We start from the raw sequence: 54,872 nt of genomic DNA, 5'->3' as shown, positions 1-54,872 counted from the left end.
CAAGCGCACTTGCAGATAATGCGCCGCGCCAAAGAAGATCGACCCACCCACCCGCAACACATCCGCCTCCCCTTCCCGGCTTTGCTGCACCCGTGGCCGTGAGGTGCGCTTGAGGTAAAAGAACAATGAGGCCAGCACCCCGGCATAGATCGCCGTCTGCAACTCCAGCAGCAGCGTCGCCGCCGCCGTCAGCGCCATCACCAGGAACTCCGAGCGGCTGACCCGGAACAGCGCGCGAATGCCGCGATGGTCCACCAGCCCCCAGCAGATCAGCAGGATGCTCCCCGCCATCGCCGGGATCGGCAGGTGGGCGATCAGCCCGGCACCGGTCACGGCGAACAGGGCCACCCACAAGGCCGAAAATACCCCGGCCAGGGGCGAGCGGGCGCCGGCGTCGTAGCTCAGGCCCGAGCGAGTGAAAGAACCTGCAGACAGGTAACCGGAGAAAAACGCGCCGCCGATGTTCGATAGGCCCTGTGCGCGGATTTCCTGGTCAGGGTCGATCAGTTGCTCCGAACGTGCCGACAACGAGCGGGCAATCGACAGGCTGGTGACCAGCCCCAGCATGCCCACCGCCACGGCGCTGGGTAGCAGGCGCAGCATCAGTTCCACGTCCAGCAGCGGCAGGGGGCTGAAGGGCGGGAGCTGCCCGGTGAACGCAGCCACCCTGGGCACGTGGCCGAACACGCCGGGTAACAGCCAAGCCATCAGACTGACCAGCAGCAGGCTTATCAACAGGCTTGGCCAGCGCGGGCGCCACAGTTTCAGGGCAATCCCGATGACCAGCGTGGCCAGGCCCAGGACCAGCGATGGCAGGTCCACTTCGCCCATGTGCCCAGCCAGGTCCTGTACGGTCTTCAACGCCGTGGCCTGGCTCGGTAGGTCCATCCCCAGCAGGTTCGGCAGCTGTCCAAGGGCGATGACGATGGCGGCGCCGAGGGTGAAGCCCAGCACCACCGAGTGGGAAACGAAATTGACCAGCGCACCGAAGCGCAACAGCCCCAGCAGCAACTGGAAGACACCGCCAAGGAAAGTCAGCAGCAGTACCAGGGTTACATAGTCGGCGCTGCCAGCCACGGCCAGCGGGCTGATGCTGGCGTAGAGGACGATGGAAATGGCCGCGGTGGGGCCGCAGATCAGGTGCCAGGACGAGCCCCACAGGCAGGCGATCAGCACGGGTACGATGGCAGCGTACAGGCCGTACTCGGCGGGCAGGCCGGCGATCAGGGCGTAGGCGATCGATTGCGGCAGGGCGAGGATGGCGCCGCTCAGGCCCACCAGCAGGTCCTGGCGCAGGCTGCGGCCCGATTGGCGGGGGAGCCAGGTGAGGAAGGGCAGCAGGTAAGCAAGGCGAGGCATCTATCGGTCCTGGTATCCGAGCAACATTCGACATTGCAGGCGAGGGCTTCGCCCTCGTTTCGCGACACAAGGCCGCTCCTACAAGGGGCACGCGCTCTCCTGTAGGAGCGGCCTTGTGTCGCGAAAGGGCCACAAAGCGGCCCCAGCAGCCTAACAGACGAACATCAAAGCTTGGCTTTCACCGCTTTGGAGGCCCCACCGCCGGTTTTAGTGGTCACCCCAGCCAACCATCCTTCCAACAGCTCTGGATGGGCCTTCACCCAACCCCTGGCAGCCTCATCGAAGCTCACCTTCTTATCCACAACCTCGGCCATGATGCTGTTCTCCATCTCCAGCGAGAACTTCAAATTCCCCAGCAGCTTCGCCGCATTCGGGCAGGCCTGTGGATACCCCTTGCGGGTCAGGGTGTAAACATCGCCCTTGCTGCCAAACCATTTCTCCCCACCCGTGAGGTAATGCATCTTCAACTTCACGTTCATCGGATGCGGAGTCCAGCCAAGGAAGGTGATGAACTGCTGCTTCTTCACTGCCCGGTCCACTTGAGCGAGCATCGCCTGCTCGCTGGACTCGACCAGTTTCCACTGGCCCAGGTCGAACTCGTTCTTGTCGATGATCTCTTTCAGCGACAGGTTGGCCGGCGCGCCCGAACCAATGCCGTAGAGCTTCTTGTCGAACTGCTCGGCATGCTTGTGTAGGTCGGCGAAGTCCTTCACGCCCGCGTTCCATACATAGTCGGGCACCGCCAGGGTGAACTCGGTGCCTTCGAGGTTTTTCGCCAGTTGCTGCACATCACCGCTGGCGATGAACTTGTCATGGAAGCCCTGGTGCGCCGGCATCCAGTTGCCGAGGAAGGCATCCACCCGGCCATCCTTCAGGCCACCGTAGATGATCGGCACGGCCAGGCTGTCGATCTTCACCTGATAACCCAGGCTTTCCAACAGCAGCCGGGCCAGGGCGTTGGTGCTGGCGATATCGCTCCAGCCGGGGTCGGCCAGTTTCACGGTGCTGCATTGCGCGTCGCTGTCGGCGGCGTGGGCCGTGCCCAGGCTCAGGGCCAGGGCGAGCACGGCGGTGGAGAACTTGTGCATGGCGGCCTCTCTTCTCAATCCAGGGGTGCGGGCTGTGGATAACGTGCCTTGCGCTCGAGGTCGTCGAGATCGATGTGGTTGCGCATGTACTGTTGGCTGGCGTCCACCAGTGGTTGGTGGTCCCAGCTCTTCAGCTTGCCGATGGCCAGCGCCTCGGCCACCAGGCGGCGGCGTCGTTGGCTGGCCAGCACCTGCTGGCGCAGGACCGGGATGTCCCAGCGCTGTTTGGCTTCATCGGCAAATGCCTGCAGCAGCGCCTGGTGGTCCGGGCTGCCGGTGAGGTTCTCCCGCTCGTGCGGGTCGCGGCTCAGGTCGTAGAGTAGCCATGGGTCTTCTTCGCTGTACACGAACTTGTAGGCGCCACGGCGGATCATCATCAGCGGGCCGACCGTGCCTTCGGCCATGTATTCGCCGATTACCTCGTCATGCCCACCCTGCCCTTGCAGGTGGCCGAGCAGCGAGCGGCCGTCCAGGTGCAACTGGTTATCCACAGCGCCGCCGGCCAATTCGACCAGGGTCGGCAGCAGGTCGCAGGTGGATACGCTGGCGCTGACGCGGGTCGGCCCGAAGCGCTTGGGCGCATGGATCAGCAGCGGCACCCGCGCCGACATCTCGAACCAGTGCATCTTGTACCAGAGCCCGCGCTCGCCAAGCATGTCGCCGTGATCGCCCGAGAACACGATCAGGGTGTCGTCGGCCAGGCCGCACTCCTCGAGGGTCTGCAGCAGCTTGCCGATGTTGTCGTCGATGTAGCTGCAGGCGCCGAAGTAGGCGCGGCGAGCGTCGCGGATCTTGTCCACGGGCAGCGGCTTGTTCCACAGGTCGTAGACCTTGAGCAGGCGTTGCGAGTGCGGGTCCTGCTCGCCCTGAGCGATCTTGTCCCGCGGCAGTGGGATATCCACATCCTCGTACATGTCCCAGTAGTACTTGGGAATGGTGTACGGGTCGTGGGGGTGGGTCATGGAGACGGTCAGGCAGAACGGCCGGCCGTCATCCTCGCGCACATGGTCGTAGAGGTACTGGCGCGCCTTGAACACCACCTCTTCGTCGAAATCCAGCTGGTTGGTGCGCACGCAGGGCCCGGCTTGCAGCACTGACGACATGTTGTGGTACCAGCTCGGGCGCACGTCCGGTTCATCCCAGTTCACCGCCCAGCCGTAGTCAGCCGGGTAGATATCGCAGGTCAAGCGCTCTTCGTAGCCGTGCAACTGGTCCGGGCCGCAGAAGTGCATCTTGCCCGACAGTGCCGTGCGGTAGCCGAGGCGGCGCAGGTAGTGGGCGTAGGTGGGCACGTCGGCGGGGAAGTCGGCGGCGTTGTCGTAGGCGCCGATGCGGCTGGGCAACTGGCCGCTGACCAGGGTGAAGCGCGACGGCGCGCACAGCGGGCTGTTGCAGTAGGCGCTGTCGAATACCACGGCCTGCTCGGCGAGGCGGGCCAGGTGGGGCATCTTGATCGGCGATGGGGTGTAGATCGGCAGCAAAGGCGCGGCCATCTGATCGGCCATGATGAACAGGATGTTGGGTCGCTTCATGGGGGCCTTCCATCGTCGAGGGTTATGGGGAGCACTTGCAATCCAGCATGCGGCTGTGGATAACAGGGGTAAAGCCCATGCCGGGCAATGACTGGGATTAGCCAAGCTTATGTTTGAGCACCTTGCAGCCCTGCCCCTGGACACCCTGCGCGTGTTCGAGGCCGCCGCCCGCCTGCGTAGCTTCACCGCTGCCGCCGTGGAACTGGGCACCACCCAGCCGGCGGTCAGCCAGCAGATGAAGCGCCTGGAGGCGCAGTTGGGCACGCGGTTGTTCGACCGGATCTACCGGGGCATCGAGCTGACCGAGGTGGGGGGGCTGTTGTTCGAGCAGGTGCACCAAGGCTTGCAAGCCATGGACGATGGCGTTGCCCAAGCCAGTGGGCGCGGCCAGCGCGAGGTGCTGCAGGTGGCGACCGACTTCGCCTTTGCGGCGTTCTGGCTGATGCCGCGCCTGCAGCGTTTCCACGAGGCTTATCCACAGGTGGACGTGAGCCTGGTGACCGGTGAGCGCAGCCAGGCGATGTTGCGCCCGGACATCGATGTGGCGGTGTTGTTCGGTGATGGCCGCTTCCATCAGGGCGAGAGCCGCTGGCTGTTCGATGAGGAGGTTTTCCCGGTGTGCAGCCCTCGGCTGACTCATGGCAAACCCTTGTCAGCCGTGGCTTTGCAACGATTGCCGCTGCTCCATTTGCGGGGTGAGCAGGCCAGCCGTTGGTTCGACTGGGCGGGGGTGTTTCGTGGGTTTGGCGTGGACAGCCCGCCGCCGGCCGGGCAGTTGCGGTTCGACAATTACACCCTGTTGATCCAGGCGGCGATTGCTGGGCAAGGGGTAGCGATCGGCTGGGGGCACCTGGTGGACGGGCTGGTGGAGCAAGGCGTGCTGTGTCGTCCGTTGGAGGGGAGTTTACGCTCGAAGCGCGGGTATTACGTGGTGCTGCCGCCGCGCAAGCGGCGTGGGGCATTGATCGAGCGGTTCGTGGATTGGCTGGAGCAGGAGCGTGGTGATTGAGGCGCCTTTCGCCGGCAAGCCGGCTCCTACGAATGCCGCGCTGGCCTCGATCTGTAGGAGCCGGCTTGCCGGCGAAGCGGACAGCGCGGATGCTAGGCGAAAGTCGCAAAGCAACCAGGAGCCATCGTGCAAAGGATCAAGGGTTACCACGCCCACGTGTACTACGACGCATCGACCATGCAGCAGGCCCGCGAGCTGTGCGAAGAGGCGACGCGGCTGTTCCCCGTGACCATGGGGCGCATGCACCAGAAGCCGGTCGGGCCGCACCCGGACTGGAGCTGCCAGCTGGCGTTCGCGCCGGAGGTGGTGGGGGTGGTGCTGCCGTGGCTGGCACTGTACCGCAAGGGATTGGTGGTGTTCCTGCACCCGGAGACCGGGGACGAGCTGGCGGATCACCGCGACCATGCAATCTGGATGGGCGCGATCAGGCCGTTGGATCTGTCTATCTTCGGGGCTTGATGCGACGTGGGAGCGGACTTGCCCCGCGATGGCTTCACTGCCTCCATCGCGGGGCAAGCCCGCTCCCACAACATCAATGGCGGGCGGCGCGTACGCCTTCGGCCAACGCCGAGCACAGGCTCAGCACATCCTTCACCGCCTGCTCGGCATCCTTGGCCTGGGCGATCTTGTCGACCAGCGCCGAACCCACCACCACGCCATCGGCCAGGCGGGCAATGGCTGCCGCCTGCTCTGGCGTGCGGATACCAAAGCCGACGCTGATCGGCAGATCGGTATGCCGACGCAGGCGGGTGATCGCTTCGGTCACGTGTTCGGTGGTCGCCGAACCGGCACCGGTCACACCCGCCACCGACACGTAGTAGACGAACCCGGAGCTGCGCTCCAGCACCCGCGGCAAGCGTACGTCGTCAGTGGTCGGGGTGGTGAGGCGGATGAAGTCGATGCCGGCGGCCTGGGCCGGGGTGGCCAGCTCGGCATCGTGCTCCGGCGGCAGGTCGACGATGATCAGGCCATCCACGCCGGCCTCTTTTGCCTCGGCGACGAAGCGCTCCACGCCGAAACGGTGGATCGGGTTGTAGTAACCCATCAGCACGATCGGCGTGGTCTGGTTATCCACACGGAATTCGCGAACCATCTGCAGGGTCTTGGCCAGGGTCTGGCCGGCTTCCAGGGCGCGCAGGGTGGCGAGCTGGATGGCTACGCCGTCGGCCATCGGATCGGTGAACGGCATGCCCAGCTCGATCACGTCGGCACCAGCGGCTGGCAGGCCCTTGAGGATCTTCAGCGAGGCGTCGTAGCCTGGGTCGCCGGCGGTAACGAAGGTGACCAGGGCCGAGCGGCCTTCGGCCTTGAGTTCGGCGAAGCGTTGTTCGAGACGGCTCATGCCTGTTTCTCCTGGGCGGCCATGTGGTTCATCACGGTTTGCATGTCCTTGTCGCCGCGACCGGACAGGCAGATCACCATCAGGTGGTCCTTGGGCAGGGTCGGGGCGCGCTTGATCGCCTCGGCCAGGGCGTGGGAGCTCTCCAGTGCCGGGATGATGCCCTCCAGGCGGCAGGTGGCGTGGAAGGCATCCAGCGCCTCGTCGTCGGTGATGCTGACGTACTCCACGCGCTTCACTTCGTGCAGGTAGGCGTGCTCCGGGCCGATGCCGGGGTAGTCCAGGCCGGCGGAGATCGAGTGGGCGTCGGTGATCTGGCCGTCGTCATCCTGCAACAGGTAGGTGCGGTTGCCGTGCAGCACGCCCGGCACGCCGCCGTTCAGGCTGGCCGCGTGCTTGTCGGTGTGCACGCCGTGGCCGCCGGCTTCGACGCCGATGATCTGCACGCTGGCATCATCGAGGAAGTCGTGGAACAGGCCCATGGCGTTGGAACCGCCGCCGACGCAGGCGATCAGGCTGTCGGGCAGGCGCCCTTCCTTCTCCTGCAACTGGGCGCGGGTCTCTTTGCCGATGATCGACTGGAAGTCGCGGACCATCGCCGGATACGGGTGTGGGCCGGCCACGGTGCCGATCAGGTAGAAGGTGTCTTCGACGTTGGTGACCCAGTCGCGCAGGGCCTCGTTCATGGCGTCCTTGAGGGTGCCGGTGCCGGCGGTGACCGGGACGATTTCGGCACCCAGCAGCTTCATGCGGAACACGTTGGCCTGCTGGCGCTCGATGTCGGTGGCGCCCATGTAGATCACGCAGGGCAGGCCGAAGCGCGCGGCCACGGTGGCGGTGGCCACGCCGTGCATGCCGGCGCCGGTCTCGGCGATCAGGCGTTTCTTGCCCATGCGCTTGGCCAGCAGCACCTGGCCGATGCAGTTGTTCACCTTGTGCGCGCCGGTGTGGTTGAGTTCTTCGCGTTTGAAGAAGATCTTCGCGCCGCCACAGTGCTCGGTCAGGCGCTCGGCGAAGTACAGCGGGTTGGGGCGGCCGATGTAGTCGCGCTGGAAGTAGGCCAGGTCCTCGAGAAACTTGGGGTCGGCCTTGGCGGCTTCGTATTCGCGGGCCAGGTCGAGCACCAGCGGCATCAGGGTTTCGGCCACGTAGCGGCCGCCGAACGAGCCGAACAGGCCGTTGGCGTCAGGGCCGGCACGGTATTGGGTCTGGGTCATGGGGCGCTCCGTAGACAGGTTCGATAAAGGGGCAGACGCTGATCAATGGGGTCTACTCTAACCAGCACACGCGCGTCTGAAAACCGATAAGATTGCGCAAACATGTCAGGAAAACTCACAAGTAACATGGCCCAGGATCTCCCCCCCCTCAATGCCTTGCGGGCTTTCGAAGCCACCGCCCGCCTCAACAGTGTCAGCCAGGCGGCCGAGGCGCTGCATGTAACCCATGGCGCGGTCAGCCGGCAGATCAAGGTGCTTGAGGAGCATCTGGGGGTAGCCTTGTTCGTCAAGGACGGGCGTGGCGTCAAACTCACAGATTCCGGTGTGCGCCTGCGCGATGCCAGCTTCGAGGCCTTCGATCGGTTGCGCGGGGTCTGCGCCGAGCTTTCCCGCGATGCCGACGAAGCGCCGTTCGTGCTCGGTTGCTCCGGCAGCTTGCTGGCGCGTTGGTTCATCCCCCGCCTGGGGCGCCTGAAAGCCGACCTGCCGGAGCTGCGCCTGCACCTGTCAGCGGGCGAAGGTGACCTTGATCCGCGACGCCCGGGGCTGGACGCACTGCTGGTCTACGCAGAGCCACCGTGGCCGGCGGACATGCAGGTACACGTGCTCGCCGAGGAGCGCATCGGCCCGGTGATGAGTCCGCGCTTTGACGCCTTCGATCGTTTGAAAGCCTTGCCAGCCATGGCTTTGCAGCATGTTGCCGTACTCCATACGACATCGCGGCCGCAGGCTTGGCCTACCTGGGCGCGACAGCATGGGCTGGCGCCCGAGGCGCTGAGCTACGGGCAAGCCTTCGAGCATCTCTACTACTTGCTGGAAGCAGCGGTGGCTGGGCTGGGTGTGGCCATCGCCCCGCAACCGCTGGTGGCGGACGACTTGAAGGCCGGACGGTTGGCCGCGCCATGGGGCTTCTCCCCCACCAATGCGGCACTGGCCTTGTGGGTACCCCGGCGCGCCGCGGACGGGCGCGCCGAGCAACTGGCGCAATGGCTGCGCCAGGAGCTGCAGCGACAGACGGGTTAGTTGCGGCGGCACATCAAGTAGGCGGCCAGCAGGCCCAGGGCGCCCACCGCGACACCTGCGGTGGTCCAGGGGTGTTGCTGGGCATAGTCGCGGGTGGCTACGCCAGTTTCGCGGGTGCGGGTCTTCACTTCCTCGTAGGCATCGCTGAGCAGGCTGCGTGAGTGCTTGAGGGCGCTTTCGGCGTTGCCGCGCAGCGTCTTCATGGTCTTCTGCGTTTCTTCCGACGCATCGTGCTTGAGGCCTTCCAGAGTCTTGAGGAGGCTTTCGATCTCGGCTTCCATGCTTTCCAGTGAGGTTTTGCGCAATGCATTGCGTGCCATGTCGACTCTCCTTGCTGAGTGGGATGTACAGGTTGCGACTGCGCAGCTGGATGAAAGTGCGATCGAACTTTCCCCTGCGGCGATCGCTCGCAGGTAAACCGGGCCTGTGCTGCTAGGCTCAAGCCACTACCCACTCAAGGAGAGCGCTCATGTCGGATCATCACACCTACAAGAAGATCGAGCTGGTCGGGTCTTCGCCCACCAGCATCGAAGAAGCGATCAACAATGCCCTGGCCGAGGCGGGCAAGAGCATCAAGCACCTGGAATGGTTCGAAGTGGTCGACACCCGCGGGCATATCCGTGACAACAAGGCCGCGCATTTCCAGGTGACGCTGAAGGTTGGGTTCCGCATTGCCAACAGCTGAAACCAAGCTGGGCTAGGCTTGCCCGGCGTGTTGGGGTATCAAGGTTGCAGGGCGCGTGCTTCGCGCCCTTTTTGTCTTTGATCTGCACAAGGAAAGCGATCGATGAAGAAATTGATTCTGGCCGTGGGGCTGATGGTGTTGGCTGGCGGTGCGATGGCGGCGGGCAAGCCGTGCGAGGAACTCAAGGCTGAGATTGCGGCGAAGCTCGATGCCAAAGGGGTGAAGGGGTACTCGCTGGAGATCGTCAACAAGGGCGAGCCGGCCGGCAAGGTAATCGGCAGTTGCGAGGGTGGGACCAAGGAAATCGTCTACCGTCGCGGCTGATCGAATCCTTTTCGCGGGGCAAGGCGCAGCCGCTTGCCCCGCGATTGATTTCACTCGGCCTTGAGCGCCTGCGCCATCAGCTCATAGGACTTGATCCGGTCGGCGTGCTCATACAGGTCACTGGTAAAGATCAGCTCGTCTGCCCCTGTCTGTTCCAGCAATACCTCGACCTTCGCCCGCACCTTCTGCGGGCTGCCGATCATCGCCAGACCCAGGAAGCTGCTCACTGCATCACGTTCATGGGGCAGCCAAAGGCCGTTCATGCTCTCGACCGGCGGGCGCTGCATCAGGCTCTGGCCACGGATCAGCGCGAGAATGCGCTGGTACACCGAAGTGGCCAGGTACTCGGCCTTCTCGTCGGTCTCGGCCACCACCATCGGGATACCCAGCATCACATAGGGTTTGTCCAGCGTCGTCGACGGCTTGAAGTGGTCGCGGTAAATGCGGATCGCCTCGTGCATGTAGCGCGGCGCGAAGTGCGAGGCGAAGGCATAGGGCATGCCGCGCATGCCGGCCAGTTGGGCGCTGAACAGGCTGGAGCCGAGCAGCCACATGGGTACCTCGGTGTCGTGGCCGGGCACGGCGATGACCTTTTGGTCGTCGGTGCGCGGGCCCAGGTAGCGTGACAGCTCCTCGACATCGTCGGGGAAATCGTCGGCGCTGCCGGAACGCTCGCGGCGCAGGGCGCGGGCGGTCATCTGGTCGGAGCCCGGGGCGCGGCCCAGGCCCAGGTCGATGCGGCCTGGATATAGGCTGGCCAGGGTGCCGAACTGTTCGGCCACTACCAATGGTGCGTGGTTGGGTAGCATCACCCCGCCGGAGCCTACGCGAATGCGCGAGGTGCCGCCCGCCAGATAGCCGATCAGCACGGCGGTGGCCGAGCTGGCGATGCCATCCATGTTGTGGTGCTCGGCCACCCAGAAGCGGTTGTAGCCGAAGCGCTCGACCTGTTGCGCCAGGTCCAGCGAGTTGCGCAGCGCTTGCGCCGGGCCGCCGTCGGCGCGCACGGGCACCAGGTCGAGGGTGGAAATCTTCAGGTCTCGCAGGTGGGTCATCGGAGCCTCCGCTACAGGTGGTTGGCCATGGGCCTTCTGGACTCTGTATGGGCACATTCGGCGGATTCAATGCCTGGCGATGGATTGATCTGAACTTGACGTGGGCCCTGTCCTCAGAACTTTACATACCCAACCTGTGACCAGGAGGCAGCATGAAAAAGTCGGCATCGGCGGTTTGGCAAGGTGGCCTGAAGGACGGCAAGGGCCAGATATCCACTGAAAGCGGTGCGCTCAAACAGGCGCCCTATGGCTTCAACACCCGTTTCGAGGGCAGCCCCGGGACCAATCCGGAAGAGCTGATCGGCGCCGCCCATGCCGGGTGTTTCTCGATGGCGCTGTCGATGATGCTCGGTGAGGCGGGCTTCACCGCGGAGCGTATTGATACCCATGCTGAGGTAAGCCTGGACAAGCAGGCTGATGGCTTTGCCATCACGGCGGTGCACCTGACCCTCAAGGCCAGCGTGCCGGGCGCCAGCGAGGCGCAGTTCCAGGAAATCGCCCACAAGGCCAAGGCGGGTTGCCCAGTATCCAAGGTGCTCAACGCGACCATCAGCCTGGAGGCGACGTTATTGGCCTAGGCGGCGCAACGGCGGCGGTTTGCTGTAGTCTAACCTGCGTCGGCAGCCCGCCTGCCTTATCAGGAGCCGTTCCTCATGATCCGCGTAACCCTCGCTGTGCTGGCCTCCTTGCTGGCAACGGCGGCACTGGCCGCGCCCAAGCCGTGCGAAGAACTGAAGGCCGAGATCGAGGCGAAGATCCAGGCGCGCGGGGTCAGCTCCTATACGCTGGAAATCGTGCCTAACGCCGAGGTCAGCGATCCCAACATGATCGTGGGCAGCTGCGATGGCGGCACGAAGAAGATCGTCTACCAAAAGAACGATCGATAGCCCCGACACGCAGGAGCCAGTCGACGGGTTCTCTGGGGGGGACGGGCTGTTTTCAAGGAATGCAGAACACGTTGCTCGGTTCGTTCACCACCACCTTGCGCTTGCCGTCGTACAGCAGCACCTGTGGCTGCATCGCCGGTGCCCGGGCTTCCAGGCGATAACGCTCGCCAGCCTGGAAGTCATTGAAGCGCACGGTGAGGTAGCAGGTGCGCTCTGTGGGGTCGGTGCTGAAGCCGCCGGCATAGATTTCGTAATCGAAACGCACCACCAACTCATGCCTGCCAGGCGTCACCTGGAAGTAGCGGCCATCGTCCAGGCGCTGGCCGTCCAGGCGGTCGGCCATGAGCGTACGGCCGGGGGTGATGGTGTACATGTCGATCCAGGCCTTGCCGGGATCGGCGGGGGGCAAGGGGCTGGCGCAAGCCCCCAGGGCACTGAGGGCCATCAGCATCATGGGCTGGCGCATGGCGAAACTCCCGCTCGCGGTTCACAGGCTACAAGCATAGCGCCGTTCGCGCTGTTCAGGTGCGCTGGCAGCCTGCCGGTTCGCCCTGGCTGATCAGCTTCTGCTGCTGGTCGTACAGCTTGATCCACGGGCGAAAGCCGATGCTGCCGGCTTGCATCTGATAGCGCTGCCCGGCGCTGAAGCCTTTGTAGCTGAGGTTGAGCTGGCAGTCGCGCCACAAGGGTTGCGCGACCGGGCCGATATTGCTCGGGGCCACCGGGAACTGGTAGCGCACGGTCAGCTCGTGGTTGCCGGGCTGCACTTGGAAATAGCGGGTATCGGCCCAGGCGCGCTCATCGACCTCGAGGGCGTGCAGCGAGTCGTTGTCGCCGGGGGCGAGGTCAACCCAGGCCTGGGTTGGGTCGGGGTCGGGCAAGGTGGCACAACCGGACAGCAGCACGAGTGTGCCGACGGCAAACAGAGTACGCATGGCGAAGCTCCCCCTGGGCGAGATAATCTTGGTCGCATTCGGCCGACAAGCGAGATAGACAGCCTCGATGTTTGGACTTTTTCTTTTCATGCGCTGCAGCCGTCGGGCTCTGGACCGCGTTTTCACCAGGTTGGTTCCCGTCGCCCTGGGCGTCCTGCTGAGCGGTTGCTCCAGCCTGGGTTACTACAGCCAATTGGCCCAGGGGCAGTGGCAACTGCTGCGGGCCCGGCAGCCGGTGGACAAGGTGATCGCCGACCCGGCCACCCGCCCGTTGCTGCGCCAGCACCTGCAAGTGGCGCAACAGGCCCGGGTATTCGCCAGCGAGCAGCTCAAGCTGCCGGACAACCGCAGCTATCGGGTGTATGCCGACCTCGGCCGGCCCTACGTGGTGTGGAACCTGTTCGCTACTCCGGAACTGTCGCTGCAACCGGTGACCCACTGTTTCCCGATTGCCGGTTGCGTGGCCTACCGCGGCTATTACCAGCAGGGCGCGGCCCGCGGCGCGGCGGCATTGATGCGCGCGGACGGGCTGGATGTCTACATCGGCGGTGTCGAAGCCTATTCCACCTTGGGCTGGTTCGATGACCCGATCCTGTCGAGCATGGTCGGCTGGGGCGACGAGCGCCTGGCCACGGTGATATTCCACGAGCTGGCGCACCAGCGCTTCTATGTACAGGACGATACCGAGTTCAATGAGTCTTTCGCTTCCTTCGTCGAGCAGGAGGGTACGCGGCAATGGCGGGTGACGCGCGGCCTGTCAGCGACGGAGGATGGCAGTGGGCGGCAGCGCGAGCAGTTCATCCGCCTGGTGCTGGCCAGCCGCGAGCGCTTGCAGGCGATCTACGCCGGGCCGTTGGATGAGGCGGGCAAGCGGGCGGCCAAGCAGGCCGAATTCGAACAGTTGCGGCGGGAATATCGCCATGTGCGGGATCGGGACTGGGCCGGGGATCGAAGGTTCGATGCCTGGATCTATGCACCGTTGAACAATGCCAAGTTGCTGCCGTTCGGGCTGTATGATCAATGGGTGCCGGCATTTTCGCAGCTGTTCAAGGATGTTGGCCAAGATTGGCTGGGGTTTTACCAGCGAGTCGAAGAATTGGGGCGAATGCCCATTGATAGGCGCAAGGCGCAGTTGGAGCGTCTGATGCCATCGCGGGGCAAGTCCGCTCCCACGCCGTGATCAGATGCCTGCGTGGGAGCGGGCTTGCCTCGCGAAGAGGTCAGCGCATGAAAGCTTGGTGCAACTCAGCTAGCGTCTCGAAATGGAACGCTGGCGTCTCGGCCTGCAGTTCCGCCCGGCTACCCAACCCATACCCCACCGCCACCGCCTGCAAGCCATTGCTGCGGGCGCCGATCAGGTCATGCTTGCGGTCACCGACCATCAAGGTCTGCGCCGGGTCCAGCCCTTCCTCGTCCAGCAGGTGGCGGATTAGCTCGATCTTGTCGGTGCGGGTACCGTCCAGCTCGCTGCCGTAGATCACCTTGAAGTGATGGTCGAAGGCGAAGTGCCGGGCGATCTCGCGGGCGTATTCCCAAGGTTTGGAGGTGGCGATGTACAGCGTGCGACCTTGGTCGTTGAGGGCCTGCAGCAGCTCTGGCACGCCGTCGAACAGCAGGTTTTCGTACAGCCCGGTGACCTTGAAACGCTCGCGATAGAAGTTCAGCGCCTCCCACGCCTTGGCCTGGTCGAAGCCGTAGAACTGCATGAAGGCCTGTAGCAAGGGTGGGCCGATGAAGTGCTCGAGGCGGGTGAGGTCCGGCTCGTCGATGCCCAGCTTGGCCAGGGCGTACTGGATCGAGCGGGTGATACCCTCGCGGGGGTCGGTCAGGGTGCCGTCGAGGTCGAAGAGGATGTTTTGCTGGTGCATGGTTTTCTCTGTATCGGTTGGCCTTGGTGCAAGCAATTGCTTTGCCCTGCTTTCTGTAGGAGCGGCCTACGTGGGCCTTACTGGTCGTAGCCTTCGGCCAGGTGCTGGTCCTTGAGCTTGACGTAGTTGCCGGCGCTGTAGGCGAAGAACGCGTGCTCCTGCTCGCTCAGCAGGCGCACCTGCTTCACCGGGCTGCCCATGTACAGGTAGCCACTGACCAGGCGCTTGCCCGGCGGCACCAGGCTGCCGGCACCGATGATCACCTCGTCTTCGACGATGGCGCCGTCCATGACCGTGCTGCCCATGCCTACCAGGATGCGGTTGCCCAGGGTACAGCCATGCAGCATGACTTTGTGACCGATGGTCACCTCGTCGCCGATGATCAGCGGGAAGCCGTCGGGATTGAACGGCCCGGCATGGGTGATGTGCAGCACGCTGCCGTCCTGCACGCTGGTGCGCGCGCCGATGCGGATGCGGTGCATGTCGCCGCGCACCACCGTCAGCGGCCACACCGAACTGTCCTCGCCGAGCTCGACATCGCCGATGACCACCGCCGAACGGTCGACGAAGGCGCGCGGTCCAACTTTGGGCGTGTGTGCCTGGAACGTGCGGATGGCCATGATAGTGTTCCTCTGCAATGCCGATAGGCGGACTGCCTGCTGCGGTCGGCGTCGATTGTAATTTAAGATGGTCCCGTGTTTCTCCTGCCAAGGTACCCGAACCGTGAGTACGAACAACCCGCTGCTGCAGTCCCATGATCTGCCGCCCTTCTCGGCCATTCGCCCCGAGCATGTGCTGCCGGCGATCGAGCAGATCCTCGCCGACAACCGCAAGGCTATCGCCGAGATCCTCGAACAGCAGGGCAAGAACCCGACCTGGGCCGGCCTGGTGCTGGCCATGGACGAACTGAACGACCGCCTGGGCGCAGCCTGGAGCCCGGTCAGCCACCTCAACGCGGTGTGCAACAGCCAGGCGCTGCGCGAGGCCTATGAAGCGTGCCTGCCGGCCCTGAGCGCCTATTCCACCGAGCTGGGCCAGAACCGTGCCCTGTTCGAAGCCTACCAGGCCCTGGCCGCCAGTCCCGAAGCCGCAGGCTTCGACGTGGCGCAGAAGACCATCCTCGACCACGCCCTGCGCGACTTCCGCCTGTCGGGCATCGACCTGCCGGCCGACCAGCAACAGCGCTACGCCGAAGTGCAGAGCAAGCTCAGCGAACTGGGCAGCCGCTTCTCCAACCAGCTGCTCGACGCCACCCAGGCCTGGACCAAGCACGTCACCGACGAAGCCGCGCTGGCCGGCCTGACCGACTCGGCCAAGGCGCAGATGGCCGCCGCCGCCCAGGCCAAGGGCCTAGACGGCTGGCTGATCACCCTGGAGTTCCCCAGCTACTACGCGGTGATGACCTACGCCCGCGACCGCGCCCTGCGCGAAGAGCTGTACGCCGCCTACTGCACCCGCGCCTCCGACCAGGGCCCGAACGCCGGCCAGTTCGACAATGGCCCGGTGATGGAAGAGATCCTCGACCTGCGCCAGGAGTTGGCCAAGCTGCTGGGCTACCAGAACTTCGCCGAGCTGAGCCTGGCCACCAAGATGGCCGAATCCAGCGACCAGGTGTTGAGCTTCCTGCGCGACCTGGCCAAGCGTTCCAAGCCGTTCGCCGCCCAGGACCTGGAGCAGCTCAAAGCCTATGCCGCCGAACAGGGCACCGCCGAGCTGGCCAGCTGGGACGCCGGCTACTTCGGCGAAAAGCTGCGCGAGCAGCGCTATAGCGTGTCGCAGGAAGCCCTGCGCGCCTACTTCCCGATCGACAAGGTGCTGAGTGGCCTGTTCAGCATCGTGCAGCGCCTGTACGGCATCGAGATCGCCGAACTCAAGGGCTTCGACAGCTGGCATCCGGACGTGCGCCTGTTCGAGATCAAGGAGCACGGTCAACACGTCGGCCGCTTCTTCTTCGACCTCTACGCCCGCGCCAACAAACGTGGTGGCGCCTGGATGGACGGTGCCCGCGACCGCCGCCGCACCGCCGCGGGCGAGTTGCAGAGCCCGGTGGCCAACCTGGTGTGCAACTTCACCCCGGCCGCGCCTGGCAAGCCGGCGCTGCTGACCCACGACGAAGTCACCACCCTGTTCCATGAGTTTGGCCATGGCCTGCACCACCTGCTGACCCGCATCGAGCATGCCGGTGTGTCGGGCATCAACGGCGTGGCCTGGGACGCGGTGGAGCTGCCGAGCCAGTTCATGGAGAACTGGTGCTGGGAGCCTGAAGGCCTGGCGCTGATCTCCGGCCACTTCGAAACCGGCGCGCCACTGCCCCAGGACCTGCTGGACAAGATGCTGGCGGCGAAGAACTTCCAGTCCGGCATGATGATGGTGCGCCAGTTGGAGTTCTCGCTGTTCGACTTCGAGCTGCACGCCACCCACGGCGATGGCCGCGGCGTGCTGCAGGTGCTCGAGGGCGTTCGCGACGAGGTCTCGGTCATGCGTCCGCCGGCCTACAACCGCTTCCCCAACAGCTTCGCGCACATCTTCGCTGGCGGTTACGCGGCGGGCTACTACAGCTACAAGTGGGCTGAAGTGCTGTCGGCCGATGCGTTCTCGCGCTTCGAAGAGGAAGGCGTGCTCAACGCCGAGACCGGTCGCGCCTTCCGTGAAGCCATCCTGGCCCGTGGCGGCTCCCGCGAGCCGATGGTGCTGTTCGTCGACTTCCGTGGCCGCGAGCCTTCCATCGATGCATTGTTGCGCCACAGCGGCCTCACCGAGGACGCGGCGGCATGAGCGAGGTGGCTGTGAACAAGAGCAAGCGCCGCTTCATCGCCGGGGCGGTATGCCCGGCGTGCAGCGAGATGGACAAGCTGACCATGTGGAACGAGGACGGCGTGCCACACCGCGAGTGCGTGGCCTGCGGGTTCACCGACACCCTCAATGAGCAGGGGCTGTCGGTGCCTTCGGAGTTGGGCACGCGGGTCAACCACCTGGCGCCCAAGGCGGCGCCGGCCAAGGTGCAGACCGTGCAGTTCTTCCCCAATCCGAAGCTGAAGAAACCGGCCGAATAAGGCCGGCGTGCGGCTCGGCTGTCGATGCCGGGCCGCATGTTCCCAGCGTACCGGGTGGTAGGTGTTCAACGCACCCTGTGCCGGGTGACCCCGCATGCTCGCCAGTTCATCAACTGAGCGAGATCGCTTCATGTCCGCCAATAATCCTCTCCTGCAGCCCAGTGCCGTACCGATCAACTACAACGCGATAACCTTGGACAACGCCCGCGCGGCATTCACCCACGCAGTCGATGCCCATCGTGAGGGTATCGCCCGCCTCATCGACGACCAACGCGACCAACCCACCTGGGACGACCTGGTGCTGGCCGTGGATGCACTCGATGCGAGACTCATGGCCGTGATGATGGGGGTCTCGCCGTTGACCTACAGGGGGGATGACTGGATCGACCTGGTCAACGACTTCTATGGGCAACTGCTGACCCGCTTCGACGAGAAGCTGGCCAACAGCGAGCTTCAGGGCTTGTACCAACGTCTTGCCGACAGTCCGCAAGGCATGAACCTCGATGCCCATGAACGCGCGACCTTGAACTGGTACCGCGATGCCTTCGTGCTGCAAGGAGCGTCGCTCGATCAGGCAGGCAAGGCCAAGTTGGCCGCCTATCAGGCAGAGATCCTCGGTCTGGCCAGGCAGTTTGGCGAGAACATCTACCTGGCCGGCAACCTCATCACGGATAAAACACTATTGCCCGGGATCCCGGATCGGGTCTTGGCGGGGTTGGCGCAAAAGGCCAGGGCAGAGGGTAAGGACGGTTGGTTGATAGGCACCGACAAGGCCTCGACGCGCTTGATCCTTGAGCTGGCCAGCGACCGCGGGCTACGTGAGGCAACCTACCGCCGTCATCACCAGCGCGGGGTGGGAGGCGCTGGGCGCAAGGACAATGGCGCGCTGCTGCTGGAGCTGGCCCAGGCACGTGACAAGAAAGCCCGTTTGCTCGGCTTTGCCGATCACTCGACACTGAGCTTGAAGACCAAGAGCGCTGGCTCTCTTGCACAAGTACAGGCCTTTTTGCACGGGCTGGCGCAGCGAATTCGGCCCATCATGGTGCAGCGTCGCGCCGCCTTGAAAAATCTGGCGAGCGGGTTTGGCGTGGACAGTTTGCAACCTTGGGACCGGCACTATGTACAGCAGCTGGAGCGTCAGTCGGCGCAGTTGCCAAGCATGGATAGGTTCCGCGAGTACTTTACCCTGGCGAAGGTGATCGAGGCTTTGCAGACGCTGGTGCAACGGTTGTTCGGGGTACGCTTGGTGCGTGCCCCGGCGAAAATGGCCGTCTGGCAAGCGACTGTCGAGGCGTTCGAGGTCTGGCTCGATCATGCGTTGGTGGGTTATCTCTACGTGGATGCGCTGCAGTACCCAGGCAAGCGAGTCGACCAGGTTGAGACCCGCTATGTATATAACCGCCGCGTCGACCCTGAAGGCCAGTTCCATCCAGCGGTGGCCATGGTGTTCAGCGATATTGCGCAACCGCCTGCTGGTAGCCAGCCGCTGCTGGACCACCTGGCGCTGCGCAAGCTGTTTCATGAGTTTGGACATGCGCTGCATCATCTGCTGGTGCGCACCACCAACCACGTCAACTCGAACATCGGGGCGCTGGGAACCGACGGCGTGGAGGTGTTCGGTAAACTGTTCGAGCGTTGGGTCTGGGACGCGGGCTATCTGGCCGCAATTTCCGCGCACAAGGATCACGGCGGCAGCTTGCTCCAGGCCGAGCTTGAGCGCTTGCTGGAGAGTCTGCGCCGTGCGGAGCTCGACAAGGCCGCGGATGATCTTGCCCTGGCGTTGTTCGACCTGGATCTACATGCCACGCCGAACGATGGCAGAAGCCTGCGGCGCCGCTTGGAAGAAGCGCGTGCCCGCTGTGGCTACTGGCCGCTGGAGGCATACGAGCACCCAGCGCACAGCTTCGATTACCTGTTGAGTTATTACGATGCAGGCTACTACGCCTATGTCTGGTCGGATGTGCATGCGTTCGACCTGTTCTCGCGCTTTCAGGCCAATGGCCTGACAGATCGCAAAACGGGCCTGGCCCTGCAAACCGCCTTGCTCGACCCTGGGGCTGCACGTCCGTTGCGCGACGGGATGCGGATATTCCTGGGGCGTGAACCGAACGATGAGGCGTACCTGGCCTGGCATGGGTTGAACTGATCAAAGGCGCTGGAGGCATCGAAGTTATCGTTGTACTGTATTTATATACAGTTATGGTGTGATGTCATGATTCCTTCAGCGCCGCAAAAAGGCCGTGGTACGGTCCACAACCCGCACAATCGCTTCGCGCCGCGTCTGTCGGTGGTGGAGGACGATGGTTGGCACCAAGAGGTCCCGCCCACGCAGGGCACCGAAGTACGGATCGAGACGGCCAAAACCATCATCAGCCGCAACACTTCACCCGACCTGCCCTTCGACCGTTCGATCAATCCGTACCGTGGTTGCGAGCATGGCTGCATCTATTGCTACGCCCGCCCCAGCCATGCCTACTGGGACCTGTCTCCCGGCCTGGACTTCGAAACCAAGCTGATTGCCAAGACCAATGCCGCCGATGTGCTCGAGCAGCAACTGAGCAAGCCTGGCTATGTTTGCGCGCCGATCAACCTAGGCTCCAACACCGACCCCTACCAGCCCATCGAGCGCGAGCAGCAACTCACCCGGCGCCTGCTGGAGGTGCTGCTGCGCTACCGCCACCCGGTGACCATCGTCACCAAGGGCTCGCTGGTGCTGCGCGACCTCGACCTGCTGGCCGAGCTGGCCAGCCAGCGCCTGGCGCAGGTGATGATCAGCCTGACTACCCTCGACGACGAACTCAAGCGCACCCTGGAGCCACGGGCAGCGGCGCCCAAGGCGCGCCTTCGGGCGATCCGGGTATTGCGCGAGGCGGGCGTGCCGGTGGGCGTGCTTTGTTCGCCGATGATCCCGATGATCAATGACAGCGAGTTGGAGCATCTGCTGGAGGCAGCCAGGGAGGCCGGGGCGCAGAGTGCGGCGTACATGCTGTTGCGCCTGCCGCTGGAGGTGGCGCCGCTATTCGAGCAGTGGTTGCACGATCATTACCCGCAACGCGCCACCCATGTGCTGAGCCTGATTCGCCAAAGCCGTGGCGGCGAGCTGTACGACAGCCGGTTTGGGGCGCGTATGCGCGGTGAAGGCGTGTTTGCCGAACTGCTGGCGCAGCGCTTTGCCAAGGCTGCCAGGCGATTGGGGTTCGAAGGGCGCGAGCAGATGAGGCTCGATTGCAGCGCCTTCTGCCCGCCAGGCGGGCAGATGGCGTTGTTTTGATTTACGTCAGCGCCAGTTGGCGGCCAGCACCGCGCCGCTGCAACATCAGTGGGGTTAGGGTAAGCCGATAATTCTGCTCATGACCCTTGGCAACTGATGCTTTTTTGCTATTATCCAGATCCCGCCAAACCGCTCTAGGACGCCAGTTCCAGAGTTTTCGCAATTAAGTTTCAGTTAAGTTTCCTACGCTAGCGTAAGTCATCAGTCTGCAGCGACTGTGATTATTTACCCGTGCTTGTCATCTAAATCCCCGCGTCACTGCAATCTTTCCCCGGTAACATGGCATTCACTTTCAACAAACCGCCAAGAGGATGAATCATGCCCGTCAAGGACCCCTCCAAGGTCGTCCCGGCTGCGCCCGCCGAAAGCGCCGAAGCCGCCATGAAGCATATCGTCGACGGCTTCCTGCGGTTCCACACCGAAGTCTTCCCCGAGCAGCAGGAGCTGTTCAAGAAGCTGGCCACCGCGCAGAAGCCGCGTGCCATGTTCATCACCTGCGCCGACTCGCGCATCGTCCCCGAGCTGATTACCCAGAGCTCGCCGGGCGATCTGTTCGTCACCCGTAACGTCGGCAACGTCGTACCGCCTTATGGCCAGATGAACGGCGGTGTGTCGAGCGCCATCGAGTACGCGGTGCTGGCCCTGGGCGTGCACCACATCATCATTTGCGGCCACTCCGACTGCGGCGCCATGCGGGCGGTGCTCAACCCGCATTCGCTGGACAAGATGCCGACCGTCGCCGCCTGGCTGCGCCATGCCGAAGTCGCGCGCACGGTGATCGAGGACAACTGCTCCTGCGGTAGCGAGCACGAAAGCATGCAACTGCTGACCAAGGAAAACGTCATCGCCCAGCTGCATCACCTGCGCACCCATCCATCGGTGGCCTCGCGCCTGGCTGCCGGGCAGTTGCATATCCATGGCTGGATCTACGACATCGAAACCAGCCAGATCGAAGCCTACGATGCCGCCAGCGACCGCTTCCTGCCGCTGACGGCCGGCGAGTCGATCCCCTCCGCTACTCCGAGAGGCCGCTACTAAGCGACCCGAGCACGCTGCAACAACCTTGATTGCCGGCTGCACCCGATGGGTGCGGCGCGGCCTTCGCCTGCCTTGAATTTCCCTGGACACCCTGCCGGCAAGCTTGCTGGCGGCCCGCGCCTGCGCGCGATTCAGGGATCCCCGTGCCTGCGGCCAGAGGAATGGTCGTGAACTTGAGAAAGGAGCGTCATGGTGAACAAGACACAGATCAAAGCGGCATTGCCGCGCGAATTGCTGGCCTCGGTGGTGGTGTTTCTGGTCGCCCTGCCCTTGTGCATGGGCATCGCCATCGCCTCCGGCATGCCGCCGGCCAAGGGCCTGATCACCGGCATCATCGGCGGTATCGTGGTGGGTTTTCTGGCGGGCTCGCCGCTGCAGGTCAGCGGCCCGGCCGCAGGCCTGGCGGTGCTGGTGTTCGAGCTGGTGCGCCAGCACGGCGTGGCCATGCTTGGGCCGATCCTGTTGCTGGCTGGCCTGTTGCAACTGCTGGCCGGGCGCCTGCGCCTGGGCTGCTGGTTCCGGGTGACGGCGCCGGCGGTGGTGTACGGCATGCTCGCCGGTATCGGCGTGCTGATCGTGTTGTCCCAGGTGCATGTGATGCTCGACTCGGCGCCGCAACCTTCAGGTGTGGATAACCTGCTGGGTTTCCCTGCGACACTGGCCGCGGCCCTGCCGCTGGAAAGCACGGGCAATGGCTGGCAGGCCGGCGCCCTGGGCCTGGGTACCATCGCCATCATGTGGGGCTGGGAGCGTTGGCGACCGCAGCGGCTGCGGTTCGTGCCGGGGGCCTTGCTCGGAGTGGCGGCGATGACGGCCATCAGCCTGTGGCTGGCGCTGCCGGTCAACCGCGTGCAAGTGCCGGCCGACTTGTCCGAGGCCATCGACTGGCTGCGCCCGGACGACCTGCTCAAGCTGGCCGATCCGACGCTGCTGGTGGCCGCCTTCGCCCTGGCCTTCATCGCCAGCGCCGAGACCCTGTTGTCGGCGGCGGCAGTCGATCGCATGCACAGTGGCCAACGCTCGGACTTCGATCGTGAGCTGTCGGCACAGGGTATCGGCAACATGCTTTGTGGTGTGCTCGGTGCGCTGCCGATGACTGGGGTGATCGTGCGCAGCTCGGCCAACGTCCAGGCTGGTGCGCAGACCCGCGCCTCGGCGATCCTGCATGGCCTGTGGCTGCTGGCGTTCGTGGTGGTGCTGAGCAGCCTGCTGCAGCAGATTCCGGTGGCCAGCTTGGCCGGGGTGCTGGTCTATACCGGCGTGAAGCTGGTGGACTTCAAGGCGTTCCGTGGCCTGAGCCGTTATGGGCGGATGCCGATGTTCACCTATGCCGCCACGGCATTGGCGATTGTCTTCACCGACCTGTTGACGGGTGTGCTGCTGGGCTTTGCCCTCACCTTGCTGAAGCTGGCGTTCAAGGCGGCGCGGTTGAAGATCAACCTGGTGGCACTGGATGCGCCGGGGCACATGGAGCTGCGCCTGAGCGGGGCGGCGACGTTCCTCAAGGTGCCGGCGCTGACCCAGGTGCTAGAGAGCGTGCCAGAAGGGACGACGCTGCATGTGCCGTTGGGCAACCTGAGCTATATCGACCACTCCTGCCTGGAGTTGCTGGAGGACTGGGGGCGCAGTGGCGCGGCCAAGGGCGCGCGGCTGGTGCTGGAAGAGCGGCGGTTGAAGCGGCGGGTCGAGGGTAGGTTAAGGACAACCGCTGGCGTTGGGGTTTAGCCTGTCGCATTGCCGGGGCCGCTTTGCGGCCCTTTCGCGACACAAGGCCGCTCCTACAAGGGAACGCGATCTCTTGTAGGAGCGGCCTTGTGTCGCGAAAGGGCTGCGCAGCAGCCCCGGCGATATCGAATGTTCCTCAGGCCGATTGCCCCAACTCCACACCCAGCTGGCGCGACAGGCACGGCCAGCGCTTCCACGCCGCGCCGGTTTCCGGGCTCGACAGCTTGTCGCGGTAGGCCTCCACCGACTCCACGGCAAAGCTCTCCTCGCTGAGCATCTCGTCCACCGAATGATGTACCACCTCATCCAGCTGGTTGGCGAAGGTTTCCCCGATCAGCTGGTGGGCGATCAGGTTGGCGACGGTGGTATCCACCGGAATCAGCGGCTGCTGGAAGTGGCGGATATACAGGTCGTTGACCTCTTCGACCAGGCGATGCGCCAGGTAGGCCTCGTCCAACAGGCAATCCAGCCCGACCTGCCCGGTCATCACGCTTGGCGGCTGCAGGAAATAGGCCTCGGCAATCTTCAGCACCGGCTTGATCTGCGATTCGATGCCAGCCTCGAGGGCCACGGTGTGCGCGGCTTCGAGCAGTTCTGGAACCTCGTTGATGTAGGCGCCGACGAAGCGGGCCAAAGTACCCTGGGCGTCCTGCTGGGGTAGGTGGATCGAAGGGTGCAGGTGTGGCAGTTGCTTCTCGAGACGATTTTTCAGTTGGCCTGTGCGGCTCTCATGTTGATGGGCGTTTTCGATCTGCTCGCGTACAGCAGCGATGTTCATGACAACTCCAGGGACAAGGCGTTACAAACGGAAGACACTAAGTTAGCTTGCTTACGAGAATGGCTAAGACGCATTTGTTATATCGCTGAGACACGTGTAGGAAATTCGCTATATCACTATGCCATCATTGTGCCAGAGCCCAGTGTTCATGGGCCTTTCGGTGCAAACGTTTGGTTTCATGAAGTTGATTTCATGCCCTGCGTTGCGCGCCATTGGTCGGTGGCTATACTCCCGGTGAAACGTGATTCGTTGATGAGGCCCGACTGCCTTTAGCAGGGGGCTCGGTCGTCGAAGCCAGGCAGTCTTGGCCGCCGTTCCCCCCTTTGTCGTAGCAGGTCGTCCACGCCTCCGGGACTACAAGAACGATAAGGGGAACCCGCAATGATGCGACATCCACATGTCTGGATGGGCCTGTTGCTGTGGTCGGTATTCGGACAGGCACACGCCGCATGGACGGTGAACATGGCCCCCGGGGCGACGGACGTCTCCCACGCCGTGTTCGACCTGCACATGACCATCTTCTGGATCTGCGTGATCATCGGCATCGTGGTGTTCGGCGCGATGTTCTGGTCGATGGTCATCCACCGCCGCTCCACCGGCCAGCAGCCGGCGCACTTCCACGAGCACACCTGGGTCGAAATCCTCTGGACCGTGGTGCCCTTCCTGATCCTCGTGGCCATGGCCATCCCGGCGACCAAGACCCTGATCGACATCTACGACGCCAGCGAGTCGGACATCGATATCCAGGTCACCGGCTACCAATGGAAGTGGCACTACAAGTACCTGGGGCAGGACGTCGAGTTCTTCAGCAACCTGGCCACCCCCGCCGATCAAATTCACAACAAGGCGCCCAAGGACGAGCACTACCTGCTCGAAGTGGACCAGCCGCTGGTGTTGCCGGTGGGCGCCAAGGTGCGCTTTTTGGTGACCGCCGCCGACGTGATCCACTCCTGGTGGGTGCCGGCCTTCGCGGTCAAGCGTGATGCCATCCCCGGCTTCGTCAACGAGGCCTGGACGCGTATCGAGAAGCCCGGCATCTACCGCGGCCAGTGCACCGAACTGTGCGGCAAGGACCACGGCTTCATGCCGGTGGTGGTCGAGGTGAAGTCCAAGGCCGACTACGACGCCTGGCTCGGCGAGCGCAAGGCCGAGGCGGCCAAGCTCAAGGAACTGACCAGCAAGGAGTGGACCCTGCAGGAGCTGGTCGAGCGCGGTGACAAGGTCTACCACACCACCTGCGTGGCCTGTCACCAGGCCGAGGGCCAGGGCCTGCCGCCGATGTTCCCGGCGCTCAAGGGCTCGAAGATCGCCACCGGGCCGAAGGAAGGACACCTCAACATCGTCTTCCACGGCAAGCCTGGTACCGCCATGGCCGCCTTCGGCAAGCAGCTCTCGGAAGTCGATATCGCCGCCGTGGTCACCTACGAGCGCAACGCCTGGGGCAACAACAAGGGCGACATGGTCACGCCGAAGGACGTGCTGGCGCTCAAGCAGGCCGAAGGCCAATGAACCGGCTCACTCGCGGCAATCAACGGATTGCAGGAGACAGGACATGAGTGCAGTGATCGACGACCACGCCCCCGGCCATGAGCACGCCCACGGCCCGGCCAAGGGCCTGATGCGCTGGGTGCTGACCACCAACCACAAGGACATCGGCACGATGTACCTGTGGTTCGCCTTCACCATGTTCCTGCTCGGCGGCTCGTTCGCCATGGTGATACGCGCCGAGCTGTTCCAGCCCGGGTTGCAGATCGTGGAGCCGGCGTTCTTCAACCAGATGACCACCATGCACGGCTTGATCATGGTGTTTGGCGCGGTGATGCCGGCCTTCGTCGGGCTGGCCAACTGGATGATCCCGTTGATGATCGGCGCGCCCGACATGGCCCTGCCGCGGATGAACAACTTCAGTTTCTGGTTGTTGCCGGCGGCGTTCCTGTTGCTGGTCTCGACCCTGTTCAGCCCCGGTGGTGGGCCGAACTTCGGCTGGACCTTCTATGCCCCGTTGTCGACCACCTACGCCCCGGCCAGCGTGACCTTCTTCATCTTCGCCATCCACCTGATGGGCATCAGCTCGATCATGGGCGCGATCAACGTGATCGCCACCATCCTCAACCTGCGCGCCCCCGGCATGACTCTGATGAAAATGCCGCTGTTCGTCTGGACCTGGCTGATCACCGCGTTCCTGCTGATCGCGGTGATGCCGGTGCTGGCCGGCGTGGTGACCATGATGCTGATGGACATCCATTTCGGCACCAGCTTCTTCAGTGCCGCCGGCGGCGGCGACCCGGTGTTGTTCCAGCATGTGTTCTGGTTCTTCGGCCACCCCGAGGTGTACATCATGATCCTGCCGGCCTTCGGCGCGGTCAGTTCGATCATCCCGGCGTTCTCGCGCAAGCCGCTGTTCGGCTACACCTCGATGGTCTACGCCACCGGGGCGATTGCCTTCCTGTCGTTCATCGTCTGGGCCCACCACATGTTCGTGGTCGGCATCCCAGTGGTGGGCGAGCTGTTCTTCATGTACGCCACCATGCTGATCGCGGTGCCCACCGGGGTGAAGGTGTTCAACTGGGTCAGCACCATGTGGGAAGGCTCGCTGACCTTCGAGACGCCGATGCTGTTCGCCATCGCCTTCGTCATCCTGTTCACCATCGGGGGCTTCTCCGGGCTGATGTTGGCCATTGCCCCGGCCGACTTCCAGTACCACGACACTTACTTCGTGGTGGCGCACTTCCACTATGTGCTGGTGCCCGGAGCGATCTTCGGCATCTTCGCCTCGGCCTACTACTGGCTGCCGAAGTGGACCGGGCACATGTATGACGAAACACTGGGCAAGCTGCACTTCTGGCTGTCGTTCATCGGCATGAACCTGGCCTTCTTCCCCATGCACTTCGTCGGCCTGGCTGGCATGCCCCGGCGTATCCCCGACTACAACCTGCAGTTCGCCGACTTCAACATGGTCTCGTCGATAGGCGCCTTTATGTTCGGCGCCACGCAGATCTTCTTCCTGTTCATCGTCATCAAGTGCATCCGCGGTGGTGCGCCGGCACCGGCCAAGCCTTGGGACGGCGCCGAGGGGCTGGAGTGGTCGATCCCTTCACCTGCCCCTTACCACACCTTCCAGACGCCGCCTGAAGTGAAGTAGGAGTCTGCCCATGGACGGCTTGTCGCTCAAACGCCTGGTCAGCCGCCTGCTGATGCTGACGGTGGTGATGTTCGCCTTCGGCTTTGCCTTGGTGCCGATCTACGACGTGATGTGCAAGGCCTTCGGCATCAATGGCAAAACCGGCGGGCAGTACGCCGGCACCCAGGTGAGCGACCCGACCCGTTCGGTGCGGGTGCAGTTCATGTCGACCAATGCCGGCGACATGAGCTGGGAGTTCCACTCCACCGCCGACCAGATCGAGGTCAACCCGGGGGCGGTGAACCAGATGATCTTCGTGGCCCGCAACCCGACCAACCAGCCCATGAGCGCCCAGGCCATCCCCAGCATCACTCCCGCCGAGGCCGCAGCGTACTTCCACAAGACCGAGTGCTTCTGTTTCACCCAGCAGGTCCTGCAGCCCGGTGAGCGCATCGAGATGCCGGTGCGCTTCATCGTCGACCGCGACCTGCCGGAGTCGGTGAAACACCTGACCCTGGCCTACACCCTGTTCGACATCACCGCTCGCCACCCCCCGGTCGCCCACGCCGCGACCGAGGGCGCCCGCTGAGGGAAGGAGATACATCATGGCAAGCCACGAGCATTACTACGTACCGGCGCAGAGCAAGTGGCCGATCATTGCCACGATCGGCATGTTCATCACGGTGTTCGGGCTCGGCACCTGGTTCAACGACCTCAAGGCCGGCCACCCGGAGTCCCACGGGCCGCTGATTTTCTTCGTCGGCGCGCTGTTCCTGGCCTACATGCTGTTCGGCTGGTTCGGCGCGGTGGTCAAGGAAAGCCACGCCGGGCTCTACAGTGCGCAGATGGACCGCTCGTTCCGCTGGGGCATGAGCTGGTTCATCTTCTCCGAGGTGATGTTCTTCCTGGCCTTCTTCGGCGCGCTGTTCTACGTGCGGGTGCTGGCCGGGCCGTGGCTGGGGGGCGATGGGGCCAAGGGCGTGACGCACATGCTCTGGCCCAACTTCGAGTTCGTCTGGCCGTTGTTGCACACACCCGACCCGAAGCTGTTCCCGCCACCTAAGGAAGTCATCGATCCGTGGCACCTGCCGCTGATCAATACCATCCTGCTGGTGAGTTCCAGCGTCACCGTGACCATCGCCCACCACGCCCTGCGCAAGGGGCACCGTGGCGCGCTGAAACTGTGGCTGGGGCTGACCATCCTGCTGGGGATCGGGTTTCTCGTGCTGCAGGCCTACGAGTACCACGAGGCCTACAACAAACTCGGGCTGACCTTGGGTTCGGGCATCTACGGCGCGACGTTCTTCATGCTTACCGGGTTCCACGGCGCGCACGTGACCTTGGGCACGTTGATCCTGTTCGTGATGTTCTGCCGGGTGCTGCGCGGGCACTTCGACCCGGACAAGCACTTCGGTTTCGAGGCGGCGAGCTGGTACTGGCACTTCGTCGATGTGGTGTGGGTAGGGTTGTTCATCTTTGTCTATGTGCTCTGAAAGGCGGCAAGGCCGCTCCTACAGGGACCGAGGTAATTCAGAACGGCGCGTGGGAGACCAACTGCCCGCTGATGAAGCCCCAGGCCACCAGGGCGATGGTCAGGGTGGCGAGGGCGACGCGCACGGTAAGGGCCTTGAGCAGGCGGGTCGACTGGTCGTCGTCCTTGACCAGGAATACCAGGCCACTGAACAGGCTGGCGATGGTGGCCAGCAGCATCAGGACAATTGCGGCCTTGAGCATGGCGACACTCCGGGGGATGCGGTGATGGATACAAGTATAGCGCTCGACCTCACGAGGCCCTGGTGAAGCCGTTTCGCCCAGGCCTGGTACCGACCCTGGTGGTGCTTGCGCTGCTGCCGGGGTTGATCGCGCTCGGCTGCTGGCAACTGCGGCGCGCCGACGAAAAGCGTGACCTGCTGGCCACCTACACCGAGCGCCAGATCGAGGCGCCGGTCACTGCTGACCGGTTGCGCCAGCTGCCGGACCCAGCGTTCTACCCCGTGCACCTGTATGGTCGGTTCGATGCCGGTCACAGCCTGTTGCTGGACAACCAGATGCGCGACGGCAAGGCCGGCGTCGAGCTGCTGCAGCCCTTCCACGACCAGGCCAGCGGCATGTGGTTGCTGGTCAATCGCGGCTGGCTGGCGTGGCCCGACCGTCGCGTGCCGGTGCCCTTCGACACGCCGAGCCAGGCGCTGGCGCTGGACGCCACGGTCTACGTGCCGCCGGGCAAGACCTTCCAACTGCACCCGGACAACCCCGACGGCCAGTGGCCGCAACTGCTGACGGCAATCGAACCGGCCGGGCTCTGGCAGCAGCTGGGCCGTGAGGGCTTTGCCCAGGAACTACGCCTGCAGCCAGGCCCTGGTGCCTACCGCCTGGACTGGCCGGTGGTCGCCATGGGCCCGGAAAAGCACCAGGGCTACGCCGTGCAATGGTTCGCCCTGGCCAGCGCGCTGGTCCTGCTCTACCTGTATTTCGGCTGGCATCACAACGACAAGGAGAACCGCCATGGCCGCCGCCACCAGTCCACTGGACGTGCCTGACCGCCGCAAGCCCCGCGGGCGCCTGCAACTGCTGTTGATCCTGTTCGTCGTGCTCGGGCCGATGATCCTTGCCACCAGCATGTACAAGCTCAAGTTCTGGGTACCGGAAGGTCGCAGTTATCACGGTGTGATGATCGGCAATGGCGAGGGCCGGGCGGATATCGGCATCGATGCCCAGGACGAGCGTTGGCAACTGCTGGTCAGCGTCCCAGGAGCCTGTGTCGAGGAATGCCAGCAACTGGTGTACCTGGCCCGGCAGATCCAGGTCGGCCTGGGCCGCGACGCCGGCCGCGCCAGCCATGCCCTGGCGGCGGCCCAGCCGCTGGCCGCCGACTACCAGGCGCTGCTGGGCCGTGAGTACCCGCAGTTGCAACGCTATCCGCTGGACGCCCAGCGCTATATCCAGAAGGTGGGCGACACTGCCCCGCAACTGTGGATCGTCGATCCCCACGGCAACCTGGTGCTGCGCTACGACGCCAAGGTCAAGGGCAAGCATGTGCTGGACGACCTGCGTCACCTGCTCAAGCTTTCCAACATCGGCTAGGAGGCTGCCATGGCCAGACCCGGATTCCGCCTTGCTGTGTTCGCCACGCTGCTGGCGCTGCTGGTCGTGCTGCTCGGCGCCTACACTCGGCTGACTCACGCCGGTCTTGGCTGCCCCGACTGGCCGGGGTGCTACGGCTTCATCAGCGTGCCCAAGACCGATGCCCAACTGGCCCATGCCGAGCTGCACTTCCCTGAGCACCCGGTGGAAGAAGCCAAGGGCTGGGCGGAGATGGTCCATCGCTATTTCGCCGGCACCCTGGCGCTGGTGATCGCGCTGCTTGCCTTCCAGGCTGTACGCCGGCATGCCCATGACGGCCAGCCCTATCGCCTGCCGGTGTTGCTGCTGGGGGTGGTGCTGGCCCAGGCGGCGTTCGGCATGTGGACCGTGACACTGAAACTATGGCCCCAGGTGGTGACCGCGCACCTGCTTGGCGGGTTCACCACGGTGAGCCTGCTTTTCCTGCTATCCCTGCGTCTATCTCGGGCCTTTGCGCCCTTGCCGAAACTGCCGCTGAGCCTGCGGCGGATCGCCGCGCTGGCGCTGCTGGTGGTGATCGGCCAGATCGCCCTGGGGGGTTGGGTCAGCGCCAACTACGCGGCGGTGGCCTGCATCGACCTACCCACTTGCCATGGCCAGTGGTGGCCAGCGGCGGACTTCAGCAACGGCTTCCACCTGACCCAGCATGTCGGCCCCAATTACCTGGGCGGGCAACTGGACAGCGATGCGCGTACGGCCATCCATGTCAGCCACCGGCTCGGCGCAATGCTGGTGCTGGCGGTTCTATCGATGCTCGGCTGGAAGCTGCACCGCCATGGCCTGAGCGGCCTGGCGCGCCTGGTATTGCTGGCACTGGCGTTGCAGCTGGGCCTGGGCATCAGCAATGTATTGTTCCACCTGCCACTGGGCGTGGCCGTTGCCCACAACGCCGGCGGGGTGCTGCTGCTGCTGACCATGGTGCTGGTGAACTACCGCATCCGCGTGGCTGACAAGGTGCGCGTGGGCCATGGCTGGCGCCTGCGGCCGATCACCAGCGTGGGCATTTCCCATCACATGAGGAACGACTCGTGGCGACGCTTCTGAGCACGGATAGCCCACGCGCCGGTTGGCGCGACTACATGGAGCTGACCAAACCCAAGGTGGTGGTGCTGATGCTGATCACCTCGCTGGTGGGCATGTTCCTCGCCACCCGCGCGGGCGTGGCCTGGAGCGTGCTGCTGTTCGGCAACCTCGGCATCGCCTTGTGCGCGGGGGGCGCGGCGGCGGTCAACCACGTGCTGGACCGGCGCATCGACGCGCTGATGGCCCGCACCCACAAGCGCCCGCTGGCCCAGGGCCGGGTCGCGCCACTACCGGCGTTGCTGTTCGCCCTGCTGCTGGCCTTGGCGGGGATGGGCCTGCTGCTGGTGTTCACCAACCCCCTCACCGCCTGGCTGACGCTGGCCTCGCTGTTGGGCTATGCGCTGCTCTACACCGGCTATCTCAAGCGTGCCACGCCGCAGAACATCGTGATTGGCGGCCTGGCCGGTGCGGCCCCACCATTGCTCGGCTGGGTGGCGGTGAGCGGTCATGTGAGCGCCGAACCACTGCTGCTGGTGCTGATCATCTTCGCCTGGACCCCGCCGCACTTCTGGGCCCTGGCCATCCACCGCAAGGCCGAGTACGCCAAGGCCGATATTCCCATGCTGCCGGTGACCCATGGCGAGCGCTACACCGCCCTGCATATCCTGCTGTACACCTTGATTCTGCTGGCCGTGAGCCTGCTGCCGTATGCCATCCACATGAGCGGCCCGCTCTACCTTGCCTGTGCCCTGGGGTTGGGCCTGCGCTTCCTGCAGTGGGCCTGGGTGTTGTACCGTGGCACCCGGCCGCACGCGGCGATCGGCACGTTCAAGTACTCTATCGGCTACCTGTTCGCCCTGTTCATCGCGCTGCTCGTTGACCACTACTTGTTGCTGAACCTATGACCCGAACCCAGAAAACCGTCTTCATCCTCGTTGCCCTGGTCGCGCTGATCATGGGCCTGACCGTCAACAAGGTGCTCAACGACCGCGGTCAGTTGAACCCCACCGAACTGATCGACGCCGGCATCATCCTGCTGCCGCAGAGCCGCAGCGTGCCGGACGTGAGCATGACCGACCAGAACGGCCAGCCGCTGGTGCTGGACCAGCTCAAGGGCAAGTGGTCGTTGCTGTTCTTCGGCTACACCTACTGCCCGGACATCTGCCCGACCACCCTCGCCCAGCTGCGCCAGGTGAAGAGCGAGCTGCCCAAGGAGGCGCTGGAGCGTCTGCAGGTGGTGCTGGTGAGCGTCGACCCGAACCGCGACACGCCGAACCAGCTCAAGCAGTACCTGGGCTATTTCGACAAGGATTTCCTCGGGGTGGCGGGGTCGATCGAGGATACCCAGAAGCTGGCCAATGCCTTGAGCATCCCGTTCATTCCGGCCGATACCAGCAAGCCTGGGTATACCGTGGATCACAGCGGCAATCTGGCCATCGTCGGGCCGGACGGGCGTCAGCGTGGGTTCATTCGTGCGCCGTTCAACAACCAGAAGCTGGTGGCGCAGTTGCCAGGGCTGGTCAAGCGCGATTGACATCGCTAGGTCTGCTTCGCAGGCCGCTCCTACAGGCAAGCGCATTGCCTCTGTAGGAGCGGCCTTGTGTCGCGATGGGCCGCAAAGCGGCCCCGGGGATGTCAGCTTAGAATGCTGGCACCACGGCGCCCTTGTACTTCTCGGTGATGAACTGCTTCACCTCAGGCGAGTGCAGGGCCTGTACCAGCTTCTTCACCGCGTCCGCGTCCTTGTTGTCCTCGCGGGTCACCAGGATGTTCACGTACGGAGAGTCCTTGCCTTCGATGGCCAGGGCATCTTTTTCCGGGTTGAGCTTGGCTTCCAGCGCGTAGTTGGTGTTGATCAGGGCGGCATCGACCTGGGTCAGCACGCGCGGGATGGTGGCCGCTTCCAGTTCGCGGAACTTCAAGCCTTTCGGGTTCTCGGCGATATCCTTGATGGTCGACAGGATGTTCGTGTTGTCCTTGAGCTTGATCACCCCGGCCTTGTCCAGCAGCAGCAGGGCGCGGCCGCCGTTGGTGGCGTCGTTGGGAATGACCACGGCGGCGCCGGAAGGCAGTTCGTCGAGCTGCTTGACCTTGGTCGAGTACACGCCCAGCGGCTCGATGTGCACGCCGGCGACGCTTACCAGGTGAGTACCCTTGGCCTTGTTGAACTCATCGAGGTACGGCTGGTGCTGGAAGAAGTTGGCGTCCAGGCGCTTTTCCGACACCTGCACGTTCGGCTGGATGTAGTCGGTGAACTCCTTGACCTTCAGCTCCACGCCTTCCTTCGCCAGCTGTGGCTTGACGAAGTTGAGGATCTCGGCGTGCGGCACCGGGGTGGCGGCGACGGTCAGGGTCTCGGCGTTGGCCGAGAAGGCCGCGACGGCGGCGACAACAGCAAGCAGCTTCTTCATTGATCACTCCTTGTGAGGGCCGCGAAGGCCCCCGAACGGGTCGGCCAGGCCGACCCCATTGGGGTTACTTACGGGAATAATGCACGACCAGCTTGTCGCCGATCATCTGCAGCACCTGGACCAGGATCACCAGTAGCACCACGGTGACGATCATCACGTCGGTCTGGAAGCGCTGGTAGCCGAAGCGGATCGACAGGTCGCCCAGGCCGCCGGCGCCGACCACGCCGGCCATGGCGGTGTAGGACACCAAGGTGATGGCGGTCACGGTGATGGCGGCGATGATGCCCGGCATCGCTTCAGGCAGCACGGCCTTGAAGATGATCTGGCGGGTGGTGGCGCCCATCGACTGGGTGGCCTCGATGATGCCGCGGTCGACCTCGCGCAGGGCGGTTTCCACCAGGCGCGCGAAGAACGGCGTGGTGCCCACCACCAGTGGTGGAATGGCCCCGGCGACACCCAGCGAGGTGCCAGTGATCAGCACCGTGACCGGGATCATCACGATCAGCAGGATGATGAACGGCACCGAGCGCACGATGTTGACGATGGTCGCCAGCACCGCATAGAACTTGGTGTGCTCGAACATCTGCCGCGGGCTGAACAGGAACAGCACCACGCCCAGGGGCAATCCCAGCAGCACGATGAACACCAGCGAGGTGAACAGCATGATCAGGGTGTCGTTGGTCGCCTGCCAGATCTCGACCCAGTCGACGTTGGCAAAGTAGTTCAGGATATCCATCAACGCAGTACCTCCATATGTACGTCAGCCGCCGTGAAGCGGGCGAACGCCGCCTCCATGTCGCCACCGATCAGGGCGAGGGTCAGCTGGCCATAGGGAATGTCCTTGATGCGATCGATACGCCCGGCAAGGATGCTGTAGTCCACGCCGGTTTCGCGGGCCACGGTGCCCAGCAACGGCGCATAGGTGGCGTCGCCCTGGAAGGTCAGGCGCACGATGCGCCCCGGCACATGGGTGAAGTCGTCGCGTTGCTCGTTCTCGTCGACCTGCTCGTCTTCCTGGACGAAGCGCTTGGTGGTTGGGTGCTGCGGGTGCAGGAACACCTCGGCCACCGGGCCTTGCTCGACGATCTGCCCGGCATCCATCACCGCCACGCGGTCGCAGACCCGGCGGATCACATCCATTTCATGGGTGATCAGCACGATGGTCAGCTTCAGTTCGCGGTTGATCTCGGCCAGCAGTTGCAGCACCGAGGCGGTGGTCTGTGGGTCAAGGGCGCTGGTGGCCTCGTCGCAGAGCAGGATCTTCGGATTGGTGGACAGGGCACGGGCGATGCCGACGCGCTGCTTCTGCCCGCCCGACAGCTGGGCCGGATACTTCCTGGCGTGGTCCTGCAGACCGACGCGGGCCAGCAGTTCGGTCACGCGCTTGTCGATCTGCGCACGTGGCAGCTCGCCGGCCAGTACCAGCGGCAGGGCGACGTTTTCGGCGACGGTCTTGGAGGCCAGCAGGTTGAAGTGCTGGAAGATCATCCCGACCTGCTGGCGGAAGCTGCGCAGCTGGTTGGCGTCGAAGCCGGTGACATCTTCGCCGTCGACGACGATCTTGCCGCCGGAGGGCTCCTCGAGGCGGTTGATCAGGCGCAGCATGGTGCTCTTGCCGGCACCGGAGTGGCCGATCAGGCCGAACACCTGGCCATCTTCGATGGTCAGGCTGGTCGGGTTCAGGGCCGGGATATCCCTACCGGCGACGCGGTAGGTCTTGTGGACGTTTTGAAACTCGATCACTGAGCGAACCTTGTGGGGCGCATGGAAATTGGGCTGGCGGTGTGCCGGGGTGGCGCATTTTAGCCTTTTTCAATAGCGGTACTTATCACTAATTTCCGATTCGTCCAATCCGTTGGGCATAACGCGACAACCGGTAATCCAGATTGAACGCTCGCCGCGGCGCCTCAGTCACTACTTCAACCAGCCCCCCTGGGGCAGCCTGAAGACTGATGAGGAGAGCCGGACATGGCCAGCAAGAACACGCCGGAGCCACGAGCAAGCCAGGTGGCGGGCACCCAGACACCCGATCGGGCCAACACCAACGCCAAGTTGCAGAGCCTGGAAAACTTCCGCAGCGACGCCAGCGGCCAGGCGCTGCGCACCAATCAGGGGGTGAAGGTCGCCGACAACCAGAACAGCCTGAAGGCCGGTGCCCGCGGGCCCTCGCTGCTCGAAGACTTCATCATGCGCGAGAAGATTACCCACTTCGACCATGAGCGCATCCCCGAGCGCATCGTCCACGCCCGCGGCACGGGTGCCCATGGTTACTTCCAGAGCTACGGCTGTCACGCCGCGCTGACCAAGGCCGGCTTCCTCCAGGACCCGGACACCATCACCCCGGTATTCGTGCGCTTTTCCACCGTGCAGGGGCCGCGTGGTTCCGGCGACACGGTGCGTGACGTGCGCGGTTTCGCGGTGAAGTTCTACACCGACGAGGGCAACTTCGACCTGGTTGGCAACAACATGCCGGTGTTCTTCATCCAGGATGCGATCAAGTTTCCCGATTTCGTCCATGCGGTGAAGCCCGAACCGCACAACGAGATGCCTACCGGCGGCTCTGCCCACGATACGTTCTGGGACTTCGTCTCGCTGGTGCCGGAGTCGGCGCACATGGTGATCTGGGCCATGTCCGACCGCGCCATCCCTCGTAGCCTGCGCATGATGGAAGGCTTTGGCGTGCATACCTTCCGGCTGGTAAACGCCGACGGCGTGGCCAGCTTCGTCAAGTTCCACTGGAAGCCGCGCCAGGGTGTGCACTCGGTGCTGTGGGACGAAGCCCAGAAGCTGGCCGGCAAGGACACCGATTACCACCGTCGCGACCTGTGGGACGCGATCGAGACTGGGCACTACCCGGAATGGGAACTGGGCGTGCAGATCGTGCCGGAGGCCGACGAGCACAAGTTCGACTTCGACCTGCTCGACCCGACCAAGCTCATCCCCGAGGAGCTGGTGCCGGTGACGCCGCTGGGCAAGATGGTGCTCGATCGCAACCCGGACAACTTCTTCGCCGAAGTGGAGCAGATTGCCTTCTGCCCGGGGCATATCGTGCCAGGCATCGACTTTACCAATGACCCGTTGCTGCAAGGCCGTCTGTTCTCCTACACCGATACGCAGATCAGCCGCCTAGGTGGGCCGAACTTCCACGAAATTCCGATCAACCGACCGATTGCCGCCAACCACAGCAGCCAGCGCGATGCCATGCACCGCATGACCATCGACAAAGGGCGGGCCTCCTATGAACCCAACTCGATCGATGGCGGTTGGCCCAGGGAAACCCCGCCGGCCCCGCGCAATGGTGGTTTCGAGAGCTACCAGGAGCGCATCGACGCGCACAAGATCCGCCAGCGCAGCGAGTCGTTCGGTGATCACTTCTCCCAGGCGCGGCTGTTCTTCCACAGCATGAGCGCCACCGAGCAGCAGCACATCATCAAGGCCTACAGCTTCGAGCTGGGTAAAGTGGAGCGTGAGGAGATCCGCGCCCGCGAGGTGAACGAGATCCTGGCCAACATCGACCTCAAGCTGGCGGCGGCGGTAGCGGCCAACCTCGGGCTACCCGCGCCGAAGGCCGGAACGGTTCAGGTCAAGGACAGCAAGCTCGGCCAGTCGAAGGCGTTGAGCCAGATGAACCACCCCGGGGATATCGGCATCAGCGGGCGCAAGGTCGCCGTGCTGGTGGCCGATGGCGTGGACGCGGCGAGTGTCGACAAGCTGGTCAAGGCGCTGGAGGCGCAACGTGCGCGGCCGATGCTGCTGGGGCCGACTTCGGCGCCGGTCAAGGCCAAGGGGGGCAAGGCGCTGGCGGTGGATGCGTCAATGGAGGGCATGCCGTCGGTGATGTTCGATGGGGTTTGGGTGCCGGCTGGCAAGGCGTCGCTCGCGGCGTTGGAAAACAGCGGCGTGGCCAAGCACTTCCTGCTCGAGGCCTACAAGCACCTCAAGCCCATGGGGCTGGCGATGGATGCCAAGCTGCTGCTGAACAAGCTGGGTTTGCAGGAGGATGCCGGGTTATTGCTGGGCGATGAGCAGAAGACGTTCGAAGCCTTCTTCAAGGCGGTCGAGGGGCATCGGGTGTGGGCGCGGGAGGCCGCGGCCGAGGGTATTCCCGCGTAAGCAAGGCCGCTCTTATAGGGATTTCGCGGTCACCTGTAGGAGCGGCCTTGTGTCGCGATGGGGCGCGCAGCGGGCCCGATTATCTCACTGCTGGTGGGGAACCAGCACCACCTGCGCCGGCAGCGAACGCTGGATCTTATGCGTCTGCTGCAACGCGAAGCCGCTGTCGAGCTTGCGCACGCGTTTTCCCAGCAAGGTCTTGAGCCACGGCGCGTCCTGGGTACGCGGCACCTGGAAGACCACCTCGCACCGGTAGTTCACCACATCGGCGGCAATGTCATCGAGCTGGCGACGTAGGGCGCGGCTGTCGGTGGTCTGCAGCGCCACCACGGTAGACGGCGCGGACGGGTCGATCAGGCGTGCCTGGGGCTTGGCTTCGGCGGCCTTGAGCGCGGCCTCGGCTTTTTCCAGCTCGGCCTTGCGCGCCTGGGCCATGGCGTCGCCGCCGGTCAGCGCGGGCGCTTGCGGCATCAGCGCACGGGCACGCGCCAGGGCGGTGGCGGCGGCGTTCACATCACCTTTTTGCAACACGATCTGGCTGCGTTGCAGGTAGGCTTCGGCTAGCTGGCGCTGGTGCGGCTCGACCCGTGGGTCGTTTGGCGCTTGTGCCGCAAGCGCGGCCAACTGGTCCTCGGCGGTGGCCAGCTCGTTGCTGGCGATGCTTTGCTCCAGCTGCTGCCAGGCATCCGGCTGGACAGCGGTCGGCTGTTCTGCCGGGGTGCTGGAGCACGCAGCCAGGAACAGGGAAAACGCAACAACAAGCAGATAACGTGAGGCGAACGGCTTCATTCCTGCGACTCTCTATTTGCGCAAAAAGCGAGCAAGTCTACACCCAGGTGCGCACGCTCGAAAACAAGTCCTACAGACCTGCAACCGCTGAAAAGGTTGCAGGATGCGCCTGCGCGCATCCAGATATTTCAGCGTTTGGGCAACGCCAGGCTCAGCAAGAATAGCACTGCCGCGCAGACCACGATCGACGGTCCGGCCGGGGTGTCCTTGAACCACGATAGTGCCAGGCCGCCGCACACAGCGCTAACACCCAGCAGGCTGGCACCCAGGGCCATCTGTTCCGGCGAGCGGGCGTGACGTTGTGCCGCGGCGGCCGGAATGATCAGCAACGAAGTGATCAGCAGCACGCCGACGATCTTCATCGCCACCGCGATCACCACCGCGATCAGCAGCATCAACGCCAGGCGCAGGCCCGCCACCGGCAGGCCTTCGACCATGGCCAGCTCCTCGTGCACGGTCACTGCCAGCAGCGGCCGCCAGAACACCGCCAGCAGCGCCAGCACCAGCGCGCTGCCGCCGAGTATCCAGGCCAGGTCCGTGGTACTGATCGCCAACAGGTCGCCGAACAGGTAGGCCATCAGGTCGATGCGCACGTCGTGCATGAAACTCAGCACCACCAGGCCCAGGGACAAGGTGCTGGGGGCAAGAATGCCGAGCAGGGTGTCCGAGGCCAGCGGCTGGCGCTGTTGCAGGGTGACCAGCAGGATCGCCAGCAACAGGCAGCCGACGGTTACCGCCAGCGCCGGGCTGACATCCAGCGCGAAGCCCAGGGCCACGCCCAGCAGCGCGGCATGGGACAGCGTGTCGCCGAAATAGGCCATGCGCCGCCACACCACGAACGAACCCAGCGGGCCGGCGACCAGGGCCAGGGACAAACCGGCAAGCAGGGCGTAGAGAAGAAAATCAGCCATGCTTGCAATGCTCTCCGTGGACATGGGCGCTAGGGGCGATCACCGCGCCATGCAGGTCGTGACTGTGATCGTGATGGTGATGGTAGACCGCCAGGCTCGGGGCGTTCTGGCCGAACAGCTCGACGAAGGCCGGGTCGTTGCTGACCTGTTCGGGGTGGCCCGAGCAGCACACGTGGCGGTTGAGGCAGACCACCTGGTCGGTGGCGCTCATCACCAGGTGCAGGTCGTGGCTGACCATCAGCACGCCGCAACCGTGGCGGTCGCGCAGGCGGGTGATGAGGTTGTACAACTCGGTCTGGCCGACCACGTCGACGCCCTGTACCGGCTCGTCCAGCACCAGCAGTTCGGGCTCGCGCAGCAGCGCGCGGGCCAGCAGCACGCGTTGCATCTCGCCGCCGGAAATGGTCTGGATCGGGCTGTCGATCACCTGCTCGGCGCCGACCTCCTGCAATGCCGACAAGGCCGCCGCGCGGCCTACCCCGGGCACCAGGCGCAGGAAACGCAGCACCGACAGCGGCAGCGTGGCGTCCACCTGGATTTTCTGCGGCATGTAGCCGATGCGCAGCCTTGGCTTGCGCCAGACCTTGCCGCGGTGTGGCTTGAGCAGGCCCAGCACGGCGCGCACCAGGGTGGTCTTGCCGGCGCCGTTAGGGCCGATCAGGGTGACGATCTGGCCGGGGGCCACCGACAAGTCGATGCTGTCGAGCACCGCCTCGCCGCCGAAGCTGACGCCGACCTGCTCGAGGCGGATCAGGGCGTCGCTCATGCCTTGCCCCGGCAGTTGCCGCACAGGCCGACCACTTCGACGGTCTGGGTCTCGACGGCGAAACCCACGGCCTTGGCGCTGTCGACGATGGCGTTGCTGATGCTGTCCTGTTCCAGCTCGATGGCCACGTGGCAGGCGCGACAGATCAGGAACTGGCCCTGGTGCGCGTGCTCGGGGTGGCTGCAACCGATGAAGGCGTTGAGCGAGGCGATGCGGTGCACCAGGCCGTTGTCGAGGAGGAAGTCCAGGGCGCGGTACACCGTCGGTGGCGCTGCGCGGCGGCCGTCCTGTTCGCTGAGCACGGCGAGGATGTCGTAGGCGCCCAATGGCTTGTGGCTCTGCCACACCAGCTCCAGCACCCGCCGGCGCAGGGCGGTCAGGCGCAGGCCCTGGCGGTTGCACAGCGCATCGGCCTCGGCCAGCGCGCTGTGCACGCAGTGGGAATGATCGTGGGGACGGTGGGCCAGCGGCGTGATGGACATGGGCAGCGACGGTTCTGGATGGAGACGTTATTATGTTACCTGTTTCTGACGACCCGAGTATCCACCGTGTCCCGATTCCTTGCCCTCTTTGTCGCTTTCATCGCTTTTTCGGCGCACGCCGACGTGCGTGTGCTGACCAGCATCAAGCCCCTGCAACAGATCGCCGCCGCCGTGCAGGACGGTGTCGGCAGCCCCGACGTGCTGCTGCCGCCGGGCGCCTCCCCGCACAACTATGCACTGCGCCCCTCCGACGTGCGCAAGGTCGCCGATGCCGACCTGCTGTACTGGGTCGGCCCGGACATGGAAGGTTTCCTGCCCCGCGTGCTGAAGAGTCGTCCCAAGCCGACCGTGGCCGTGCAGTCGCTGTCGGGCATGCAGTTGCGTCATTTCGGTGAGGACAGCCACTCCCATGACGAGGAAGACCACGACGATCATGACCACGACCACCGTCCGGGCAGCCTCGATGCGCACCTGTGGCTGTCGTCGCTGAATGCCCGGGTGATCGCGACGAAGATGGCTGGCGACCTGGCTGCGGCCGACTCGGCTAATGCCCCGCGCTACCAGGCCAACCTCAAGCAGTTCGTCGAGCGCCTGGATGCCCTGGATGCGCGCATCAAGCAGCGTGTGGCGGGCATCGCCGGCAAGCCTTACTTCGTGTTTCACGAGGCATTCGACTACTTCGAGGCCGCCTATGGCCTGAAGCACACCGGCGTGTTCAGCGTGGCCTCCGAGGTGCAGCCGGGCGCGCAGCACGTCGCCGCCATGCGCAAGCGTCTGCAGGAAGTGGGCAAGACCTGCGTGTTCAGCGAGCCGCCACTGCGCCCGCGTTTGGCCGAGACGCTGACGGCCGGGTTGCCGGTGCGGTTGGCCGAGTTGGATGCGCTGGGTGGCACCGACAAGGTGGATGGCAAGGGCTATGAGCGTTTGCTGGAAAAACTGGGCGGCGACCTGGCTGGCTGCCTGGAACAGCTCTAGGGTCGTTATTTGTAGCACCCTGCAGGAGCGGCCTTGTGTCGCGAAGGGCGCTCCTACAGGGGTAGGGACGGCGGTGAAATCCACATTGGCCGGCGGCCAGGCCGGCGCGATCTACAAGGCGAAGGGCAGCTTCAACGCCACTTGCTGGCGTTGCGCCAGACGCACCTCGAATTCGCTCGGGTCATGGATCATCACGTCCATCCCGGCGAACGCCTGCGCCGCGATCAGGCGCGACAGCCAAAAGCGCACGCACGCCACCCGCAGCATCACCGGCCACAGCTGCGCTTCAGCGGCGGTGAACGGTCGCAGTGCCGCGTAGGCGCCCAGCAATGCCTGGGCGCGCGGCAGGTCGATACCACCCTGCTCGTCCAGGCACCAGTCGTTCACGGTGATGGCGATGTCATACAGCATCGGCCCGGAGCAGGCGTTGTAGAAGTCGATCAGGCCGGTTAGGTGGGTGCCTTCGAACATCACGTTGTCACGGAACAGGTCGGCGTGCAGGTTGGCCTTGGGCAGGGCGAGGATCTGCGCCTTATGCGCGGTGATTTCCGCCAGCGCCGGTTGCAGCAGCCCGGTTTGCTCCTGGTTCAGGCTCGGCAGCAGTTCGGCGCCTGATTCGAGCATCCAGTCCAGGCCCCGGTCGGTACGGCGCTCGATGATGCGCTCGCGGGTGGCCAGGTGAATGTGCGCCAGCAACTCGCCGACCTGGGCGCAGTGCTGGTTGTTCGGCAGTTTGATGTGCTTGCCCGACAGTCGCGGCTGCAGCAGTGCAGGCTTGCCGCACAGTTCGCGCAGGCCATTACCGTCGCGGTCGCGCACGGCGTAGGGCACGGGCATGTCGGCATCGTGCAGCACGTCGAGCAGTTCGATGAAGAACGGCATGTCTTCAGCCGGCCCGCGCTCGATCAGTGTGAGAACGAACTCCCCATTTTCCAGACTGACGAAGAAATTGCTGTTCTCGGTACCGGCGGCGATACCCTGGAAGTCGAGCAGGCGGCCCAGCTCATAGGGCGCCAGAAAGGTTTCCAGCTCAGGCCGGGACACAGGGGTGAAGACTGACATGTTGAAGAATTGCCCATGCGGGCACTTCCGCCGGGAAGTGCCTGGTTGATATGAACGGTACGCGAGCCTACTTCCACTCGAAGATTTTCCAGGACGGAATCAGCATGTCCGGCTGGTCTGAGCGAATGAAATTGGCGTCGGTGCCATCGGCGCGTACCAGGAAATAAGGTTTGCCGCCCTTCGGCGTGACCTTGATCGCATACAGGAAGCCGTTCTGCCGGTATTCCTGGATGGTTTTATCGCCTTCCGTGCGAATGGTTACATCGGGATCGGCCGATGGGGCTTCGTCCGCCGCCTGGGTGACGACTGGCATGGTGGCCAGCAGACCGAGCAGTAACAGGCGATTGAGTGTGCGCATGATAACCTAGTCCTTTTGTCGTCATTGATCCGGCTATTCTAGCTCCGGACCCGCCGAAAAGGTTGATTCTCCTCATGAGCCAAGCGCCCCTCGTCCTGGTGGACGGTTCGTCCTACCTCTACCGCGCCTTTCACGCGCTACCGCCGCTGACCACCTCCAAGGGCATGCCCACCGGTGCCGTCAAGGGCGTGCTGAACATGCTCAAGAGCCTGCGCAAGCAATACCCCGACAGCCTGTTCGCAGTGGTCTTCGACGCCAAGGGCGGGACCTTCCGCGACGCCATGTTCGCCGAGTACAAGGCCAACCGCCCGAGCATGCCCGACGACCTGCGGGTGCAAGTCGAGCCGCTGCACGCCAGCGTGCGCGCCCTGGGCTATCCGCTGCTGTGCGTCGAGGGCGTCGAGGCCGACGACGTGATCGGCACCTTGGCGCGCAGCAGCGCGGCGGCCGGTCGTCCGGTGATCATCTCGACCGGTGACAAGGACATGGCGCAGTTGGTGGATGGCCACGTTACCCTGGTCAACACCATGACCGGCAGTGTGCTGGACGTGGCGGGCGTGCACGAAAAATTCGGCGTCGGTCCTGAGCACATCATCGACTTCCTCGCCCTGATGGGTGACAAGGTCGACAACATTCCAGGCGTGCCGGGCGTCGGCGAGAAGACCGCGGTCGGCCTGCTGACCGGCATCGGCGGCGGCCTGCGCGATTTGTACGAGAACCTCGACAAGGTCCCGGCGCTGGCCATCCGTGGCGCCAAGACCCTGCCGGCCAAGCTCCAGGAACACCGTGACGCGGCGTTCCTCTCCTACGAGTTGGCCACCATCAAGTGCGATGTCGAGCTGGATGTCGAGGTCGATGCGCTGGTATGCGGCGCGCCAGACCGAGAAACCCTGTTGGCGTTGTACACCGAGATGGAGTTCAAGAGCTGGGTCGCCGACGTGCAGCGCGAGGCCAGCCAGGCTGGAGACACCGCCGTGGCGGCCGAGGCGCCCGCCCTCAAGGTCGAGCCGCAGTACGAAACCATCCTCGACCAGGCGCGCTTCGACGCCTGGCTGGAAAAACTGCGTCAGGCGCCATTGTTTGCCTTCGACACCGAAACCACCGGCCTCGATGCCCAGCAGGCGCAACTGGTCGGCCTGTCGTTCGCGGTAACGCCGCACGAGGCGGCCTATGTACCGCTGGCCCATGACTACGAAGGCGCCCCGGCCCAGCTGGACCGCGAGCAAGTGCTGCTGGCGCTCAAGCCGCTGCTGGAGGACCCGGCCAAGGGCAAGATCGGCCAGAACGCCAAGTACGACATCAACATCCTGGCCAACGGCAGCCCGGCCATCCACATGCGCGGCGTGGCCTACGACACCATGCTCGAGTCCTATGTGCTCGACTCCACCGCCACCCGTCACGACATGGACAGCCTGGCGCAGAAGTACCTGGACCACACCACCATCGGCTTCGAGGACATCGCCGGCAAGGGCGCCAAGCAGCTGACCTTCAACCAGATCCCACTGGACAAGGCCGGCCCCTACGCCGCCGAGGACGCCGACATCACCCTGCGCCTGCACCAGGCCTTGCAGGCGCGCCTGGCCAAGACCCCCAGCGTGCTGCCGGTGCTGATGGACATCGAGATGCCGCTGGTGCCGGTGCTGGCCAAGATCGAGCGCCAGGGCGCGCTGGTCGATGCCGCGCTGCTCGGCGTGCAGAGCGGCGAGCTGGGGGCCAAGCTGGTCGAGCTGGAGCGCGAGGCGTTCGAGCTGGCCGGCGAGGAATTCAACCTCGGCTCGCCCAAGCAGCTTGGCGCGATTCTTTATGACAAGCTGGGCATGCCGGTGCTGAGCAAGACCGCCAAGGGCCAGCCGTCCACCGCCGAGGCGGTGCTGGATGAATTGGCCGAGCAAGGCTACCCGCTGCCCAAGGTGCTGATGCAGTACCGCAGCCTGAGCAAGCTCAAGAGCACCTACACCGACAAGTTGCCGGGGCAGATCAACCCGCGCACCGGGCGTATCCATACCTCCTACCAGCAGGCCGTGGCCGCCACCGGCCGGCTGTCGTCCAGCGACCCGAACCTGCAGAACATACCGATCCGCACCGCCGAGGGCCGGCGCATTCGCCAGGCCTTCGTCGCCAGCCCCGGCTACAAACTGCTGGCGGCGGACTATTCGCAGATCGAGCTGCGGATCATGGCCCACCTGGCCAAGGACGAAGGGCTGCTGCACGCCTTCCGCAACGACCTGGACGTGCACCGCGCCACTGCCGCGGAAGTGTTCGGTGTCGCCCTCGAGAACGTCACCACCGACCAGCGCCGTAGCGCCAAGGCGATCAACTTCGGCCTGATCTATGGCATGAGCGCTTTCGGCCTGGCCAAACAGATTGGCGTCGATCGCAAGCAGTCGCAGGACTATATCGACCGCTATTTCGCCCGTTATCCAGGGGTGCTGGCCTATATGGAGCGCACCCGCGCCCAGGCCGCTGAAAAGGGCTTCGTCGAAACCCTGTTCGGGCGGCGGCTGTACCTGCCGGACATCAACGCCAAGAACCCGGCCTTGCGCAAAGGCGCCGAGCGCACCGCGATCAACGCGCCGATGCAGGGCACCGCGGCGGACATCATCAAGCGCGCCATGGTGGCGGTGGACAACTGGCTGACCGAGAGCGGGCTGGATGCGCGGGTGATCCTGCAGGTGCACGACGAACTGGTGCTCGAGGTGCGCGAAGACCTGGTCGAACAGGTGAAAGCCGAGATTCGGGTCCACATGAGCGGCGCGGCGCAACTGGATGTGCCGTTGCTGGTGGAAGCGGGCGTTGGCTCGAATTGGGACGAAGCTCACTAAACGCCGCGTGAAAGCTGTGTAGGATCTGCGGCGTAGTGTCGCGGATTCGGTGCAGGCTTCGGGCCTTAGATCGAGCGTTTCATGAAACTATCGCAAATAGTTTCCAGGGACTCGGAACTAAACCGGTGAACCGCCACTCAGAGGTACTGAATGGCTGGTGAAGCCTTTCGATGCTCCTATGTTGTGTTAAGTGTTGGCAGATATCTGGACCCCGCCCTAGCGGTCCGGACTTGGACCCCGAACTTCCCCCTCCCCATACGAAGTCCGGGGTTTTTTTTGCCCGGAATTCGGCGTCATGTCTGCCTGGGCCCGCTCCCACGAAAGCCTCACTCGACCTCAGGCAGCCGGCTTGTCTTCCAGCTCCATCCAGTCCGCCAGCACGCGATAGGCCTCTTCCAGGCCCAGACGCTTGGGCGCCGAGAACAGCTGGATGGTCGCGGTGTCGCCCCAGCCCTTGCGAATCTCCGACTGCACCTTGAGCAAGGTGTTCTTGCCGGCGCCGTGGGTCAGCTTGTCGGCCTTGGTCAGCAGGATGTGCATCGGCATGCCGCTGGCCTTGGCCCAGTCGAGCATCATCTTGTCGAAGTCGGTCATCGGATGGCGGGTGTCCATCATCAGGATGATCCCGCGCAGGCATTCGCGGCTGCCCAGGTAGGCCTCCAGGTGTTTCTGCCAGTGCTGCTTGAGCGGAATCGGCACTTTTGCATAACCGTAGCCCGGCAGGTCGACCAAACGCCGTTCATCGTCCAGACTGAAGAAATTCAGCAGCTGGGTGCGGCCGGGGGTCTTCGAGGTACGCGCCAGGCTGGCGTGGGTCAGGGTGTTGAGGGCACTGGATTTACCGGCGTTGGAACGGCCGGCGAAAGCCACCTCGTAACCCTGGTCTTGGGGGCATTGTTCGACCTTGGCGGCGCTGAGGGCGAATTTGGCTTTCTGGCAGAGGCCGAGGATGGGGTTCTTGACTTGCATGGGATTTCCGATGTGGTGTCGCCCAGCACTGGCGTCGAAGGACCAGGCCCGGCAAGCGGTGTCATTTCCGTTTGGCTGGCGGAAGTATATAATGCCCCAGTTTTTGTGTGCTCATTCGCCTGAAGCAGGCGATGTGAGCATGGGGTGTCGAACAATAGCTCGCGCAACAGAACGCAGCGCGGCCCCCAACCCTGTCAAGTCGTTTCGCGTGGCGAAATGGCTGCTTGCTGTCGGTATGTTCCTGCCGTTTTACAGCGCACAGGCTACACAGGATCCCGAGGCGTTGTACAACCGCATCTGTGCGGCCTGTCACGCCGGACAACTGCCACAGGCGCCCAAGCAGGGTGACCGGGCAGCCTGGGAGCCAAGGCTGGCGCAAGGCATGGAGCGACTGGTGACACATGTTACACAGGGTTTCAAGGCTATGCCGCCGCGTGGATTGTGCATGGACTGCAGTGCCGAGGACTACCGTTTGGTCATCCTTTGGATGAGCGGCAGTCCCGATACATAACATTTCACCCTTAGCCGTGTTGGATTAGCTGATGAACAAACTAGTCGTGAGTCTGCTGTTGACCATGGGGGTCGCAGGTGCGGCAACTGCTGCGGGACCCATCAAAGGCGATGCCGCCGCCGGCCAGGCCAAGACAGCTGTCTGTGGGGCCTGTCACAACCCCGACGGCAACAGCCTGGCGCCGAATTTCCCGAAACTCGCCGGCCAAGGCGAGCCCTACCTGACCAAGCAGTTGCACGACATCAAGGACGGCAAGCGTACCGTGCTTGAGATGACCGGCATGCTGGCCAATTTCAACGAACAGGACCTGGCCGACATCGCCGCTTACTTCGCCAGCCAGAAAGGCAGCGTGGGTGCCGCCGATCCGAAGCTCGTCGAGCGTGGTCGCGCCTTGTTCAACGGCGGCAACCTGGAGAAAGGCATGCCGGCCTGCACCGGTTGCCACTCCCCCAATGGTGCAGGCATCGCCCTGGCGAAGTTCCCGCACCTCAGTGGCCAGCACGCGCAGTACGTCAGCAAGCAGCTGACCGACTTCCGCGAAGGCAACCGCACCAACGACGGCGACGCCATGACCATGCGCACCATCGCCGGCAAACTGAGCAACAAGGACATCGAAGCGCTGTCCAGCTACATCCAGGGCCTGCACTGATCCTGTAGGTCCGGGCGTTAACACTCGGTTAATGCTTCAGCGCTAAAGATGAAAAGGGCAGCCCAGGCTGCCCTTTTTTCTGTCCATAGCCGTTACACTACAGAACTCGAGCCCTTCCCGGCCTGTCCTATGCAGGTCGCGTCGAGGCGACCAAAGACTGCTCAGGAGTAAAGCATGCGTAAACTGATTCTCAGCGCCGCGCTGGTCGCCGCCAGCGTATTCGGTATGGCCGCCGTGCAGGCCGCTGAACCTGCCACTGCCGGCAAGGAATATATCGAGCTGAGCAACCCGGTGCCGGTCTCGGTGCCTGGCAAGATCGAGGTCGTCGAGCTGTTCTGGTACGGCTGCCCGCACTGCTACCACTTCGAACCGGTCATCAATCCATGGGTCGACAAGCTGCCCAAGGACGTCAACTTCAAGCGCGTTCCAGCGATGTTCGGTGGCCCCTGGGATGCCCACGGCCAGATGTTCCTGACGCTTGAAGCCATGGGTGTTGAGCACAACGTCCACAACGCGGTGTTCGATGCTATCCAAAACAAGCGCATGCGCCTGACCAAACCTGAAGAAATGGCCGAGTTCCTGGCGACCCAGGGTGTGGACAAGGACAAGTTCCTCGCCACCTTCAACTCCTTCGCCATCAAGGGCCAGGTCAACCAGGCCAAAGAGCTGGCCAAGAAGTATGAAATCACTGGCGTCCCAAGCATGGTGGTCAACGGCAAGTATCGCTTCGACCTGGGTACCGCCCAAGGTCCGGAAGGCGTGCTGAACGTCGCCGACCAGCTGATCGCCAAGGAGCGCGCCGCTAAGTAAGCGGCGAATGCCATGGGCCGCTTTCGCTCAACCCGAAGCGTCGGCCTGCACCAGCCGCAGGTCAACGAACACCACCTGCAGGCCACTGGCCTGCCGGCCGATGGTCGCCTGCGGCTACTCAGTTTCAATATCCAGGTCGGTATCAGCACCGAACGCTACCGCCACTACGTGACCCGCAGCTGGCAGCACCTGCTGCCGCACAACGGCCGGGCCGGCAACCTGCAGAAGATCGGCGAGCTGCTCGGCGACTTCGACCTGGTGGCCTTGCAGGAAGCCGACGGCGGCAGCCTGCGTTCGGGCTACGTCAACCAGGTGGAGCATCTCGCCCAGTTGGGTGCCTTCCCCTACTGGTACCAGCAGCTCAACCGCAACCTCGGGCGCTTTGCCCAGCACAGCAACGGCGTGCTCAGCCGGCTCAAGCCCCAGCACCTGGAAGACCACCCATTGCCCGGCCCTGCCGGTCGCGGGGCTATCCTGGTGCGCTTCGGAGAGGGTGAGGACGCGCTGATCGTGGTGATGATGCACCTGGCGCTGGGGTCCAAGACCCGTGCCCGCCAGCTGGCCTACATTCGCGAGCTGATCGGCGGCTACCGCCACCAGATCCTCATGGGCGACATGAACACCCATGCCAACGACCTGCTCGACCATTCGCCCCTGCGTGATCTCGGGCTTGTCGCGCCCCAGGTCGAGGCCACTTTTCCCAGCTGGCGTCCCCAGCGCTGCCTTGACCACATCCTGCTCAGCCCGAGCCTTACGCTGGAACGCGTTGAGGTGCTGGCGCAGCCAATTTCCGATCACCTGCCCGTCGCCGTCGAGATCCGATTGCCTGATGCCCTGACTGTGGATACGCTGCCGGTCCTGAGTTAGTCCTGCCTGGGTGAATCCTGCACTCAAGTGTTGGGCTTTTCCGCCGAAATCCAGTGATTGCAGGACTAGATGCCACCACCCGTTGCGGAACCAGGCATGACCGAAGAAGCCGAGCGCTGGAAAGAAAAATACCTCAAGAGCATCGAGCAGCAGGAAAAGCTCGAGCGGCGCTGGGAAGCCCGCCTCGACCTGCTGCGCCGTGGCCTGGTGCGCAGCACCCTGGCCGCAGAGGGTAGTGACAAGATCGTCGACCAGTGCATGAAGGAAATGCGCGAGGTCATCCGTGGCGACAACATGGACGCTGGGCTGGCCGGGCTGATTCCGCGCCTGGAAAAAGCCGTGCTCGACTCCGAGCAGCGTCGCGAGACGCGCATGAACCAGGTCAGCGAAGCGCTGACGGCGCTGGTCAGTCAACTCCAGACCCTGCCGTTGCCGGGCGAAGTCGCCCGCCCCTTGAAAAAACTCGCGAAGAAGCTCGACGGTGGCGTCAGCCAGTCTCGCGAGCTACCGCCGTTGTTGGGCGAGCTCAGTGGTTTGCAGGGGCGTGCCCTGAGTGCCGTGCAAAGGCCGGACGAAGAAGCCAGGCCCGGATTCTTGCAGCGCCTGTTCGGTGGCCGTGACGAGGTGTTGGCCGACCTGGCGCCGCTGCCCGTTGCAGGCGAGCCCCCGCCTGCGCAACCTGGCCCCGTGGCGCCTGTTGCTGCGGCGCAGGATGCCGATGAGCTGCATGCCTTGGCACCGGAACCACAAGTAGCGCAGGTAGCGCCCGCCCTCGAAGCACCGGCCCCGGTGGCCGAGGCCGAGTTGCCAGGCCCAGCGCTGGTCGAAACCACGTCGATGGTGGCCGCTGAGCCCTTGACACAGCCTGAGGTGCAGACGCCCCCCGTGCCGGTCGCAGCCGAGCCTGAGCTCAGCCAAGCCGAGTTTGAACCCTTGCCCCCCGAAGCGGCACCGGAAAGCCTGCTGGAGGGTGAGGCGCAGCCGCCCGAGGACAGCCTCGGCGAAGACGGCCCCTACGCCCTGCCTGATGCCGTCGAGCCGCCCTACAGCCAGGTCGCCGCGCATATCGAGCAGACCCTGATCGGCCTGCTCGACGACCTCAGCCTGCCCGAGCGCCACAAGGCCCAGGCCCTGCAGATGCGCGAGCGGGTCTCGCGAGGCCTGAACTGGTACGAGCTGATCCCGGTGCTGGATGACCTGGCTGTGCTCATGCTGGCGATCACCGACAGCGGCCAGCACGAGTTCGAGGCTTACCTGCAAGAGCTCAACGGGCGTCTGGAGAGCTTCCAGAGCCACTTGCACGAAGCCAGCGCCGGCCATGCCGACAACAGTTCTGCCGCCCGCGAATTGGACAGCCAGCTGCGTGAGCAGGTCGATGGGCTGCAAAGCAGCGTGCAGGGCGCCGCCGATGTCGATAGCCTCAAGCACATCCTCGAGAGTCGCCTCGAAGGCCTGCTGGTAACCATGGACGAGCACCAGCATGAGCGTGACCGTCGCGAGCAGGAACTGGCTGGTCGCCTGCAAGGGTTGGCCGAGCGGGTGGCAAGCATGGAGCAAGAGGCCCAAGGTTACCGCGAGCACCTTGAGGAACAACGGCAGAAGGCGATGATCGACCCACTGACCGGCCTGCCCAACCGCGCCGCCTGGTCTGAACGGGTCGAGCGCGAGGTACTCGACTGGCAGGAGCACGGTGGCCATCTGGCCATGGCCATCCTCGACCTCGATCATTTCAAGCGCATCAACGACGGCTACGGTCACCTGGCTGGCGACAAGGTGCTGAAAATCGTCGCCGAGCAATTGCGCAAGCGCCTGCGCGGCCACGACTTCATCGCCCGTTTCGGCGGCGAGGAGTTCGTGTTGCTGATGCCGCAGACCTCGCCGCCGGCCGCTGCGCAGGTGGCCGAAACGTTGCGCGCGGCAATCGAGGCCTGCCCGTTTCACTTCAAGGGGGAGCGGGTGGTGATCACCACCTCGATCGGCCTGAGCGCCTTCCGCTCCGGCGAGCGCGGCGACCAGGTGCTCAAGCGCGCGGACGAGGCGTTGTATCGTGCCAAGGGCAATGGCCGCAATCGTGTCGAGCAGGCATAAATAGCTACCTCACCGGCATCTGCACGGTCGTCGACACTGCGGGCCGGCGCTGGACGTCCAGCGCTTTGCCCTTACTCGATCGACATTAGGAGTCGAACATGAACATTGCCCGCTACAGCCTGCCGTTGCTCCTGGCCCTGGTATTCCAAGGTTCCGCCATGGCCCACGACGGAGTCTTTACCGCCCATATCGCCGCCGATGGCCGTGTCCTGAGCCAGTCGCCGCAGTGGATCAGCCAGGTGCAGGCCCAGCCCCAAGCCAACTACTTCACCCAGTACAAGCTGAGCCTGGACAAGGACCAGCTGCGCCAGGCCCCGGGCTTCTGCTCGGTTTCCCCGCTCGATGCCAGTAGCTATGACCGTCAGTTGCACGGCGCGGCCAAGGTGATTGGCAAGCCACTGGCCGACAAGCTGACCGTGCAGACCCAACTGGTCGATACGCAAGGCCCCAGCGGCGACAACTCGCTGGAGTTCCAGGTGCTGTGCGTGCGTTGAGGCGCGATGATCCTGGCAACCCCAGGCGCGGAGCACGTTATACTGTAGCGCTAATGTCGCCTATTTCATGACGTGCTCCCTGCAATGAAAAGACTCATCACCGCCCTGTTGCTCCTGACCCTGGCCGGCTGTTCCAGTGGTTTGCGCATCGACCGCAGCCACCCTTCGGCGAATCAGGACAGCCGTATCCAGTTCGTTGTCCTGCATTACACCAATGCCTCGCTGGAGCGCTCGCTCGCCCTGCTTACCCGCGGTGAAGTCAGTAGCCACTATCTGATCGGCGATGGCCCGGCCACGGTCTACCAGCTGGTGGACGAGAACCGTCGCGCCTGGCATGCCGGTGACAGCCAATGGCAGGGGCGCACCTGGCTCAACTCCAGCTCCATCGGCATCGAGATCGTCAACCCGGGCTACACCGACACCCCGTCCGGGCGGGTCTGGCACCCGTACAGCGAAGCACAGGCGCAGGCGCTGATCGCGTTGCTCAAGGACATCGTCAAGCGCAACAACATCGACCCCCGGCACATCATCGGCCACAGCGACATCGCCCCGCTGCGCAAGCTCGACCCAGGCCCGCTGTTCCCCTGGAAACGCCTGGCCGACGCCGGCCTGGGCATCTGGCCCGAGGCCAGCGCGGTAGCGCGGCAACAGGCCTACTTCGAGGTCAATCCGCCGACCATCACCTGGTACCAGCAACAGTTGGCGCGCTTTGGTTATGCCATCGACCAGACCGGTGAACTAGATGTGGCCACTCGCCATGTGATCGCCGCGTTCCAGATGCGCTTTCGCCCGCAGCGCTTCGACGGCATGCCTGACGCGCAAACGGCGGCGATGCTGCAGGTGCTCAACCGTAGGCGCTAGCGCCATCAGACAGTAGTGGGGGCGGGCGTGCCCGTCGCCCCAACTGTATCGTGGGGTAACCCCGAGCCCAGGTTTTGGCGCTTGCCAACTGCAGATGCCCAACGGCCGCGCCAACCGAGGAATCCGTTGCTATACCTTTGGTATTCAACTGGATGCCGCGCATGTCTGCCCTGTTCGCCGTGGTGCGTCAATTTTTCCACCGTCCCTGGCTGCTGGCCGCTCTCGCGGCCCTGGCCAGCGCCGCGCTGTTGCTGGCCGCCAGTGTCGGGTTGACCCTGCAACAGATGAAGCAGAGCGAAAGCGCCCAGATGTATGCCCAGGGCGAGCGCTTTCTCGAGCGCCTCGAGCAAGTGTTCGGCCAGTTGCGCGAGGCGGTCGACCAATTGCAGGCGCAGCCCCTGCGCGGTTGCGATGCGACCATGCTGGCGCAGTTGCAGCAGGTGGCGCTGAAGTCGCGCTTCATCTATGAGGCGGCGTACGTGAACGGCACGCAGGCTTGCTCCAACCGCGGTGGCGAGCGCAACATCGAACCGCTGCGTACCCCGGATATCCAGGGACCGACCTACAGCTACTGGCTCAACACCACCACCGAACCCAACGAGAACCTCGCCGCGCTGATGCTCGGGCGTGGCAATTTCATGGTGTCCACCTCCAGGGGCCATCTCACCGACGTGGTCGACTTGCCAGCCGGCGGCAGCCTGCTGGTGGTGCTGGACCATAGCACCCGCGCCATTCCGGTGCTTGGCCCAACACAGCACTGGCCACCGATCGCCGATTGGCCACCACCCTCGAACAAGTCGCTGGTCGAGCTGCCCGACCGACTGGTGTACCGCATGGCGACCAAGTCGCCGGACTACCAGCTGGTGCTGATCGCGCCCAGGGCCAGCCTGCCGCTAAAGCTCAATGGCATGCTCTGGCTGCTGTTTCCCGGCAGCCTGGTCCTGGCGTGCTGTATCGGCTGGCTGGTGCTGCAACTGATCCTGCAACGGCGCTCGATGAGTGCCGAACTACAACAGGCCCTGCGCCGGGGCGAGCTGCAGGTGCTGTACCAGCCAATCTTCGAGCTCGACAGCCGCCGCTGCGTGGGCGCCGAGGCCCTGGTGCGCTGGCGCCGCCCGGACGGCAGCCTGACCAGCCCGGAGCTGTTCATCCCGCTGGCGGAGAATACCGGACAGATTCGCCAGATCACCGACTTCGTCCTGCAGCGGGTGCTGGAGCAGCTGGGGCAGTTGCTGCGGGCCAATCGGCATTTGTATATCTCGGTGAACCTGGCGGCGTGCGATGTGATGGTGCCGCGTATCGGCCGGGTGGCGGCGCGCCTGCTGGCGCAGCATCGGGTGGCTGCCAGCCAGATAGCCTTCGAGGTGACCGAGCGTGGCCTGATCGATGTGGTGGTGGCTCGGGACAACCTGCAGGCCCTGCGCACGGTGGGACACCAGGTGCTGATCGACGACTTCGGTACCGGCTATTGCAGCCTGGCT

57 protein-coding genes (2 of these 57 running past the window's edge) are annotated in these 54,872 nt (G+C 64.3%); 34 read left to right on the top strand and 23 right to left on the bottom strand.

Features of this window, described 5'->3' with window-relative positions; translation table 11 throughout:
- From E3U47_RS01055 to betC, 3 genes are all read right to left on the bottom strand, one after another.
- A protein-coding gene (locus E3U47_RS01055; RefSeq protein ID WP_134689090.1) for a SulP family inorganic anion transporter crosses the window boundary here: on the bottom strand, positions 1 to 1,359 show its 5' portion. It extends 207 nt beyond the left edge of the window; 1,359 of the gene's 1,566 nt are visible here — the first part of the coding sequence; it begins with the start codon at positions 1,357 to 1,359; its stop codon lies beyond the left edge, outside the window.
- Between the two features lie 164 nt (positions 1,360 to 1,523).
- Positions 1,524 to 2,447 carry a choline ABC transporter substrate-binding protein gene (gene choX / locus E3U47_RS01050; protein ID WP_134689089.1) on the bottom strand — a complete coding sequence of 308 codons (924 nt, stop codon included), beginning with the start codon at positions 2,445 to 2,447 and terminating at the stop codon, positions 1,524 to 1,526.
- 14 nt (positions 2,448 to 2,461) lie between these two features.
- The gene (gene betC, locus E3U47_RS01045) at positions 2,462 to 3,979 is read right to left on the bottom strand and encodes a choline-sulfatase (RefSeq protein ID WP_134689088.1); all 1,518 of its coding nucleotides are present in this window, start codon (positions 3,977 to 3,979) and stop codon (positions 2,462 to 2,464) included.
- A 109-nt stretch (positions 3,980 to 4,088) separates the two neighbouring features.
- Here betC and E3U47_RS01040 point away from each other — a divergent pair, with 109 nt between their 5' ends.
- Entirely contained in the window at positions 4,089 to 4,988 is a 900-nt protein-coding gene (locus tag E3U47_RS01040) for a LysR family transcriptional regulator (protein WP_134689087.1), read from the top strand.
- A gap of 126 nt (positions 4,989 to 5,114) precedes the next feature.
- A complete protein-coding gene (locus E3U47_RS01035; RefSeq protein WP_134689086.1) occupies positions 5,115 to 5,447 on the top strand; it encodes a DOPA 4,5-dioxygenase family protein in 333 nt (110 codons plus the stop codon).
- A gap of 73 nt (positions 5,448 to 5,520) precedes the next feature.
- Here the strand turns inward: E3U47_RS01035 and trpA are convergent, their stop codons facing one another.
- Both trpA and trpB read right to left on the bottom strand, forming a co-directional pair.
- Positions 5,521 to 6,330 carry a tryptophan synthase subunit alpha gene (gene trpA / locus E3U47_RS01030; protein WP_134689085.1) on the bottom strand — a complete coding sequence of 270 codons (810 nt, stop codon included), beginning with the start codon at positions 6,328 to 6,330 and terminating at the stop codon, positions 5,521 to 5,523.
- Positions 6,327 to 7,544, bottom strand: coding sequence for a tryptophan synthase subunit beta (trpB, locus tag E3U47_RS01025; RefSeq protein WP_134689084.1), 1,218 nt, complete (start codon positions 7,542 to 7,544; stop codon positions 6,327 to 6,329). The genes trpA and trpB overlap by 4 nt, the downstream gene beginning before the upstream one ends.
- A gap of 126 nt (positions 7,545 to 7,670) precedes the next feature.
- Here trpB and E3U47_RS01020 point away from each other — a divergent pair, with 126 nt between their 5' ends.
- Positions 7,671 to 8,567, top strand: a complete 897-nt coding sequence (locus E3U47_RS01020) for a LysR family transcriptional regulator (protein WP_134689083.1) — start codon at positions 7,671 to 7,673, stop codon at positions 8,565 to 8,567.
- Here the strand turns inward: E3U47_RS01020 and E3U47_RS01015 are convergent.
- The gene (locus tag E3U47_RS01015; protein WP_134689082.1) at positions 8,564 to 8,887 is read right to left on the bottom strand and encodes a YqjD family protein; all 324 of its coding nucleotides are present in this window, start codon (positions 8,885 to 8,887) and stop codon (positions 8,564 to 8,566) included. The two genes, E3U47_RS01020 and E3U47_RS01015, sit on opposite strands and share 4 nt — an antisense overlap.
- Before the next feature lie 149 nt (positions 8,888 to 9,036).
- On the opposite strand from E3U47_RS01015, the gene E3U47_RS01010 reads away from it, so the two are divergent.
- Complete coding sequence (locus tag E3U47_RS01010; protein ID WP_011531496.1) at positions 9,037 to 9,252, top strand: dodecin; 216 nt, start codon at positions 9,037 to 9,039, stop codon at positions 9,250 to 9,252.
- Between the two features lie 102 nt (positions 9,253 to 9,354).
- Positions 9,355 to 9,576 carry a DUF1161 domain-containing protein gene (locus E3U47_RS01005; protein WP_023632600.1) on the top strand — a complete coding sequence of 74 codons (222 nt, stop codon included), beginning with the start codon at positions 9,355 to 9,357 and terminating at the stop codon, positions 9,574 to 9,576.
- A gap of 50 nt (positions 9,577 to 9,626) precedes the next feature.
- On the opposite strand, the gene E3U47_RS01000 is transcribed toward E3U47_RS01005, so the two are convergent.
- Entirely contained in the window at positions 9,627 to 10,631 is a 1,005-nt protein-coding gene (locus E3U47_RS01000) for an LLM class flavin-dependent oxidoreductase (protein WP_134689081.1), read from the bottom strand.
- Positions 10,632 to 10,783: 152 nt separating this feature from the next.
- Here E3U47_RS01000 and E3U47_RS00995 point away from each other — a divergent pair, with 152 nt between their 5' ends.
- Positions 10,784 to 11,209, top strand: a complete 426-nt coding sequence (locus E3U47_RS00995; protein WP_134689080.1) for an OsmC family protein — start codon at positions 10,784 to 10,786, stop codon at positions 11,207 to 11,209.
- 75 nt (positions 11,210 to 11,284) lie between these two features.
- Entirely contained in the window at positions 11,285 to 11,518 is a 234-nt protein-coding gene (locus E3U47_RS00990; protein ID WP_134689079.1) for a DUF1161 domain-containing protein, read from the top strand.
- A gap of 52 nt (positions 11,519 to 11,570) precedes the next feature.
- On the opposite strand, the gene E3U47_RS00985 is transcribed toward E3U47_RS00990, so the two are convergent.
- Both E3U47_RS00985 and E3U47_RS00980 read right to left on the bottom strand, forming a co-directional pair.
- Positions 11,571 to 11,984, bottom strand: coding sequence for a hypothetical protein (locus E3U47_RS00985; protein ID WP_134689078.1), 414 nt, complete (start codon positions 11,982 to 11,984; stop codon positions 11,571 to 11,573).
- A 55-nt stretch (positions 11,985 to 12,039) separates the two neighbouring features.
- Positions 12,040 to 12,453 (bottom strand): hypothetical protein, encoded by a 414-nt coding sequence (locus E3U47_RS00980; protein WP_134689077.1) that lies wholly within the window; start codon positions 12,451 to 12,453, stop codon positions 12,040 to 12,042.
- An 88-nt stretch (positions 12,454 to 12,541) separates the two neighbouring features.
- Here E3U47_RS00980 and E3U47_RS00975 point away from each other — a divergent pair, with 88 nt between their 5' ends.
- Complete coding sequence (locus E3U47_RS00975) at positions 12,542 to 13,633, top strand: aminopeptidase (RefSeq protein WP_134689076.1); 1,092 nt, start codon at positions 12,542 to 12,544, stop codon at positions 13,631 to 13,633.
- Between the two features lie 40 nt (positions 13,634 to 13,673).
- Here E3U47_RS00975 and E3U47_RS00970 read toward each other — a convergent pair whose 3' ends face one another.
- On the bottom strand, positions 13,674 to 14,321 hold the full coding sequence (locus E3U47_RS00970; protein ID WP_134689075.1) for an HAD family hydrolase: 648 nt from the start codon (positions 14,319 to 14,321) through the stop codon (positions 13,674 to 13,676).
- A gap of 77 nt (positions 14,322 to 14,398) precedes the next feature.
- On the bottom strand, positions 14,399 to 14,941 hold the full coding sequence (locus E3U47_RS00965; RefSeq protein ID WP_134689074.1) for a gamma carbonic anhydrase family protein: 543 nt from the start codon (positions 14,939 to 14,941) through the stop codon (positions 14,399 to 14,401).
- 103 nt (positions 14,942 to 15,044) lie between these two features.
- Between E3U47_RS00965 and prlC the strand changes: the two genes are divergently transcribed.
- From prlC to E3U47_RS00935, 6 genes are all read left to right on the top strand, one after another.
- On the top strand, positions 15,045 to 17,096 hold the full coding sequence (prlC, locus tag E3U47_RS00960; RefSeq protein ID WP_256660210.1) for an oligopeptidase A: 2,052 nt from the start codon (positions 15,045 to 15,047) through the stop codon (positions 17,094 to 17,096).
- Positions 17,093 to 17,374 carry a YheV family putative zinc ribbon protein gene (locus E3U47_RS00955; RefSeq protein ID WP_134689072.1) on the top strand — a complete coding sequence of 94 codons (282 nt, stop codon included), beginning with the start codon at positions 17,093 to 17,095 and terminating at the stop codon, positions 17,372 to 17,374. Before prlC ends, E3U47_RS00955 begins: the two co-directional genes overlap by 4 nt.
- A gap of 130 nt (positions 17,375 to 17,504) precedes the next feature.
- Positions 17,505 to 19,520, top strand: a complete 2,016-nt coding sequence (locus E3U47_RS00950; protein ID WP_134689071.1) for a M3 family metallopeptidase — start codon at positions 17,505 to 17,507, stop codon at positions 19,518 to 19,520.
- Between the two features lie 66 nt (positions 19,521 to 19,586).
- The gene (locus E3U47_RS00945) at positions 19,587 to 20,645 is read left to right on the top strand and encodes a PA0069 family radical SAM protein (protein WP_134689070.1); all 1,059 of its coding nucleotides are present in this window, start codon (positions 19,587 to 19,589) and stop codon (positions 20,643 to 20,645) included.
- Between the two features lie 318 nt (positions 20,646 to 20,963).
- Positions 20,964 to 21,683 (top strand): carbonic anhydrase, encoded by a 720-nt coding sequence (locus tag E3U47_RS00940; RefSeq protein ID WP_134689069.1) that lies wholly within the window; start codon positions 20,964 to 20,966, stop codon positions 21,681 to 21,683.
- A 189-nt stretch (positions 21,684 to 21,872) separates the two neighbouring features.
- Entirely contained in the window at positions 21,873 to 23,408 is a 1,536-nt protein-coding gene (locus E3U47_RS00935) for a SulP family inorganic anion transporter (protein WP_167659416.1), read from the top strand.
- A gap of 136 nt (positions 23,409 to 23,544) precedes the next feature.
- On the opposite strand, the gene E3U47_RS00930 is transcribed toward E3U47_RS00935, so the two are convergent.
- The gene (locus E3U47_RS00930; RefSeq protein ID WP_134689067.1) at positions 23,545 to 24,186 is read right to left on the bottom strand and encodes a hypothetical protein; all 642 of its coding nucleotides are present in this window, start codon (positions 24,184 to 24,186) and stop codon (positions 23,545 to 23,547) included.
- 381 nt (positions 24,187 to 24,567) lie between these two features.
- Here E3U47_RS00930 and coxB point away from each other — a divergent pair, with 381 nt between their 5' ends.
- The 4 genes from coxB to E3U47_RS00910 are packed head-to-tail and all read left to right on the top strand — an operon-like array spanning position 24,568 to position 28,800.
- Positions 24,568 to 25,695 (top strand): cytochrome c oxidase subunit II, encoded by a 1,128-nt coding sequence (gene coxB / locus E3U47_RS00925; RefSeq protein ID WP_134689066.1) that lies wholly within the window; start codon positions 24,568 to 24,570, stop codon positions 25,693 to 25,695.
- 43 nt (positions 25,696 to 25,738) lie between these two features.
- Complete coding sequence (gene ctaD / locus E3U47_RS00920; protein WP_134689065.1) at positions 25,739 to 27,328, top strand: cytochrome c oxidase subunit I; 1,590 nt, start codon at positions 25,739 to 25,741, stop codon at positions 27,326 to 27,328.
- 10 nt (positions 27,329 to 27,338) lie between these two features.
- The gene (locus tag E3U47_RS00915) at positions 27,339 to 27,896 is read left to right on the top strand and encodes a cytochrome c oxidase assembly protein (RefSeq protein WP_038707108.1); all 558 of its coding nucleotides are present in this window, start codon (positions 27,339 to 27,341) and stop codon (positions 27,894 to 27,896) included.
- A gap of 16 nt (positions 27,897 to 27,912) precedes the next feature.
- Positions 27,913 to 28,800, top strand: coding sequence for a cytochrome c oxidase subunit 3 (locus E3U47_RS00910; RefSeq protein ID WP_134689064.1), 888 nt, complete (start codon positions 27,913 to 27,915; stop codon positions 28,798 to 28,800).
- Between the two features lie 37 nt (positions 28,801 to 28,837).
- Here E3U47_RS00910 and E3U47_RS00905 read toward each other — a convergent pair whose 3' ends face one another.
- On the bottom strand, positions 28,838 to 29,041 hold the full coding sequence (locus tag E3U47_RS00905; protein WP_028688692.1) for a twin transmembrane helix small protein: 204 nt from the start codon (positions 29,039 to 29,041) through the stop codon (positions 28,838 to 28,840).
- A gap of 62 nt (positions 29,042 to 29,103) precedes the next feature.
- Between E3U47_RS00905 and E3U47_RS00900 the strand changes: the two genes are divergently transcribed.
- The 5 genes from E3U47_RS00900 to E3U47_RS00880 are packed head-to-tail and all read left to right on the top strand — an operon-like array spanning position 29,104 to position 32,987.
- A complete protein-coding gene (locus E3U47_RS00900) occupies positions 29,104 to 29,847 on the top strand; it encodes an SURF1 family protein (protein ID WP_134689063.1) in 744 nt (247 codons plus the stop codon).
- Positions 29,813 to 30,391 (top strand): hypothetical protein, encoded by a 579-nt coding sequence (locus tag E3U47_RS00895; RefSeq protein WP_134689062.1) that lies wholly within the window; start codon positions 29,813 to 29,815, stop codon positions 30,389 to 30,391. The genes E3U47_RS00900 and E3U47_RS00895 overlap by 35 nt, the downstream gene beginning before the upstream one ends.
- Positions 30,392 to 30,400: 9 nt before the next feature.
- Positions 30,401 to 31,474, top strand: a complete 1,074-nt coding sequence (locus E3U47_RS00890; protein ID WP_134689061.1) for a heme A synthase — start codon at positions 30,401 to 30,403, stop codon at positions 31,472 to 31,474.
- Entirely contained in the window at positions 31,459 to 32,358 is a 900-nt protein-coding gene (gene cyoE / locus E3U47_RS00885; protein ID WP_134689060.1) for a heme o synthase, read from the top strand. Before E3U47_RS00890 ends, cyoE begins: the two co-directional genes overlap by 16 nt.
- Complete coding sequence (locus E3U47_RS00880; RefSeq protein ID WP_134689059.1) at positions 32,355 to 32,987, top strand: SCO family protein; 633 nt, start codon at positions 32,355 to 32,357, stop codon at positions 32,985 to 32,987. The genes cyoE and E3U47_RS00880 overlap by 4 nt, the downstream gene beginning before the upstream one ends.
- Before the next feature lie 106 nt (positions 32,988 to 33,093).
- Here the strand turns inward: E3U47_RS00880 and E3U47_RS00875 are convergent, their stop codons facing one another.
- From E3U47_RS00875 to E3U47_RS00865, 3 genes are all read right to left on the bottom strand, one after another.
- Positions 33,094 to 33,864, bottom strand: coding sequence for a MetQ/NlpA family ABC transporter substrate-binding protein (locus tag E3U47_RS00875; protein WP_134689058.1), 771 nt, complete (start codon positions 33,862 to 33,864; stop codon positions 33,094 to 33,096).
- Positions 33,865 to 33,928: 64 nt separating this feature from the next.
- Positions 33,929 to 34,600 carry a methionine ABC transporter permease gene (locus E3U47_RS00870; protein ID WP_134689057.1) on the bottom strand — a complete coding sequence of 224 codons (672 nt, stop codon included), beginning with the start codon at positions 34,598 to 34,600 and terminating at the stop codon, positions 33,929 to 33,931.
- Positions 34,600 to 35,607: a methionine ABC transporter ATP-binding protein gene (locus tag E3U47_RS00865; protein WP_134689056.1), complete on the bottom strand. Its 1,008-nt coding sequence runs from the start codon at positions 35,605 to 35,607 to the stop codon at positions 34,600 to 34,602. Before E3U47_RS00865 ends, E3U47_RS00870 begins: the two co-directional genes overlap by 1 nt.
- 225 nt (positions 35,608 to 35,832) lie before the next feature.
- Between E3U47_RS00865 and katE the strand changes: the two genes are divergently transcribed.
- Positions 35,833 to 37,977 (top strand): catalase HPII, encoded by a 2,145-nt coding sequence (katE, locus tag E3U47_RS00860; protein WP_134689055.1) that lies wholly within the window; start codon positions 35,833 to 35,835, stop codon positions 37,975 to 37,977.
- Positions 37,978 to 38,061: 84 nt separating this feature from the next.
- Here the strand turns inward: katE and E3U47_RS00855 are convergent, their stop codons facing one another.
- The 4 genes from E3U47_RS00855 to zur all read right to left on the bottom strand — a co-directional run bounded on the left by E3U47_RS00855 (position 38,062) and on the right by zur (position 40,925).
- Complete coding sequence (locus E3U47_RS00855) at positions 38,062 to 38,766, bottom strand: PA5502 family lipoprotein (RefSeq protein WP_134689054.1); 705 nt, start codon at positions 38,764 to 38,766, stop codon at positions 38,062 to 38,064.
- 128 nt (positions 38,767 to 38,894) lie between these two features.
- On the bottom strand, positions 38,895 to 39,677 hold the full coding sequence (znuB, locus tag E3U47_RS00850; protein ID WP_134689053.1) for a zinc ABC transporter permease subunit ZnuB: 783 nt from the start codon (positions 39,675 to 39,677) through the stop codon (positions 38,895 to 38,897).
- The gene (znuC, locus tag E3U47_RS00845; protein ID WP_134689052.1) at positions 39,670 to 40,443 is read right to left on the bottom strand and encodes a zinc ABC transporter ATP-binding protein ZnuC; all 774 of its coding nucleotides are present in this window, start codon (positions 40,441 to 40,443) and stop codon (positions 39,670 to 39,672) included. The genes znuB and znuC overlap by 8 nt, the downstream gene beginning before the upstream one ends.
- Complete coding sequence (zur, locus tag E3U47_RS00840; RefSeq protein ID WP_134689051.1) at positions 40,440 to 40,925, bottom strand: zinc uptake transcriptional repressor Zur; 486 nt, start codon at positions 40,923 to 40,925, stop codon at positions 40,440 to 40,442. The genes znuC and zur overlap by 4 nt, the downstream gene beginning before the upstream one ends.
- An 18-nt stretch (positions 40,926 to 40,943) precedes the next feature.
- Between zur and E3U47_RS00835 the strand changes: the two genes are divergently transcribed.
- On the top strand, positions 40,944 to 41,900 hold the full coding sequence (locus tag E3U47_RS00835) for a zinc ABC transporter substrate-binding protein (protein ID WP_134689050.1): 957 nt from the start codon (positions 40,944 to 40,946) through the stop codon (positions 41,898 to 41,900).
- A gap of 111 nt (positions 41,901 to 42,011) precedes the next feature.
- Here E3U47_RS00835 and E3U47_RS00830 read toward each other — a convergent pair whose 3' ends face one another.
- Together E3U47_RS00830 and E3U47_RS00825 are read right to left on the bottom strand one after the other, a co-directional pair.
- The gene (locus E3U47_RS00830; RefSeq protein ID WP_134689049.1) at positions 42,012 to 42,962 is read right to left on the bottom strand and encodes a homoserine kinase; all 951 of its coding nucleotides are present in this window, start codon (positions 42,960 to 42,962) and stop codon (positions 42,012 to 42,014) included.
- A 67-nt stretch (positions 42,963 to 43,029) separates the two neighbouring features.
- A complete protein-coding gene (locus E3U47_RS00825) occupies positions 43,030 to 43,320 on the bottom strand; it encodes a DUF2782 domain-containing protein (RefSeq protein WP_134689048.1) in 291 nt (96 codons plus the stop codon).
- Positions 43,321 to 43,394: 74 nt separating this feature from the next.
- Between E3U47_RS00825 and polA the strand changes: the two genes are divergently transcribed.
- Entirely contained in the window at positions 43,395 to 46,142 is a 2,748-nt protein-coding gene (gene polA, locus E3U47_RS00820; RefSeq protein WP_134689047.1) for a DNA polymerase I, read from the top strand.
- Positions 46,143 to 46,478: 336 nt separating this feature from the next.
- On the opposite strand, the gene yihA is transcribed toward polA, so the two are convergent.
- Complete coding sequence (gene yihA / locus E3U47_RS00815; RefSeq protein ID WP_134689046.1) at positions 46,479 to 47,111, bottom strand: ribosome biogenesis GTP-binding protein YihA/YsxC; 633 nt, start codon at positions 47,109 to 47,111, stop codon at positions 46,479 to 46,481.
- Positions 47,112 to 47,319: 208 nt separating this feature from the next.
- On the opposite strand from yihA, the gene E3U47_RS00810 reads away from it, so the two are divergent.
- From E3U47_RS00810 to E3U47_RS00775, 8 genes are all read left to right on the top strand, one after another.
- Positions 47,320 to 47,622, top strand: a complete 303-nt coding sequence (locus tag E3U47_RS00810) for a cytochrome c5 family protein (protein WP_134689226.1) — start codon at positions 47,320 to 47,322, stop codon at positions 47,620 to 47,622.
- A gap of 31 nt (positions 47,623 to 47,653) precedes the next feature.
- Positions 47,654 to 48,271, top strand: coding sequence for a cytochrome c (locus tag E3U47_RS00805; protein WP_134689045.1), 618 nt, complete (start codon positions 47,654 to 47,656; stop codon positions 48,269 to 48,271).
- 174 nt (positions 48,272 to 48,445) lie between these two features.
- Positions 48,446 to 49,081, top strand: a complete 636-nt coding sequence (dsbA, locus tag E3U47_RS00800) for a thiol:disulfide interchange protein DsbA (protein ID WP_134689044.1) — start codon at positions 48,446 to 48,448, stop codon at positions 49,079 to 49,081.
- A gap of 12 nt (positions 49,082 to 49,093) precedes the next feature.
- Positions 49,094 to 49,948 (top strand): endonuclease/exonuclease/phosphatase family protein, encoded by an 855-nt coding sequence (locus tag E3U47_RS00795; RefSeq protein WP_134689043.1) that lies wholly within the window; start codon positions 49,094 to 49,096, stop codon positions 49,946 to 49,948.
- 96 nt (positions 49,949 to 50,044) lie between these two features.
- A complete protein-coding gene (locus E3U47_RS00790) occupies positions 50,045 to 52,036 on the top strand; it encodes a GGDEF domain-containing protein (RefSeq protein WP_134689042.1) in 1,992 nt (663 codons plus the stop codon).
- 98 nt (positions 52,037 to 52,134) lie between these two features.
- Positions 52,135 to 52,530 carry a hypothetical protein gene (locus E3U47_RS00785; RefSeq protein WP_134689041.1) on the top strand — a complete coding sequence of 132 codons (396 nt, stop codon included), beginning with the start codon at positions 52,135 to 52,137 and terminating at the stop codon, positions 52,528 to 52,530.
- Between the two features lie 84 nt (positions 52,531 to 52,614).
- A complete protein-coding gene (locus E3U47_RS00780; RefSeq protein ID WP_218568137.1) occupies positions 52,615 to 53,391 on the top strand; it encodes an N-acetylmuramoyl-L-alanine amidase in 777 nt (258 codons plus the stop codon).
- Positions 53,392 to 53,552: 161 nt separating this feature from the next.
- Positions 53,553 to 54,872 carry the 5' portion of an EAL domain-containing protein gene (locus tag E3U47_RS00775; protein WP_177414178.1) on the top strand. 300 nt of this gene lie beyond the right edge of the window, so only the first 1,320 of its 1,620 coding nucleotides appear in the window; the start codon lies at positions 53,553 to 53,555; its stop codon lies beyond the right edge, outside the window.

The organism is Pseudomonas sp. RIT623, from assembly GCF_004519305.1.
Classification (GTDB): Bacteria; Pseudomonadota; Gammaproteobacteria; order Pseudomonadales; family Pseudomonadaceae; genus Aquipseudomonas.
Note: the sequence above shows the minus strand (reverse complement) of the source record. Positions and strands in the feature narration are given on the sequence as shown.

Excerpts from the sequence above, each read along its gene's own strand:
- E3U47_RS00935 (WP_167659416.1), top strand. The coding sequence starts at position 21,873 with ATGGTGAACAAGACACAGATCAAAGCGGCATTGCCGCGCGAATTGCTG.
- E3U47_RS00990 (WP_134689079.1), top strand. The coding sequence starts at position 11,285 with ATGATCCGCGTAACCCTCGCTGTGCTGGCCTCCTTGCTGGCAACGGCG.
- E3U47_RS01020 (WP_134689083.1), top strand. The coding sequence starts at position 7,671 with ATGGCCCAGGATCTCCCCCCCCTCAATGCCTTGCGGGCTTTCGAAGCC.
- E3U47_RS00830 (WP_134689049.1), bottom strand. The coding sequence starts at position 42,962 with ATGTCAGTCTTCACCCCTGTGTCCCGGCCTGAGCTGGAAACCTTTCTG.
- choX (WP_134689089.1), bottom strand. The coding sequence starts at position 2,447 with ATGCACAAGTTCTCCACCGCCGTGCTCGCCCTGGCCCTGAGCCTGGGC.
- E3U47_RS00975 (WP_134689076.1), top strand. The coding sequence starts at position 12,542 with ATGCGCTGCAGCCGTCGGGCTCTGGACCGCGTTTTCACCAGGTTGGTT.
- E3U47_RS00790 (WP_134689042.1), top strand. The coding sequence starts at position 50,045 with ATGACCGAAGAAGCCGAGCGCTGGAAAGAAAAATACCTCAAGAGCATC.
- E3U47_RS00780 (WP_218568137.1), top strand. The coding sequence starts at position 52,615 with ATGAAAAGACTCATCACCGCCCTGTTGCTCCTGACCCTGGCCGGCTGT.
- trpA (WP_134689085.1), bottom strand. The coding sequence starts at position 6,330 with ATGAGCCGTCTCGAACAACGCTTCGCCGAACTCAAGGCCGAAGGCCGC.
- E3U47_RS01005 (WP_023632600.1), top strand. The coding sequence starts at position 9,355 with ATGAAGAAATTGATTCTGGCCGTGGGGCTGATGGTGTTGGCTGGCGGT.
- coxB (WP_134689066.1), top strand. The coding sequence starts at position 24,568 with ATGATGCGACATCCACATGTCTGGATGGGCCTGTTGCTGTGGTCGGTA.
- E3U47_RS00905 (WP_028688692.1), bottom strand. The coding sequence starts at position 29,041 with ATGCTCAAGGCCGCAATTGTCCTGATGCTGCTGGCCACCATCGCCAGC.
- yihA (WP_134689046.1), bottom strand. The coding sequence starts at position 47,111 with ATGCAAGTCAAGAACCCCATCCTCGGCCTCTGCCAGAAAGCCAAATTC.
- E3U47_RS01015 (WP_134689082.1), bottom strand. The coding sequence starts at position 8,887 with ATGGCACGCAATGCATTGCGCAAAACCTCACTGGAAAGCATGGAAGCC.
- E3U47_RS00945 (WP_134689070.1), top strand. The coding sequence starts at position 19,587 with ATGATTCCTTCAGCGCCGCAAAAAGGCCGTGGTACGGTCCACAACCCG.
- E3U47_RS01010 (WP_011531496.1), top strand. The coding sequence starts at position 9,037 with ATGTCGGATCATCACACCTACAAGAAGATCGAGCTGGTCGGGTCTTCG.
- E3U47_RS00995 (WP_134689080.1), top strand. The coding sequence starts at position 10,784 with ATGAAAAAGTCGGCATCGGCGGTTTGGCAAGGTGGCCTGAAGGACGGC.
- E3U47_RS00910 (WP_134689064.1), top strand. The coding sequence starts at position 27,913 with ATGGCAAGCCACGAGCATTACTACGTACCGGCGCAGAGCAAGTGGCCG.
- E3U47_RS00965 (WP_134689074.1), bottom strand. The coding sequence starts at position 14,941 with ATGGCCATCCGCACGTTCCAGGCACACACGCCCAAAGTTGGACCGCGC.
- dsbA (WP_134689044.1), top strand. The coding sequence starts at position 48,446 with ATGCGTAAACTGATTCTCAGCGCCGCGCTGGTCGCCGCCAGCGTATTC.
- E3U47_RS00915 (WP_038707108.1), top strand. The coding sequence starts at position 27,339 with ATGGACGGCTTGTCGCTCAAACGCCTGGTCAGCCGCCTGCTGATGCTG.
- E3U47_RS00985 (WP_134689078.1), bottom strand. The coding sequence starts at position 11,984 with ATGCGCCAGCCCATGATGCTGATGGCCCTCAGTGCCCTGGGGGCTTGC.
- polA (WP_134689047.1), top strand. The coding sequence starts at position 43,395 with ATGAGCCAAGCGCCCCTCGTCCTGGTGGACGGTTCGTCCTACCTCTAC.
- E3U47_RS00930 (WP_134689067.1), bottom strand. The coding sequence starts at position 24,186 with ATGAACATCGCTGCTGTACGCGAGCAGATCGAAAACGCCCATCAACAT.
- znuB (WP_134689053.1), bottom strand. The coding sequence starts at position 39,677 with ATGGCTGATTTTCTTCTCTACGCCCTGCTTGCCGGTTTGTCCCTGGCC.
- E3U47_RS00870 (WP_134689057.1), bottom strand. The coding sequence starts at position 34,600 with ATGGATATCCTGAACTACTTTGCCAACGTCGACTGGGTCGAGATCTGG.
- betC (WP_134689088.1), bottom strand. The coding sequence starts at position 3,979 with ATGAAGCGACCCAACATCCTGTTCATCATGGCCGATCAGATGGCCGCG.
- E3U47_RS00805 (WP_134689045.1), top strand. The coding sequence starts at position 47,654 with ATGAACAAACTAGTCGTGAGTCTGCTGTTGACCATGGGGGTCGCAGGT.
- E3U47_RS00980 (WP_134689077.1), bottom strand. The coding sequence starts at position 12,453 with ATGCGTACTCTGTTTGCCGTCGGCACACTCGTGCTGCTGTCCGGTTGT.
- E3U47_RS00890 (WP_134689061.1), top strand. The coding sequence starts at position 30,401 with ATGGCCAGACCCGGATTCCGCCTTGCTGTGTTCGCCACGCTGCTGGCG.
- E3U47_RS00795 (WP_134689043.1), top strand. The coding sequence starts at position 49,094 with ATGGGCCGCTTTCGCTCAACCCGAAGCGTCGGCCTGCACCAGCCGCAG.
- E3U47_RS00955 (WP_134689072.1), top strand. The coding sequence starts at position 17,093 with ATGAGCGAGGTGGCTGTGAACAAGAGCAAGCGCCGCTTCATCGCCGGG.
- znuC (WP_134689052.1), bottom strand. The coding sequence starts at position 40,443 with ATGAGCGACGCCCTGATCCGCCTCGAGCAGGTCGGCGTCAGCTTCGGC.
- E3U47_RS00895 (WP_134689062.1), top strand. The coding sequence starts at position 29,813 with ATGGCCGCCGCCACCAGTCCACTGGACGTGCCTGACCGCCGCAAGCCC.
- E3U47_RS00855 (WP_134689054.1), bottom strand. The coding sequence starts at position 38,766 with ATGAAGCCGTTCGCCTCACGTTATCTGCTTGTTGTTGCGTTTTCCCTG.
- E3U47_RS01000 (WP_134689081.1), bottom strand. The coding sequence starts at position 10,631 with ATGACCCACCTGCGAGACCTGAAGATTTCCACCCTCGACCTGGTGCCC.
- trpB (WP_134689084.1), bottom strand. The coding sequence starts at position 7,544 with ATGACCCAGACCCAATACCGTGCCGGCCCTGACGCCAACGGCCTGTTC.
- E3U47_RS00835 (WP_134689050.1), top strand. The coding sequence starts at position 40,944 with ATGGAGACGTTATTATGTTACCTGTTTCTGACGACCCGAGTATCCACC.
- E3U47_RS01040 (WP_134689087.1), top strand. The coding sequence starts at position 4,089 with ATGTTTGAGCACCTTGCAGCCCTGCCCCTGGACACCCTGCGCGTGTTC.
- E3U47_RS00825 (WP_134689048.1), bottom strand. The coding sequence starts at position 43,320 with ATGCGCACACTCAATCGCCTGTTACTGCTCGGTCTGCTGGCCACCATG.
- E3U47_RS00785 (WP_134689041.1), top strand. The coding sequence starts at position 52,135 with ATGAACATTGCCCGCTACAGCCTGCCGTTGCTCCTGGCCCTGGTATTC.
- zur (WP_134689051.1), bottom strand. The coding sequence starts at position 40,925 with ATGTCCATCACGCCGCTGGCCCACCGTCCCCACGATCATTCCCACTGC.
- E3U47_RS00950 (WP_134689071.1), top strand. The coding sequence starts at position 17,505 with ATGTCCGCCAATAATCCTCTCCTGCAGCCCAGTGCCGTACCGATCAAC.
- ctaD (WP_134689065.1), top strand. The coding sequence starts at position 25,739 with ATGAGTGCAGTGATCGACGACCACGCCCCCGGCCATGAGCACGCCCAC.
- E3U47_RS00940 (WP_134689069.1), top strand. The coding sequence starts at position 20,964 with ATGCCCGTCAAGGACCCCTCCAAGGTCGTCCCGGCTGCGCCCGCCGAA.
- katE (WP_134689055.1), top strand. The coding sequence starts at position 35,833 with ATGGCCAGCAAGAACACGCCGGAGCCACGAGCAAGCCAGGTGGCGGGC.
- E3U47_RS00880 (WP_134689059.1), top strand. The coding sequence starts at position 32,355 with ATGACCCGAACCCAGAAAACCGTCTTCATCCTCGTTGCCCTGGTCGCG.
- E3U47_RS00970 (WP_134689075.1), bottom strand. The coding sequence starts at position 14,321 with ATGCACCAGCAAAACATCCTCTTCGACCTCGACGGCACCCTGACCGAC.
- E3U47_RS00875 (WP_134689058.1), bottom strand. The coding sequence starts at position 33,864 with ATGAAGAAGCTGCTTGCTGTTGTCGCCGCCGTCGCGGCCTTCTCGGCC.